This window comes from Consotaella salsifontis, assembly GCF_900167365.1.
GTDB classification, from domain to species: domain Bacteria; phylum Pseudomonadota; class Alphaproteobacteria; order Rhizobiales; family Rhizobiaceae; genus Consotaella; species Consotaella salsifontis.
On the sequence record NZ_FUXL01000001.1, the window covers coordinates 79507 to 134881 of the forward strand.

Below are 55375 nucleotides of genomic sequence, written 5' to 3' on the forward strand. Positions count from 1 at the left end.
GTCGCCCCCCGTGCGGGGGCGTGGATCGAAACCCGGCCCCGTCCTCCCAAAGCAGGATGACAGAGGTCGCCCCCAGTGCGGGAGCGTGAATCGAAACGGCAAGGCCCTGCCGACGCAGGCCGAGCCATCGCCGTCGCTGCCCGTGCGGGGGCATGGATCGTAACAGTAGCGGGGGGCGCGCCGGAGCTGCTTATGCCTTTCGATGGACGCCGCGATAACTCGAACCTCGCTCGCCGGCAGCGGTTCAGTTTGGCCAACGCTGTCGAAGGCGAGGCGGGAGACGTCCGTCGCCCCCTGCCTTACCCCTCGCGAAGTGCGCATCGCCCGTCGTGTTGCGCCGTGTAGCTCGTCGGTGGTTCCGTGCATCGTTGGGCAAACTATGCTCCGGCCCGACCTTTCGCCGTGAGATTCCCGGCCGGCGCTGGAGGGCGGTCCATCTGCCCGCATTGCCTCTGCCGAAGAGGGCGTTCTTGATTTTCGAATCGTTCGCAACTCACGCCTAAGACTTCGATCGCGTCCGAGAGGGTGACGCCCCCCTGACACGCGTCCCGTAGCCTGACAGCCCCTTCCGCAGCTTCTCACGGTCGATATGGTCTCGAACAGCGAGCTGGCCGCGCCAGGGTATGCGAGACGGACCCGCATCGGCCAACGGCGCTGGTCCAGCCATGCTCGCCAGACGCGCCTGCCAATGAGGCCAGGCCCGGTCGTCTGTGCGCATGAGCGGCAGTGCGCAATCGTCATAGAGAAGGTCACTTCGTCCGTGTACCCCGACAATTCGCTTGAGGCCCGGTGCCGCCTCGCGAGCCTGCTGCTCGACCACATTATGCAATGGTTTCTGAACCTGCGAGAGACGCTGGCGCGCGCATATTCCGGCGCACGCCGGGCGTAACGCCACACGGCTCAGCTTTTCGTGAGATGATTGGAGACCGCCGCTTCCGCCGCCATGTCATGCGGCGGCCTGTTCATCAAGCCACAGCTGGATGCGGCACGCTACAGATTTTGCAGGAAAAGACCCGCCAACTTCGGGGAAGTGGTACGCCCAAGGGGAATCGAACCCCTGTTTCCGCCGTGAAAGGGCGGCGTCCTAGACCGCTAGACGATGGGCGCGGCGGAGGGCTGTATAGGATGCTTCGGCGCAGACCGCAAGCCGCCTCGTGCGCTTATCGACGAGGCTGTGAATAATATCGGTCGACAGCCGCCAGCCGGGTTCAATCTTTGGCGCGGGCGATCAGTGTCGTGGGCGAACTGCGGCGGCGACACTGCCAATTCCAGTCACGCTGGCGGCCGATGTCGATGTGAACCGCCGTCGTATGGCAGTAGGTGCCAACACCGCCTCTGCCGGGCAGGGCGCGCACGAATTCGGCGACTGCTCTGCTGTTGGCGCCGGGCACCTGGATGTCCGCCGCCTGGCAAAGCATGTGCATGGATTTCTTCGCTCCGTTGACGGCGCGATTGTGCGATGGGCTACGGTAGCCCGAGGTGATCACCGCCTTCTGGCCAAAATGCTGCTCCACCGCCCGAACCATCGAAACGAGCTTTGCCGGGAAGCAGGAGGTTTCCACATCCTCCCGCTGGACCATCAGCCCGTTCGGCGCAAGGCGGGCCAAACCGGTCACCGACGCCACCTGATAACCCTGCTCGACGTCCTCGATCATGTCCTCATCGTCGGCAGAGGCGCGATGACCGATCTCGAACAGGGAATCGGGATCAACGCCCGGAAGTGCCCCCGCGTCTCCTGCAGGCACGGGCGCTCCAGATCGAGGCACGATCACCCGGCTGGACTTGCTGTTGTCCGTGTTGCGAATGGGAACCTTCGCCTGGGATTCGCTGAAGAGGCTCGCATAGAACGTACGATCGGCTTGGCTGGTTTCCGCCGACGCCTCTCGAAGGAGCGGTTGTGCCTTCTGAGCGCTCGGCGCGTAGGCCGCAAGGCTCACTTGGCCCGCCGCCTCCTTTGCGGTCTGCCGAATGAGGGTGGCGGCATCGGCCGGCTTTGAAGCACCCGCGTCGTCGCTGGGAGTCTTTGCCGCCATCTCGCTGCTAGCCGGGGCAGCATCGGCGACCACCGTCGTCTCCGCGTCGGAGGGGACGGATGCATCCGCGGTCGGAGCATCCCCCTCCTTGGCCTCGGCGGACGCGGAAGCACCCGCCGAGGCGGCGGTAGTGGTGTTGGCAAATCCAAGGGAAGAAGAGTCGTCGGCCGAGGAAACGCACCCCGCGACAAAAGAGAGCGAAGCAAGAGCCGTCGCGGCCGCCAAAGTGACAAGCGCCGGACGGCGCGTTCGACCAATGTCGCTCGTCAAATCCCCGTCCACCTCTCCTTTGAAGTTCCACTTGATGTGAGAACTTCATCCATTTTCTATGATGCGCCAGTCGCTTACCAAGTCTGGCTTGCGTGAAAACGGAGATCCTTCCCCATCCGGGAATAACCGTCCCCTTGGTTATTCCTGTCGCATCTTGCTCGTTAACCCTTTGTTATGGGCGTCCATATGGCGTTATTGCGGCGATAGCAAGGCAAACAGGCAAACTGTGACCAATGTGTCACATCCCAACAGTGCTTACCACGACCCGGTATTGGCCATGCTTTGCCACGGCTCGGCAGCTGCCAACGGCTCGCCCTTTTGCAGCAGCTCAAACGATATGCCATCCGGAGACTTCACGAATGCCATGTTACCGTCACGCGGAGGGCGATTGATGACGATGCCAGCGTCCATCAGCTTCTGGCAGTAATCGTAGATATTGTCGACTTCCAGAGCGAGATGGCCGAAGTTGCGCCCACCTGAATAGGTTTCCGCATCCCAATTGTAGGTCAGCTCAAGAAGCGGCGCCCGCTCCTGTCGCGCGGCCTCAACGTCGTCCGGAGCGGCGAGGAAGATCAGGGTATAACGGCCATTGCTGTTCTCTGTTCTTCTGACTTCAACGAACCCCATCTTAGAGCAATAGAAGTCCAGCGACTCGTCGAGATCGCGAATTCGAACCATGGTGTGAAGATAGCGCATCGATACTCCTGTGATGTATGCGGACCCGCAACCAAGAGGGCGGGCGCTGACCTGTATGGAATAGGGCGGCTTCTCGCAAAGGGGAGGCTGCACAATCGCATTGCCGGATTGGCTGTCGCCAGGCACGTCGAACCCGTGGCGCTGATATTAAGCCACCTCATTGATCAGAGCCGTCTATATATCAGTTTTCGCGCGTCGAAAGCACTGTTTCCCTTGCGTCATGCCGTGAAAGGGCGAAAATCCGTGCATTAAACGCCTGAGCCAAAAGGAACGCCGGTCATCTATACGTTGTTCCGCATATTGCGGCGCGACACGTATCAAATTTTATTCATGAGAAAGCGGCATGCTGACATGAACGAATAAAATGCTATTCTCATTTTCAGTGTGATTCGGTTGGCGTAAGAGGCGGGCCCTAGAATGCCAGGCAAAACCTCTGCGAAGTTCTCTGAAGAGATTCGTTCCGCAGGACAGACCTCCGTTGGGCTCGATGTGGTTTCGGGTCATATCAAGTGGTTCGATGTCGCCAAGGGCTTCGGTTTCATCGTCCCGGACGGCGATGGACCGGACATCCTTCTGCACGTGACGTGCCTCAGGCGCGATGGGCATACCACCGCTCTGGAGGGGGCGCGTCTTGTCTGCGAGGTGCAGCGCGGCGAAAAGGGGCTTCAGGCTTTCCGCATTCTTTCGATGGATCAGTCGACGGCTGTTCATCCGTCGCAGCTGCCGCCCTCGCGCACTCACGTCAACGTTGTTCCGACCAGCGGCCTTGAGCGCGCCTTCGTCAAGTGGTTCAACCGCACGAAGGGCTACGGCTTCCTGTCGCGCGGGGAGGGCACCGAGGATATCTTCGTCCATATGGAGACGTTGCGGCGCGTCGGCATGACGGAATTGCGGCCCGGCCAGTGGGTGCTGGTGCGTTTCGGGGAAGGCACCAAGGGATTGATGGCCGCGGAAGTTCACCCCGAAAGCGGCCCGGTTCAGCCGGCCTCCCACTGACATGTCCTTCCGTCGTGGTTGGGTGCGCGGCGCTATTGCCGCGTTGATCGTCGCGTTTGGTGCGGTCGTGTTCGCGTTCGCCGCGGGAGCGGATTCCAAGGCGATTCTGAAGACCGCCAGCGGTGAGCATGCCATCTCGGTGGAGGTTGCCGATACGCCTGAGACGCGTGCGACCGGATTGATGTTTCGCGAGTCCATGCCCGACGACCACGGCATGCTCTTCGTGTTCGATGAACCCCGTCCGGTTACGTTCTGGATGAAGAACACCTTGATTCCGCTCGACATGCTGTTCCTGGACGACCATGGCGTCATCACCAGGATCGCGGCGAACGCGCAGCCATTGTCTCTGAGCCTGATCGACTCGGAAGGTCCCGTCCGCTTCGTGCTGGAGCTCAACGGCGGCGCGGCGGCGCGCCTGAAGGCCCAACCTGGCGACAGGCTCATCCATGAGCGGATCGAGCCGTGATGCCGCATCGGTCGAGCCGCCGGCCCGCTACCATGGCTTTTTCTTTGCGCCCGCGCTGCCATACCGCCGCCATCCCTTGACGCGACCGGCAAAACCCGCCAAATCCCAGACGACCGGGATGATCGGAGCGTAGCGCAGCCTGGTAGCGCATCTGCTTTGGGAGCAGAGGGTCGCAGGTTCGAATCCTGCCGCTCCGACCAGTTCGGCTGGAATGTTGACTCGGCGGCGGCCGGCAACGGAGGCGGATGATGGTTGCGAGAATCTATCGGCCCGCTCGGACGGCCATGCAATCGGGCAAGGCCCGGACCCGGGACTGGGTGCTGCTCTATGAGCCCGAGGTTCCCAAGGCGGTGGAGCCGCTGATGGGCTACACCTCATCCTCCGACATGAAGGCGCAGATCCGCATGTCCTTCGATACCAAGGAGGAAGCGGTGGAATATGCCGAGCGGAATGGAATTCCCTACAAGGTCGAGGAGCCGCAGCAGCCGAAGCGCGCGAGGGTCTCCTACTCCGACAATTTCCGCTACGATCGCCGCCAGCCCTGGACGCATTGAGGCGCCATCACGACGAAGGCTGCGCCGGAATGGCGCGCCACATATTGTCGCGTTCAAGATAGACGATCGGGAATATGATCTGCATTCGAGGGCGGTGTCTTCGAATGGAAAAAGACGCAAAGCCAACAGGCGAGGGCGGCCGGATCGCGCTCGCTCCGTTTCGACCCGCACTTGCGGCCACTGCGTCGCATCGGCCCCGTAGCTCAGCGGATAGAGCACCGGCCTTCTAAGCCGATGGTCGCAGGTTCGAGTCCTGCCGGGGTCGCCAGTCATTTTCCTGTCCGACCCGGAGACATGGGTAACAGACCGCTCCTAAGACGTGGGGTCGCGAGTTCTTGCGGAATCCAGACGTCTCACCGACGAGGCGAAAAAGGGGCGGCCTATGTCAGCGATCGCCAAGACGGTCGGTATCAACTGCTTCCGCCCTTCCTGATCTCAGACCAGCCCCAGGTCGCGGCAGGCGGCGTAGACCTCGATGCTGCTGGCGTTGGCGGCGGCCATCTGCTTGAGCTGAAAATCGGGCACGCCCCATGCCGTTGGCACTCCCTCGGCACGGAACAGCCGCGCCTCGCTCATCGTGCCGTCGGAGCGGCGAGCGTTGGCGGTGCCGCAGGCGACGATCGAGCCAGTGGCGGTTCGCCCCGCCGTGACGGTGAGGATCTGCGCCGCCTCGGGAACGGTGTAGGCCTGACGCACGACGTTCTCCAGCGCGGCACGCTCCTCAACGGTCAGCCCGTAAGACTGCGCCGGCTTCAACTTCTCCCGAACGGCCCCGGGCAAGAACCCTCCGCGCGGACGCCAGTCGCCTGCCGTCGCAGGCGGCTCTGTGGCGGAGGCGGATGATCCAAACAGCGGAGGCAGCGACGGCTCCGGCGTCGCGCACCCCCCCACCCAGGCGACCGCCGAGACTGCAATAAGAAGCGTGGATTTTATCATCGTCACTCGTACGGCCTTGTTCGCCGGTGGCTGCACTGCGGAGGCTGGCGATCTGAGAGCGCTTACGGCGCTGTTCTGCCGGCCGGACAAGGAGGTCGAAGTCGCCCGCCATATGTCCCACGGTCGAAACAGACATGCGCGACCGCGGGACTGCCGATTCACCCGACAATATCACCAAGCTGTGTCAGCGACACGTCCCATTGGCGGCGATCGCGGCCTCCAGGCCCCGGTCGATGTCCCGCATCAGATCGCCGACATCCTCAAGACCGATCTGAAGCCGGATAACCGCTCCGTCGAGAGGCGCTTTTGCCGACGTCCGGTCCGAAAGGTCGGCCTCCACGACAAGACTCTCATGCCCGCCCCAGGAATATCCGAGACCGAAGATCTGAAGGGCGTCGAGAAATGCGGCGGCAGCTGGACGGCCTCCTTCCAGCACGAATGAAAAAAGGCCGCTCGATCCGCCGAACTGTCGCTGCCAGAGGTCAAACCCTGGAAAGGAAGGCAGCGCCGGATGAAGCACCTTGCTGACGCCAGGACGCCCCTCCAGCCAACGCGCGATCTCGAGGGCGGAGGCCTGATGGCGGGCGAGCCGGACGCCCATCGTCTTGAGGCCGCGCATGATCAGATAGGTGTCGTCGGGTGCGGCGTTGATGCCAAGCGCCATCTGCGTGTCGCGCAGACGCTTGTAGGTCGTCTCGTTGGCGGAGACGCTGCCCATCATCACATCGGAATGACCGCCAGGATATTTGGTCAGCGCATGGATCGAAAGATCAACCCCGTGTTCCAGCGGCCGGAAGAACAAGGGCGTCGCCCAGGTGTTGTCGATCATGACCACGGCGCCGGCGTGGTGCGCGATCTCGCAAACCGCCGCGACATCCATCATCTCGAACGTGTTCGAGCCCGGAACCTCCAGGAAAACCACCCGCGTCTCCGGCCGAATAAGCGCCTCGATACCGGTGCCGAGGGCCGGATCGAAATATTCGACCGCCACGCCCATCCGCTTCAAGACGGTGTCGCAGAAATGGCGAGTGGGCGAATAGCAAGAATCCACCACGAGCAGGTGATCCCCCGCCAAAAGGAACGCCAGAAGCGGCACCGTGATCGCCGCGAGGCCAGATGGCACGAGGATCGTTCCATGAGCTGCCTCGAGTTCGTTCAGAGCGCGCTCGAGGGCGTCCGTCGTCGGTGTGCCGCGCAAGCCATACGTGTATGGCTGACTGCGATTCCGCATCGACTCGCTGTTCTTGTAAAGAACCGTGGACGCATGGACGACGGGCGGATTGACGAAGCCAAAATAGCTGTGAGGCTCGTGGCCCATATGGACGAGCCGCGTGGCTATGTTTTGGTCAGAGGAGGGGTTTTTGTTGCTCAATTTCTGCTCTTAGCCGCTCTGATTCGAGGCACTCAAAAGTTGTCGGGGTGGAACTGCGGAAAAACCGCGTCACATGCTTGACCTGCTGAAATTTATGGCATGTGATCCAATCAGGGATGGTGGTTCTCCACCTTCCGAGCAGTCTGCCCCTGCGTTTTCGCTGAGGGAAGACCATTCGACAAAGAATTTGAGCAGTCACCGCGATCAATGGGAAGGTACCTGATGAAATCGAAGCTCCTGACGACCGCACTCGGATTGACCGTGGCGATGGTGGCAGCAGGCGCCGCCTCGGCGGCGACGCTGGACGACGTCAAGTCGCGCGGCACTCTCAAGTGTGGCGTGAACACCGGCCTGCCGGGCTTTGCATCGCAGAACGACAAGGGCGAGTGGCAGGGTCTGGATGTCGATTACTGCAAGGCGATTGCCGCAGCGATTTTCGGTGATCCCTCGAAGGTCCAGTACACGCCGCTCTCGGCCGTGCAGCGCTTTCCCGCCATCCAGAACGGCGAAGTCGATGTTCTCGCCCGCAACACCACGTGGACGATGGACCGCGATACCTCGCTCGGCCTGAACTTCGTCGGCGTCAACTACTACGACGGCCAGGGCTTCATGGTGAAGAAGGGGTTGGGGGTCAACTCCGCGCTCCAGCTTTCCGGCGCCACGGTCTGTGTCCAGTCCGGCACGACGACGGAACTGAACCTGGCGGATTATTTCGCCAAGAACAACATGCAGTACAACCCGGTCGTCATCGAAGCGCAGAGCGACGTGAACTCGGCCTATGATACCGGCCGCTGCGACGTCCTCACCACCGATGCGTCCGGCCTCTACGCCTCGCGTCTGGAGCTCAGCAATCCCGACGATCATGTCGTGCTGCCCGAGATCATCTCCAAGGAGCCGCTCGGCCCGGTCGTGCGCCAGGGCGACGATCAGTGGTTCAACCTGGTTCAGTGGGTCCACTTCGCCCTTCTGGACGCCGAGGAACTGGGCGTGAGCCAGAGCAACGTCGACAGCCTGGTGGACCAGGAGAAGAAAGCGATGGACGCCGGCCAGGGGCAGAACCCCAATCTCGCTCGCCTGCTTGGCGTCGGTGAGAACTTCGGCGGCAAGATCGGTCTCGATGCCGACTGGACGGTGAAGATCATTAAGGCGGTGGGCAACTACGGCGAGATCTTCGAGCGCAACGTTGGAAAGAACACGCCGCTCGGCATCGCTCGTGGCCAGAACGCGCTCTGGACCCAGGGCGGCCTGCAATACGCCCCGCCGATCCGCTGATCGCAGCGTACGTCAAGAACCTGGGCCCGCGCCGAATGCTTCGTTCGGTGCCGGGTCCCGGTATGCCCGCGAGGAGCCGGGATGCAATGTTCGCAATGATTGACGGATGCAGATGACGGTTGAAACCCCAACCTTGCCGCCAACGCGGTCTTTCGGTTCGCTGATCAACAACCCGGTCGTTCGCGGGATCTTCATTCAGTTGGTGCTGGTCGTCGGTCTGATCGGCTTCGTCTGGTGGATCGTCGACAACACCTCCCGCAATCTCGCCCAAGCCCACATTGCCTCGGGCTTCGGCTTTCTGGACCGACGATCCGGCTTCGACATCTCCCAGCAGCCGATCGACTACTCCAGCAATGCCACCTATGCGAGGGCGATTCTCGTCGGCGTCGTCAACACGCTGATCATCGCCGGCACCGGCATTGCGATGGCGACGGTCCTCGGTTTCATTGTCGGCATCGGTCGCCTGTCCCGTAATTTTCTGCTGCGCGGTCTCGCCACAGTTTATGTCGAGACCTTCCGCAACATCCCTCCGCTCCTGGTCATCCTCTTCTGGTATTTCGGCGTCCTCGCGGTCCTGCCCATGCCGAGGCAAGCCGTTTCGCTGCCTTTCGGCGCGTTCATATCGAATCGCGGACTGCAGACGCCGCGAGTCGCCTTCGAGGAAATTGCCTGGATTTCGCTGGCGGCTCTCGCGGTCGGCGTGGTGGTCGCGATCGTTCTTTATCAGGTGAACCGGCGGCGCCAGATGGCGACGGGCGAGCGCAGGCGCCTTCTCTGGCCGATGCTCGGTCTCATCGTCGGCCTTCCCGTCGTCGCGTTTCTCGTGACGGGCATGCCGGCAGCGCTGGAGTTTCCCGCCAAGAGCACGTTCAATCTGGTCGGCGGGTTCCAGATCCGGCCCGAGTTCCTGGCGCTGTTTCTTGCGCTTTCCGTCTATACCGGCGCCTTTATCGCCGAAATCGTCCGGGCCGGCATCCTTTCGGTGTCGAAGGGGCAGACCGAAGCGGCGCAGGCGCTGGGCCTCAGCAGAAGACACACACTTCGCTTGGTTGTCGTGCCGCAGGCTTTCCGCGTCATCATCCCGCCGCTCACCAGCCAGTATCTGAATCTCACCAAGAACTCCTCTCTGGCGCTGGCGATCGGCTACCCAGACCTTTTCGCCATCGGCTCCACCGTGCTCAATCAGTCCGGTCAGTCGGTTGAGATCATCATCATCTGCATGCTTTTCTATCTGACGTTCAGCCTGATCGTGTCCGCCTTCATGAACTGGTTCAACGCCAAGATGGCCCTCGTCGAGCGCTGAGGGGGAGGGACCGTCCGATGGAAGAACACGTCACGCGTTATGTTTCCGAGGAATTCAAGCAGCCGCTCCCGCCGCCCGCCGATAACGCCGGGATCATTGGGACGGCGCGAAAAAACCTCTTCGCTACGCCGCTCGATGCGGCGATCAGCCTCGTCACGCTGCTCGTCGTCGTCTGGGCCGTGTGGAACCTGCTCGGCTGGGCACTGTTCGATGCCGTTTTCTCCGGCAGCGATCGGACGGCGTGTGTCGCCACGGGCGACAGCGAGGTCGGTGCCTGCTGGATCTTCGTCTCGTCCAAGTTCCTGCAATTCATCTACGGCCTTTATCCAGATCCCGAGCGTTGGCGCGTCAACACGGTCTTCGCGCTGCTGGCGATCTTGACCGCTGGCCTTCTTATTCCGTCGGTGCCGAAGAAGGGGCTAAACGCGGCGTTGCTGCTCGGCGTCTTCCCGTTCGTCGCCTTCGTGCTGCTGACGGGCGGTCGCCTGTCTTTCTCGGGTGGACAGGTCGCGTTCTTTGCCATGTTGGCCGCGTTCGGAACGCTCATTGTCGTGCCGAGCCGCAGCGATCTGGATTTCGAGCGTCCGCTGATGCGGGCGGCAGCGGGGCTGGCGGTTGCCGCCGTTCTGGCGCTTCTGCTTTCCGCCGCGTCCAGCCGCGCCGGCATCGCTTTCCTGGGGCTGCGTTTCACCGCTTTCTCGCTCAGTGCTCTGGTGCTTTCCGCGCTCTCGATCCTGTCCGTCGCATCGGCCGCTTTGCAGCGGGGCGGCGGCGGGCGTGTCGCGGCCACGGCGCTGCTCGTTCCCGTGCTCATCGCCGCGGCGTTGGCCGTGCTCTCTGTTGATTTCGGCCTTCCCGAGGTGCCGACCCATTTGTGGGGCGGGCTTCTGGTCACGCTGGTCGTGTCCGTCACCGGCATTGCCACTTCGCTGCCCCTCGGCATCCTCCTCGCGCTCGGCCGTCGGTCCGACATGCCGGCGGTGCGCCTCCTGTCGGTGATCTTCATCGAGTTCTGGCGCGGTGTGCCGCTGATCACCGTGCTCTTCATGGCGCAGTTCATGCTGCCCCTGTTCATGCCCGACGGCGTCTCCTTCAACCAGCTCCTGCGCGCGCTGGTCGGCGTGGCTCTGTTCTCTGCGGCCTATATGGCCGAGGTCGTGCGCGGCGGGCTCCAGGCCATCCGCAAGGGGCAGTACGAGGCCGCCGACGCCATGGCGCTGTCCTACTGGCAGAAGATGCGGCTGATCATTCTTCCGCAGGCGCTGAAGCTGGTGATCCCCGGCATCGTCAACACCTTCATCGGCCTCTTCAAGGACACCAGTCTCGTCTACATCATCGGGCTGGCCGACCTGCTGGGCACGGTGCGCCGGGGGTTCAACGATCCCAACTGGATCACGCCGTCGACCCCGGCGACCGGATTGGTCTTCGCGGCCTTCATCTACTGGCTGTTTTGTTTCGGCATGTCGCGCTATTCCATCTTCATGGAGCGGCGGCTCGACACCGGACACAAATAGGAACGGAGCTTCATTCATGGCAGAGCCGAACAGAACCGTGCGATCGACCAACGCGGGAAGCGAGGCGCTACACGAGGTCGGCGTGGAGCTCATCGCCGTCAACAAGTGGTACGGCGAATTCCATGTGCTGCGTGACATCAACCTCAAGGTGAAGCGCGGCGAGCGCATCGTCGTGTGCGGTCCGTCCGGCTCCGGCAAGTCCACTATGATCCGCTGCATGAACCGTCTGGAGGAGCACCAGAAGGGCACCATCATCGTCGATGGGATCGAGCTGACCTCCGACCTGAAGAAGATCGAGGAAGTGCGCCGCGAGGTCGGCATGGTCTTCCAGCACTTCAATCTTTTTCCGCATCTGACCATCCTCGAGAACTGCACGCTCGCGCCGATCTGGGTTCGCAAGATGCCCAAGAAGCAGGCCGAGGAGGTCGCCATGAGCTATCTCGAACGCGTCAAGATCCCCGAGCAGGCGAACAAGTACCCCGGCCAGCTCTCCGGCGGCCAGCAGCAGCGCGTGGCCATCGCACGCTCGCTCTGCATGAACCCGAAGATCATGCTCTTCGACGAGCCGACCTCTGCGCTCGATCCCGAGATGATCAAGGAAGTGCTGGACGTCATGGTGGGGCTCGCCGAAGAGGGGATGACGATGATCTGCGTCACCCACGAGATGGGCTTCGCGCGGCAGGTTGCCGACCGGGTCATCTTCATGGACGCCGGGCAGATCGTTGAGCAGAACGTGCCCGAAGAGTTCTTCACCAATCCGCAGCACGAGCGCACCAAGCTCTTCCTGTCGCAGATCCTGCACTGACGTCGCAGCGCGCGGCCGCGGCGGCCGCGCGCTTTTGCCCATCGGATCGCGGACGCTCAACGGAACAATCGCACTCTCCTGCCCGTTACTTGCGGCCGATGGGAGATGACAGTGCAAAACCCGACGAATGAGTCCTCCGACGACAAGACGACCATCGTCGCTCCCGCGATCGGGTTGGTGAACAACCAGATGTTCGGCTCGGGGCCGCGCTGGGCCATTGTCGGCATCTTCCTGATCCTGTTTTTCGGTGCGTTGTATCTTGCGGCGAGCTTCATCCTGCCGGTGGTGATCGCGCTGCTTTTTGCGCTCGTGCTCAGCCCCATCGTGCGGTTTCTGCGCCGTCGGCTAAAGATCTGGGAGCCGATCTCCGCCGTCGTCCTGGTGGTGGGGGCTCTGCTCACGCTGCTCCTCGGCTTCTATATGCTGAGCGATCCCATATCGAACATCGTCCGCGACGCGCCACGCTATGCGTCGGCGGTCAACGAGCAGGTGGATTCGGTGCGCAGCCGGCTGGATCGCCTGCGCAAGGCGCAAAAGACGGTGGCGGGCCAGGACGAGACCGCGCCTGCGGCACCGGCTTCGGACAAGCCGCAGGAGGTCGTCGTCCAAACGCCGGGACTGATCGATAACGCTGCCTCGGCTCTGCCGCAGATCATGGCCAGCACCGGTTTCGCGCTGGTCTTTCTGTTCTTCCTGCTGGCCTCGGGAGACTTGTTTTACCAAAAGCTCGTGAAATCGATGTCCACCCTCTCGGACAAAAAGAGGGCGTTGCGCATCGCGCACGACATTGAGCGCGAGCTATCGCGCTACCTTTTCACCATTACCATGATCAACGCCGGGCTCGGCATCGCGGTTGGCATGGCACTTTGGCTGGTCGGGATGCCGACACCGCTGATCTTCGGCGCGCTGGCGACGCTCCTGAACTATATCCCCTATATCGGCGCCATTGTTGGCATGGGCATTGTCGGGGTGATCGGCCTTGCCGAGTTCGGCACCCTCGGCAACGCGCTCGTCCCCGTCGCCTGCTATCTCGCCTGCACGACCATCGAGGGCCAGTTCGTCACGCCCATGATCGTCGGTCGGCGCCTGGAGATGAATCCAGCTGCGGTGTTTCTCTCGGTGGCGTTCTGGGGTTGGATTTGGGGCGTCACCGGAATGTTTCTCGCCGTCCCGCTTATGGTCTCGGTCAAGATCTTCGCCAGCTACATCGAGCCCATTGCGCCGCTGGGTGAGTTTCTCTCCGCCGAAACGAGGCCGGACGAGGAGGAGGAGTGAGGCCGCCGCGCCGCGCAGCGGGCTTATCTGCCGCCCGTTTTCCTGTGCGTAGCGGGCGCACCAGCTTGCGAATGCCGGCTGACGGTGGCGGGATATTGCCTGCGAGTCGCGGCGCGAAATGGGACAACCCGAAATGGGACAAGTTGAATCAAATTCACGCGGCGATGGTGCGGGCCTGTAAAGTATAGACGTGTACAATTGTCAGAAAATTCGGGTAAAATTGCCTGACGCCGTTTTGTCTCAAAGTAAAATGGATGTGTCATCTTCCCCATGAACAACGGGGAGAAGACCACGTGAAGACAATCAGCAGAAGCGTCGCGGCGATGACGTTGGTGGCCGCGGCCGTGGCTAGCTCGCCGTCCTCGGCAGGGCAGCCGTCACGCATGATGTTGCATGGGCCGACGTCGCAGCCGATCGGTCATTATGAGTTCTGCCAGCAGTACGCCGACGAGTGTAGGCCGAGCGGGCCACTGGGCGTCATCAAGCTGACCTCGGCGACTTGGTCGAAGCTGATCGAGGTGAACAGGACCGTCAACACGGCGATCATTCCCCGCACCGATCAGGACATCTACGGCGTGCCGGAGAAGTGGGCCTATCCCACCACCGAAGGGGACTGCGAGGACTATGTGCTCCTCAAGCAGTACATGCTGGAGCGGGAGGGCTTTCCGCGTTCGGCGCTTTTGATCACGGTGGTGCGCCAGACCAGCGGCGATGGCCATGCGGTGCTGACGGTGCGCACCGATGCCGGCGAATTCATCCTGGACAATCTCGACAACGAGATCCTGCCGTGGGCGCAGACGCCTTATATCTACCTGAAACGCCAGGCGGAGAACAATCCGAGCCGGTGGACATCGATCGAGGACGATCGCAACCTGCTCGTGGGCAGCGTTCGATAGAACCCGAGGGCGGTCCCGCGCCGCCTTCTCGGGCCGCGCGGGACGGATCGGTCAGCTATTCCAGGTCGATGTCGAGGATCGTCATCGTGAAGTGGTAGGAGAGCTCGCCCTCCTCCTCGTCCTTGGCGATCAGTCCGACGAATTCCTCGTCGATATAGACCTCCGCCGAATCTGACTTGCGGGGCAGGGCGCGAACCTGGATCGGCGTCTGCGGAAAGCGCGACCTCAGATAGCCTTGCACTTTTCGGATTTCTTCGGGCTTCACGAGCGGACTCCTTCTTTGCACCGGCCTAGCTAGAAGTCCGGTGCGGTTTTCCAATGGTTGTTGCGGAACGAGTGGCTATTCGGGCTTGTCGATGGTCTGATCCATGGCCCGCGCGGGCTCGCCATTTTCATCGGTGGTTCCGACGATGCGGCCCGGAACGCCCGCCACCGTCGAATGCGGCGGAACGGCCTTCAGCACCACAGAGCCGGAGGCGATCTTCGAGCATTTGCCGATGCGGATATTGCCGAGGATCTTGGCGCCCGCGCCGATCAGCACGCCCTTCTCGATCTTCGGATGGCGGTCGCCGAACTCCTTGCCGGTCCCGCCCAGCGTCACGTCCTGCAGGATCGACACGTCGTCGCCGACCGACGCCGTCATGCCGACGACGAGGCCCGTGGCATGGTCGAGGAAGATGCCGCGCCCCATCGTGGCGGCCGGATGAATGTCGGTCTGGAAGACCGCCGACGATCGCGACTGAAGATAGAGAGCGAAATCCCGCCGGCCGCTCTCCCACAGGAAGTGGGCCAGCCGATGGGTCTGGATGGCGTGAAAGCCCTTGAAGTAGAGCAGGGGCTCGACGTAGCGCTCGCACGCCGGATCGCGATCGAACACCGCCTGAAGGTCGATGCGAAGCGTCTCGCTCCAGCTGGGGTCGTTGCGCCACATGCTGTCGAACGCCTGGCGAATGAGGACCGCCGGCACGTCGGGATGGTCGAGGCGCTCTGAAACGCGGTGGATCAGAGCGTTTTCGAGGCTGGGATGGTTCAGGATCGTCGCATAGAGGAACCCCGCCAGGATGGGGTCCTGACGAACGACCTCCTCGGCTTCCTCGCGAATTCTCGCCCAGATGGGATCGACTCCCTCGAGTCGGTCCTGGTTCTGCCAGCACGCAAAGGTCATCGGGATGCTCCCTGTCGCCGTGAAGGCGGGAAAGTCCACATCAATTAGGGTCAGGCGCGGAGATAAATCAACCGCTCCGCCGACGAGTTCGATCTTTGCCGTCGCCCATGCCGCGCCGATGCACGTGGGCCGACTCGCTCGCCGCTCTAGAGGAAAAGGCGCTGATCGGCGAGGAAACGCAACACCTCGGCCTTGAAGTGCCGGTCGCCGACCGAGAGCATGTGATCGCGGCCGGCAATTTCATAAGCCTCGGCATTGGGCATCAGCCCGGCGAGTTCCTCGGCCGAGCCCGCGATGTCATCCTTGGTGCCGACGCCGACCAGAACGGGCTGCCTGATCCGGCCGACTTCCTCGGCGGTGAGCTCCTGCCGCGTGGCGGAGATGCAGGCCGCCAGGGCCTCCTTGTCGCTTCCCGTGCGGTCGGCGAACGAGCGGAACATCCGCCCTTTCGGATCGGTCACATCATCGAGGGAGGGCGCCCGCAAAGCCTCGGCGACCGGTGTCCAGGAGCCGACGCCCTTGACCAGCCCGATGCCGAGGCCGCCGAAAACCAGGACGGGAAAACGCTCCGGCGCTTTCAGCGCGGCGAAGGCCGCGACACGCGCGCCCATGGAATAGCCGAAAAGGGCGGCCTTCCTGATATTGAGGTGCTCGGTCAGGGCCAGCGCGTCCGCCGCCATCTGGGCGGGCGTATAGGCAGCCGCATCGTGTGGCTTGTCGCTGGCGCCATGTCCGCGGTGGTCGATGGCGATGACGTTGTAGCCGGCCTCGGTCAGCGTCAGAAACCAGCCGGGCGAGACCCAGTTGACGCGAATGTTGGACGCGAAGCCATGGAGAAGGAGAACCGCCGGCGCGTCCGGATCGCCTTCCTGGCGATATGCGAGATTCAATCCTTCGTGGGAAAATGAAGCCATTCTTCCTGCCGATCCTGTCTGCGGGGCAGCGAAAATGCCCGGTTGGCGCGACAAACTGTCGGCCAGCTCGTCGTTGCGCCGCGTTCCGGGCGGTCTGCACCTTGTTCTTTTCCCAGGTCCGATATTATGGTCGCCCGCGACGAGCAATCCCTAGGACAGGAGCCGACCCATGGCCGGACACCCGATCCCCCATTATCAGAACGACGGCGGCTATGAAGCCATCGAAATTGGGGTGAGCGAATTCATGTGCGTCGGAGCGACCCCGCCCTACGACCATCCCCATGTCTTCATCGACATGGGAGACGACCGCGAGGCGGTCTGCCCCTATTGCTCGACGCTTTATCGGTTGAATGCCAAACTTTCGCCGACCGAGACTCTTCCGGCCGGATGCCTTTTCGCGGAGAGAGCAGCCTGACCATCGACAAGTCCGCCCCGCTGATCATCGTTGGGGCAGGGATCGCCGGATTGAGCGCCGCGCTCTGCCTTGCTCACTTCGGCTTCAGCGTCGAGATCTACGAACGCGCGGCGACCCTTCAGGAGGCGGGCGCGGGGCTCCAGCTTTCGCCCAATGCTATGCGCGTCCTGGGGCGGCTCGGCCTGGCCGACGATCTTGTGCGCAAGGCGGTTGTCGCAGACAAGGTGACGTTGCGCTCGGCCCGTTCCGGGCGTCCGATCGCGACGGTGCCCGTCGGCGCCGGCGACGGCACGACCTATCTGTCTATCCACCGGGCCGATCTTCAGGCTGCACTGCTGCTTGCCGCATGGTCGCGTCCGGGCATTGAGCTTCATCTCGGATACGACCTCGTGCGAGTTCGGCAAGAGGGGGCGCGCACCATCCTCGTTTTCCGCCATGAGGGTGAGGAGAAGGAAGTCCGCGCGGCACTGGTCATCGCTGCCGATGGTGTCCGCTCGAAGATCGCGTCCGAGGTCGGCTTTGCACCGCCTCAAGCCGCCCGCTCGACCGCATGGAGAATGACGCTCGAAACCGAGCGGCTGGAGGCGACTGACCGCCCCATAGCTGGGGTCGAGGCATGGCTGGGCTCGGGCCGCCACGCGGTGATCTATCCGATCCGCCAGGGCTCCGAAATCAATATCGTTCTCATTGTGCCCAGCGAATCGTCGGGCGACGGTACACCGGGCACGGTCAGCGCTGCGCGACTTCAGCGCGAGTTCCGCGCATGGGACCCGCGCCTAGCCCGGATCATCAGCAAGGGCGAGCGGGCTTCGGCGTGGCCAATGCACACGGTCGACCCGCACAGGCCGTGGAGCAAGGGCTCGGGCATCGTCTTGGTCGGCGATGCCGCCCACGCCATGTTGCCCTATGCCGCACAAGGCGCCGCCATGGCGATCGAGGATGCCTGGGTGCTTGCCTATGCGCTGGCGCGCGCCGAGGGCGCGGGGACCGCGATCGAGCTCTATCAGGCGATGCGCCAGCCTCGTGTCGAGCGTGTGCGCTCTCGTGTGCGCTTCCACGATACGGTCTACCACCTGCAGTTCCCGCTCTCGCTTGGACGAGACGCGGTGCTCGGCCTGCGCTCTCCCGACAGCCTTCGCCGCGATCTCGCTTGGCTATACGGTTGGACGCCGCCGGTCGCCTGAACGCTTGCGGCCATGGTGTGATCGAAATTCCGTTGTTGATTTTCCGCCGGCCCTTGAGCGGAACGCGCGGCCGCCTTCGCAGTTGAGGGAAGGCCGGCCGCCGACCCTCCTTCGTGAGGGGCGAAACGCCACTCGCGTTCCGTCCGGCCTGAAAGGGACTGCAACGAAGGCAGATCGATGATTGATTTCAAACGTACCGGAAGGCTGCTGACTGCGGCGACCCTGGCCACTTCCACAATATTGGCCGGCCCCGTCGCCACCTATGCACAGGACGCGGCGCCTGCCGTCGAGGTTCCGCCACCGCCGCCCGATGCCGGCGCCGACGGACAGAAGGAGCAAACGCAGGAGGCCGCAGCGCCGGTGCCCGAGCCCGCCGCCCCACCGCCCGCCGCAGAGGAACCCGCGCCAGCGCCCGAGCCCGCTGCGCCGCCCCCCGCCGCCGAGGAGCCTGCGCCAGCGCCTGAGGCGGCCGCGCCAGCGCCCGCCGCTGAGGAGCCAGCGCCAGCGCCTGAGCCCGCCGCGCCAGCGCCTGCTGCCGAGGAGCCCGCGCCTGAGCCGGCCGCGCCGCCGCCTGCTGCCAAGGAACCCGCGTCAGCGCCCGAGCCCAAGGCCACCGAACCGGCCGCGCCGAGCGCCGCGGAGCCCGCGGCTCCTGAAACTCCGAAGGCTGAAGAGCCTGCCGCTCCGTCCGCTGGAGAACCACAAGCGCCAGCTGAGCTCGCGGATCCCGCCAGCCCGGCGGAACCCGAAGCTGGAGCTGCCGCACCGCAGGCGCCCGCTGCAGCGCCTGGCGAGAACCGGCGCGGTGGCCCGCGAGGAGAGAAGCGCGGCCCGGCGGGGCGCGCGCCAAATCCGGCTCCGTCGGATGAGACGGCGCCCAGCGAGGCTGCGCCGGCAAACGGAGCACCCGCTGACGCCGCGCCCGCTCCAGCCGCCAGTCCGGATCAGCCGCCGGCGCCAGGCGAAGCCAACTCCGCTGAGCCTGCCCCGGCCGCAGCGCCCCCTGTCGAACAGCCGAAGCCTGTGCCGCTCGACGTCCAGACACGGGCTGTGGACCCAAAGGCGCTCGACCAGAGCGACGCGCAGGTGCAGCAGCTGCGCCAACCCGTCGAAGTGCGCTCCGCGCGCGAACAGCAAGGCAAGCGCATCCCCCGGCCGCCGAAGGACGAGTTGCCGCCCGAGGCCAAGGTCGTCAAGCGCGTCGGTGATCGCGAGATTCTGGCGATCGTCGGCGGCGCGGTGGCTGGCGCCGCCGCCGGCGCGGCTGCATCCTATTTCGTGCGACCCGACGATGACCGGCGCCTCGCGGTCGATTCGCAGGATCATTATGTCGAGCAGCTGCCTCGCGGCCTGACGCGCGAAACAATCGTGCGCGAGAATGGTGTCCAAGTGGTCACGATCTCGAATCGCTACGGCGATATCGTTCAGCGGTCCCGCATCATGCCGGATGGGCGCGAAGTCGTCCTGTTCTATGATGACACGAACCGCCGGCGCGACTACTGGCGCGATCCGGGAGCCGAGCTGCCGCCGATCGACGTGCAGATTCCGCGTGACCAGTACATTGTCGACACGGATCGACCGGACGAGGATCTCTACTACCGCACGATCGTTGCCCCGCCCGTCGAGACGGTGGAGCGCATCTATTCGGTCGATGAGGTGCGGCGGTCGGAGCGTATCCGCGACAAGGTGCGAAGGATCGACCTCAACACGATCAACTTCGGCTTCGGCTCGGCCGATATTTCGCAGGATCAGGTCGGCAATCTGGAAGCCCTGGCGGAAGCCATCACCAAGGTGATCAAGGATAATCCGGCAGAGACCTTCCTGATCGAGGGGCACACCGACGCCGTGGGCAGCGACGTGGCCAACCTTGCATTGTCGGATCGACGAGCCGAATCCGTGGCGTCCGCGCTGACGGACTACTTCGAGGTGCCGCCCGAGAACCTCGTCACACAAGGCTATGGCGAGCAGTACCTGAAGGTGAACACCCAGGCAGCGAACGCCGAGAACCGGCGTGTCACGGTGCGGCGCATCACGCCGCTGGTGAAGCCTGTCGCTTCCAATCGGCCGAGATAGCCAGGGCCTTACAACAACAAGGCGGACCGGCTTTCATAGGGAAGCCGGTCCGCCCCTTCTCCTCCATAAATCGTCGGACAGAGTTGTGCCTGACGCCTTGTCAGTCGAAACCGCGCTCCAGCGTTTCCCGTGTTTGGACAACCGAGAATTCCATCGCGAAGCCACCCTCCACGAGGCGCACCACGCGACCTTGCGTGCTGCCCAGGAAGACGCGCGAGCCCATGGTCGGGCGGATGGGCGACTGGACGGCCGCACCCGACAGCGAAAGGTCGATAATCCGAACGCGGCAGCTTCGTCCGTCCTCGAAGGTGGCGTCGACGAAGGATTGGGCTGGCTGAACGCGCTCATGGCGCCGATCTTCCGGCAGATCGAGTTCATGCCGGTTGGCAAGCCATGTCAGCTGGGCCGCCAGCTTTTCACGCTTTCGTTCCGTTGCCTTCAGAGAGACCGCGAACCCGCCCGCGAAGACGCGGAGAACCGAGCCTTCCAGCCGGCCGACATGGTCCACATAGAAGATGACGGATTCATCCTGCCGGGGCGTGACCGGCGCGCGCACGGTGGCGTCGCCCGGCGACATCGCCTCAATGCGGCAGCCGTGCTCACTGCGATCCTCAAGCATGAATCGTCCCAGAAGATCGACGCTCACCCGCTGAAACTGGCGTGGCTCGACATAGTCCGGCTGCTTGGCGATGGCAGAATGATGCATGGTGGAAGCCTCGCCTTGCGAGTCGCGTTGGGACACGAGATGGTACGAGCCTAGAGGGCCCGGGTTAAACTTCGGTAGCATTCGTTGCGTAATCGTGGGCCGACCGTAGCCTGCAAGGCGGTATTTCATGACGGAGATCGGCTTTGATGCCAGATGAACTCGACGGCCGCTCCTCGCGTCGCCATCCGCCGGCTTTGAACGTGCCGCCCGTCGTCGTCCTGCTTCTTTTGTCGTTCTTCCTCGTGGAGATCGGCAGGGCTGTTCTCGATCCTCTCCAGGACATGGTGGTCCTGGTCGACTTCTCCTTCATTCCGGGCTGCTATAGCGGCGGCAATGCCGAGCTTTGCGATCTTAGGGCGGTGGGCGCTGGCCTTTGGTCGCCGCTCACCTACGCCTTCCTGCATGGCGGCTGGGCGCATCTTTTGACCAACACCGTCTGGATGCTCGCCTTCGGAACGCCCGTGGCGCGCCGGCTTGGCGCCGTGCGTTTCCTTGTCCTCAGCGCCCTTGGCTCCGTGGCCGGCGCTGCCGCCTTCGCGCTTTTCAATCCGCAGCTCATGGAGCCTGTCGTCGGCGCTTCCGGCGTGGTCTCGGCATTGATGGGGGCGGCCTGCCGCTTCGCGTTTCAGCGCTCTCGCGTTCGCGGCACGCAGATCGTGGACGATGGCCCCCGGCTTGGCATAATGCAGGCGCTCTCGGACAGAACCGTTCTCTTCTTCGTCATCTTCTTCTTCGTAATCAATCTTGTCGTCGGAACGGGCGTGGGCTCTCTGCTCGTCGGAGGAGACGCCGAGGTGGCATGGGAGGCGCATCTCGGCGGTTTCGTCTTCGGCTTCCTCACCTTCGCCCTCTTCGATCGCCAGCCCTCTCCGCCAGGAGAAGAAGGCTTGAAGTCCGACGAAATCTGACACACGTTGCTTGGTGATTAGGGAGCGCATTACGCGAGGGAGACACGGATGACGGTCAAGCACATCCTGGAGCGCAAGGGCAGGGACGTCGTGACGATGCAGCCCACCGCGACTTTGGCCGAGGCAGCTCAGCTTTTGGCGCAGAAGCGCATCGGCGCGGTGGTGCTGTTGGATGGTGACGGCAAGGTCAATGGCATCCTTTCCGAGCGCGACATCGTTCGCCTGATCGGAACCAAGGGCATCTCTGCCCTGGAGGAGCCCGTCTCCAAGGTGATGACGCTGAAGGTCGTCACTTGCCCTGAGAATACCACCGTCATCGAGGCGATGGAGATCATGACGGAACGCCGCTTCCGCCATCTTCCGGTGATCGAGGAGGGCAAACTGGTCGGTCTGGTCTCGATCGGCGATATCGTTGCCGAGCGCATCGCTCGCGCCGAGCAGGAGGCGGAGGACATCCGCAACTACATCGCCACGAGCTAATCAAAGCGCTTGATGACAGAGCGCGCCGGACGAGTCAGTCGCCGGCGCGGCTCTCTGTTGTGGTGAGCACCGGAGCTCCGTCTCGCCATTCCACGGTGCGATAAAAGCAGGTCGTGCGTCGCGTGTGGCAGGTGTCTTCAGGGCGCGCAACCTCCACCTTCAGCCAAACGGCATCCTGGTCGCAGTCAACGCGGACCTCCTTGACGGTCTGAAGCGCGCCCGAGGTTTCGCCTTTCCTCCAAAGCGCTTGGCGCGAGCGGCTGAAGTAGTGCGCAACGCCCGTTTGCAGCGTCAGGTCCAACGCCTCTCGATTCATGTGTGCGACCATGAGAAGCCCCCCGCTGTTGACGTCGGTGACGACGGCGGTGATGAGCCCCTTGTCGTCGAAACGGGGAGAAAGGGTCCGCCCTTCTTCAAGCTCGAGATTGCCCGTGGCCATCGTGTCGCTCACCGCGTCCCGAGCATGCCAAGAAAGCGCGCCTGCTCGTCCTTGTCCTCGAAGGCCCCGCGAAAGACGGTGGTGATGGTCTTCGCGCCCTTGGTCCGCACGCCGCGCATCGACATGCACATATGCTCGGCCTCGATCACCACGGCGACGCCCTTTGGCGCGAGCACTTCCTCGATGGCGGAGGCGACTTGCGCGGTCAAAGCTTCCTGGGTTTGGAGTCGCCGGCCGAAGACCTCGATGCAGCGCGCGATTTTGGAAAGCCCGACCACCCGCCCAGCGGGCCGATAGCCGACATGGGCACGCCCGATGATGGGCACCATGTGATGCTCGCAGTGGGAGAAGAAGTCGATGTCGCGCACCAGGACGATGTCGTCGTAGCCCGCGACCTCCTCGAAGGTGCGCCCGAGAATGTCGGCCGGGTCCTGCCGATAACCGCCGAAAAGCTCTTCGTAGGCGCGCACGACACGGGCCGGCGTCTCCAGAAGCCCCTCTCGCGAGGGATCGTCACCGGCCCAGCGGATAAGGGTCGCGACGGCGGCCTCGGCCTCCTCGCGGCTCGGTCGCGCGGTCTCCGCGGCATTGGGGAAACGTTCGACGATGGCGTTCATGCCGCTGTTCTTTCTCTGTTCAAGCGACTGCGGGTCGGTCTGTGGCGGCCTGTCGGCTGTCCGGCATGGGATTGTGCCGCCAGGCAGGCTGGGCATTGCGGGAGAGGCGGAGACGTGGTGCGATTGTCTGCCCTGCCAACTGCGCCTTTCGACAGCGCATCCGCGCGCTTATATAGAACACGGCAACCGCCATTTGAAGTTCGCATCAATAGCAGGAGAGCGGGCAACCATGATCGATGACGTCTATAACGCCCGTATCCTTGAGCTTGCGGGAAATATTCCGCGCATCGGCCGTCTCGATGATGCCGATGCCTCGGCAACCGCCCACTCCAAGCTTTGCGGCTCGACCGTCACCATCTACCTGAAGCTCAAGGACGGGGTCGTGTCGGATTTCGCCCATGAGGTGAAGGCCTGCGCGCTGGGGCAGGCTTCCTCTTCGGTCATGGCTCGCGTCATCATCGGAGCGACTCCTGAGGAATTGCGAGCGGTGCGCGGTGAAATGCTGCGCATGCTGAAGGAAAACGGTGCGCCACCGACGGGGCGTTTCGAGGACCTGAAATACCTTGAGCCGGTCCGTGATTATAAGGCCCGGCACGCCTCCACGATGCTGACCTTTGATGCGGTCGTTGAGGCCTTGGACAAAATCGCCGCCGCGGACCAGCCGGCAAGCGCCATCGCCTGATCATGGGTCGCTGCGGTCATTCTCATGGAGATGAACGGGACCGCAAAGCGAGCTCGCGCCGTGGCGCAACGCGCAACTACGATGGGCCGTGGCCGAGGACGCCGGGCCGCCTTCTCGGCATCGGGTTCATTCGGCTGTACCAGTTGACCTTGTCCGGCTTCGTTGGCGGGCATTGCCGCCATATTCCGACCTGCTCGGAATATGGCTTCGAGGCGATCGCGCGCCATGGTCTCCTCGCCGGGGGATGGCTGACCGCAAAGCGCGTCGCCCGCTGCAACCCGTTCGGGACGGCGGGGCTCGATCCGGTGCCGACGGAGTTGCCGGCGAGAGCGAAAGAGAAGTAGCGCCGCTGCGACCGCTGCCGCGCCGGAGGTCAGCCTCGCTCCGGGCTGAAGTTTACATTGCCGAACCGCGCCGGTAAGACGCGCTCGCGTGCGAAGCACCCCTTGAGCCACCCGCGATCGTTGGCGGGACTGGATGGAGAGACTGATGTCCCAAGCTGTCGAACTGATTTTCCCTGATCAATCCACTCGCTCATACGACGCCGCCACGACCGGGCGTGAGGTCGCTGAATCGATTTCCAAGTCGTTGGCCAAGAAGGCCGTCGCCTATGCTCTCGATGGGCAGCTGCGCGACCTCACCGATCCGCTCGGCCAGGCTGGCAAGATCGAGATCGTCACTCGCGACGATCCGCGTGCTCTGGAACTGATCCGCCACGATGCGGCGCACGTGATGGCCGAGGCGGTCCAGGAGTTGTGGCCGGGAACGCAGGTGACGATCGGCCCGGTGATCGAGAACGGCTTCTATTACGACTTCGCGCGCGAAACGCCTTTCACGCCCGATGATCTTCCGGTGATCGAAAAGAAGATGGCCGAGATCATCCGCCGCAATGCGCCCTTCACCAAGGAGGTGTGGCCGCGCCAGAAGGCGAAGGACGTCTTTGCCGAGAAGGGCGAAGGCTTCAAGGTCGAGCTGGTGGACGCGATCCCCGAGGATCAGGACGTCAAGATCTATCGCCAGGGCGAGTGGTTCGACCTCTGCCGCGGACCGCACATGGATGCGACGGGCCGCATCGGCGACGCCTTTAAGCTGATGAAGGTGGCGGGTGCCTATTGGCGCGGCGATTCGGATCGGCCGATGCTGACCCGCATCTACGGCACGGCATGGGCCAATCAGGAGCAGCTCAAGGCCTACCTCACCATGCTCGAGGAGGCCGAGAAGCGCGACCATCGCCGCCTGGGCCGCGAGATGGACCTCTTCCATTTCCAGGAGGAGGGGCCCGGCGTGGTGTTCTGGCACGCCAAGGGCTGGAAGATGTTCCAGACCCTTCTCGCCTACATGCGCCGGCGCATCGAAGACGATTACGACGAGGTCAACGCACCGCAGGTTCTCGACAATGCGCTTTGGAAGACCTCGGGCCATTGGGGCTGGTATCGCGAGAACATGTTCGCGGTGACATGCGCCGACGAAGAGGCGGAGGATCACCGCGTCTTCGCCCTGAAGCCGATGAACTGCCCCGGCCATGTTCAGATCTTCAAGCACGGTCTGAAGTCCTATCGCGAGCTTCCGATTCGACTGGCGGAATTCGGTGCGGTGCATCGTTACGAGCCGTCCGGCGCCCTGCATGGGCTGATGCGTGTTCGCGGCTTCACGCAGGACGACGCGCACATCTTCTGCACCGAGGACCAGCTGGAAGCCGAGATCCTGAAGATCAACGACCTCATGATGTCGGTCTACAAGGACTTCGGCTTCAACGAGGTCGTGGTGAAGCTCGCCACTCGCCCGGAAAAGCGCGTCGGCACCGACGAGATGTGGGATCACGCGGAAGACATCCTGAAGCGCGCGCTCGACCGGATGGCGCGTGAGGATAGCCGCATCAAGACCGGCATCAACGAAGGCGAGGGCACCTTCTACGGTCCGAAGTTCGAATACACCTTGAAGGACGCCATCGGCCGCGAATGGCAGTGCGGCACGACGCAGGTCGACTTCAACCTGCCGGAGCGTTTCGGCGCTTTCTATATCGACAAGGATTCGGAGAAGAAGCAGCCGGTGATGATCCACCGCGCGATTGTCGGCTCGCTCGAGCGTTTTCTCGGCATCCTGATCGAGAGCCACGCCGGGCATTTCCCGCTCTGGTTCGCCCCGGTCCAGGCGGTCGTGGCGACCATCACCTCGGACGCCGATGATTATGCCCTGGAGGTCGCCTCGGCGATGAAGGCGCATGGGCTGCGGGTCGAGACGGATCTTCGCAACGAGAAGATCAACTACAAGATCCGCGAGCACTCGCTGGCCAAGGTCCCGGTCATCCTGGTCTGCGGCAAGCGCGAGGCCGAAGAGCGCACCGTCAACATCCGCCGGCTCGGCCAGCGCGATCAGAGCTCGGCGAGCCTCGACGATGCGCTGGCAAGTCTCGTCGCCGAGGCGGTGCCGCCGGATGTTGCCCGCGAAGAGGCGACTTCGGTCGCCTGACGGCAGCGTCAGAACGCTCGAAAACGGCTCCGGCGGCGCTTAGTCGCCTGAGCCCTCCTCGGCGCCTGGTGCGCCGAGCGCGTCGCTCGTCATGACTTCCACGTCGGTATTGGCGCTGGAGACGACCTCGAATTCGCGCTGATAGACGTGATCCTTGTTGCGGGCGACGACCACATAGTCGCCTTCGGCCAGGATCATTGAGGGAAAGGCGCCGACGCTCTCGCGAATGACGTCTCCGGACGGTGTGGAAACCGACCAGGCGGTATCGGCGATCGCCTCGCCGCCCTCTTCGCGAACCAATTTGAACGTCAGTTGCGCGGCATGGTGCTCGACGGTCGCCTCGGTCAGCTTGCCGGCCTCGACGCGGATGTCGGCGCGGACGACGGCGTTGTCGCTGCCATAGTGCGAGACGACTTGATACGTGCCGGCGTTGAGCCGCAGCGTCTGGCCCGGAGTGACGCCGGTGGCGATCATTTGGCGGTCGCGTTCGTTGGCCGCGGCCGTATAGACGTCGAAAAGAAGCTTGTCAGCTGGAACGGGCTCATGATCGGCAAGCACGGCGTTGAGCTTCAGCCCGCCGCATTCCAGCACCACCAGTTCCCGCGTCCGAAGTCCGGTAAAATTGATGCGCTTGGTGATTCCCGCCCGGCCATAGGCCGCGTGCAGAATGTACGATCCGGGCGCAACGTCCAGCGTCACCGCGCCGCCGGTCGCCGTCGCCACCAGCGGGAGTTTGCCGTCGGAGCCGGGGATCGGCGAGAACAGCCGCCAGACAACGCCGCTCGGTACGGCTTGGCCGTCCTCCACGAGACGGGCCTCCAACGCCAGGGCCCTGCGAGGCTGTTCCAGGAGCTGCGGCACCGGCTGCGGCGCATAGGCCGGCAGGCCAGGCACGGTGATGTTCGGAACAGGGATCTTCCCGAAACCTTCGGGCAGCGCGATGGGGTTCAGCGTCTTGAGCGGTCCTGTCCGGGGCACGCCGACCGCATCCGGCGTCGGCACGAGACCGCCGCCGGGAATGGCGGAGGGTGAGGCATAGGCGCCACTCGGGTGGTCCTCGAATCCCCGCAGGCTCCGATCGAGGAACGAGGGGATCGGGGCGGATTGAGCCATCGCGGAACAAACGCCGCCCGCCAAAAGGAGCGTCGCAGCCGACGACAAACAAACGAGTCTGCGCACGTCTTCCCTTTCTCGCGACATTCCCATGGCGCCGTTTCATCGCAACTCGGCGACGAATTCAAGGCAGCATCGCCGCTGTATGCTGGAACCGGTGGAACGGGACCGCCCTTGCGGCTAAGAGACAGTCGCTGGATTCCGTCCATGAGATGCTGATCAAGCGCGTCGGAAATTATCGATTCGATCGGCAAGGCTTCTACGTATCGTGGCGGCGCATTGTCCGGATACCCCTTGGCGGCAATGCAGTCGCCTGTGAGACAGGAAGGATTGTCCCTTGAACCAGATGCTGGACGTTCTCTCGCGCCGACGCTCTGTTCCGCTGCCCATGATGGGCGAGCCGGGGCCGACGCAAGAGCAGCTGGACCAGATGCTCGCCATTGCCGCGCGCGTGCCGGATCATGGCAAGCTCGCCCCCTGGCGCTTCATCCTCTACCGTGGCGCGGCCGCCACTGGCATTGGTGAAGCGCTGGCCGCGCTGGTCGAGGCGCGCGAAGGGGATTCCATGACGGAAACGCGCCGCATGGTGGAGCAGAACCGATTCACCCGCTCGCCCCTCGTTATCGGGGTCATCTCGACGGCCAAGCCGCACGTCAAGATTCCTGAATGGGAGCAGGTGATGTCGGGCGCCGCGGCGGCGATGAACCTCATCGATGCGGCTTATGCGTTCGGTTACGGCGCCAATTGGGTGACGGAGTGGGTGGCCTACGACGACGAAGCAAAGGCTATCCTGGGCATCGCGCCGGATGAGCGGGTGATCGGCTTCATCCATATCGGCACGGCGAAGGAGGTAATCGAGGATCGTCGGCGGCCAGTGATGGCCGACATCGTGACCGAAGCATCCGCGCCCATGGTCTGAGCCATGTTCTACGAGACGCGCGACAATCGCCACGGCCTGCCGCATGATCCGTTCAAGGCGATCGTCGCGCCGCGTCCGATCGGCTGGATCTCCACGCGCACAGGCAGCGGCGCGGTTAATCTGGCACCCTACAGCTTTTTCAATGCGATTTCCGATCAGCCGAAGCTCGTCATGTTCTCCTCGGCCGGCATGAAGGACACGGCGACGTTCGCCATTGAGAGCGGCGAGTTCGTTGCCAACCTCGCAACCGAAGCGCTGGCCGAGGCGGTCAATCGCTCGTCCGCGCCGGCGCCCCGCGGCGAAAGCGAATTTGCCATCGCAGGGCTCACCGAAGCACCTTGCATTCTCGTGGCCGCGCCGCGCGTCGCCGAGAGCCCGGCCGCGCTCGAATGCAAGGTGACGGAGTGGTTCCACCCGAAGTCGCTGGAAGGCGATGCGTCCGCCAACGTGGTGGTCATCGGTGAGGTCGTCGGCATCCACCTCGACGAGTCGATCATCAAGGACGGAATCGTCGACATGACGCTGGCCCGGCCCTTGGCCCGCCTCGGCTATTTCGATTATTCGGCCGCCTCGCAGGTCTTCCAGATGCGACGGCCCAAGGCGCCCGATGCTTCGGATATTCCGCCTCGGCATGGTTGAGGCGACATTACCAAGTATGGTGAACGATTCCTAAACCTTTCCTGGGCACACTGGGCCGCAGCAAACTTCTTAAGGGGCGCGGACCTGCCCATGGGTGTCGAGCGATTTCATGATTGGTGGCGGCGCGCGTCCTGCGCGGAGCGATGCTACGGCGTCGCCGCGCTTGCCGCGGCCTGGGTCGAGGGGCTGCTCTCGCCGGACGAAATCCGCGATCTCGAAACCACCTTCTCCCTGATTCTCAACGATCCGTCGCCGAAGGTGCGCAAGGTCTTGGCCGAGGCGCTGGCCGAATCGCGACGGGCGCCTGCCACCATTCTTAGGGCCCTTGCCGAGGATGTCGACGACATCGCAGTGATCGTCGCGGAACGCTCGCCGATCCTCGACGACATCGACCTCATCGATCTCTTGTCGAACGGCAACGAGCGGCTTCAGTGCGCCATCGCCCGTCGCCGCTTCGTGTCGTCGCGTCTCGCAGCGGCGATCATCGAGGTCGCGGGCGCTTCCGCTTGCCTTGAACTGCTGAACAACGAGGCGGCGGCCGTGGCCGGCGTCAGCCTGCAGCGGTTGGCAGCGCGTTTCGGCGATGTCGTCGCTATCCGCGCGGCGCTTCTCGACCGAAGGGATCTGCCGGCGAGCGTTCGCCATCTCCTGATCGCGCGCACCGCGAGCGCCCTGGCGGAGACCGGGCTGGTGCGCAACGTCCTGGGTGCGAAAAAGGCCGACGCGATCGCCGTGTCCGCGTGCGAGCGCGCCACGGCGCTCCTTTCCGAAAGCGTACCGGCCTCCGAAGTGCCCGCGCTCGTCGAGCATCTGCGCCTGAGCGGCGCGCTGTCGCCGGCATTTCTGATCCGCGCGGTCGTGCGCGGCAATGTCGATCTGTTCGCCGCCGCGCTGGTGGCGCTGAGCGGGCGCTCGGAGCGGCGGGTAAGAGCGATCGTGGTCAACGGCCGGCCGGGAGCCTTCGCGGCTCTTCTCCAGGACTGCGGACTGCCGGCCGAGACGGCGCCGCTTTTCAGGGCAACCATCGACGCATGGAAGCGAGCCGTCAGCTCCGGCGCCGTCGCGGACACGGTGGAGACACCCTTTGCCGTGGCGCGGGAGGTTCAGAAGGGCTTCGGCGAGAGCGGAGGAGGGAGCGCCGGCGATCTTTCCGAGCTTTTGCGGCGTCTTTCGCGCGAGGCCGCCGACGATGCCGTTTCCCAGCGCGCGCGACGCATCGCGGCTTGAGCCGCCGCCGCCCGGCGTCAGTATCGGAACTGTTCCGCCAGGATTCTCTCCTCCCACGAGTGCTCGGGATCGAAGAGGATGAACGCCTTGACCTCGGTCGTCTCGCGGATCGTCACTTGCCGGACCCTGCGCACTTCCGTGTGGTCGGCAAAGGCCGTGACCGGCCTCTTTTCGGCCTCCAAAACGGTGATCTCGACAGTCTGATGGTTCGGCAGCAGGGCCCCGCGCCAGCGCCGGGGGCGAAAGGCGCAGACCGGGGTGAGCGCCAGCAGCGGCGCCTCAATGGGAATGATCGGGCCATGAGCTGACAAATTGTAGGCGGTGGAGCCGATCGGGGTGGCCACCATCACGCCGTCGCAGACGAGTTCTTCCAGCCGCGTCTTGCCGTCGATCTCAATCTTCAGACGGGCCGCCTGATAGGACTGCCGCAATAGCGACACCTCGTTCACCGCGAGCGCGGTGCGTGAGCGCCCGTTGTGGTCGATCGCCACCATCTCCAGCGGATGGATGCAGGTCTTGACCGCCGAGGCGAGCCGCTCGCGAAGGTTCTCCTCGCGGAACTCGTTCATCATGAAGCCGACCGTGCCCTTGTTCATGCCATAGGTCGGCTTTCCGCTGTTCATGAAGCGATGCAGAACCTGCAGCATGAAGCCATCGCCGCCGAGAGCGACGATCACGTCTGCATCCTCGGGGCGATCGTTGCCGTAGAGAGCCGCAAGGCGCTGCGCCGCCTCCGTGGCCTCGGGCGCCCGGCTGGCAAGAAAGGAGATGGAGAGGGGGCTGGACATCGAACGCTCGTATGACCTGGTTCCGGTTCCGGGCTAACATGCCGCGCACCCTTGCGGAAGCGCCGTCGCGAGAACCTCCCTTGCGACGCCAAGGCATAAACGCATGGCCGAGCACGCTCCAGCCCCAAAACCCGGAGGGCTCAGGGTCTTGGCAAAACGTACCACGCCACCAGCAGAGCAATGAGGCAGACCAGATAGGTCGTCGCCACGGCGCGCATCCTGGCGGGGCTACGGCGACGATAGCCGTCATACCAAGCCACCGCCGCCATGATCGTGCCCAACGCGCCAATCCAAAAAGCCCACATGATGGCACCCCTTTCGAATGCCGCATCTGTTGGATACAACGCAGATTTCAACGGGGGAACTTGTCGCGCCGTATCGAAATCAGCCCCTGCTCCGTCGTCTGCCGCGATGAACAGCTGGGAGACGGTGCCAATCCATGCTGCGCTCGTGCTGGAAACAACGCCATCAGCCGCCGCCTTCGGGACTTGCGTTGGCGACAGGCATTCTCTAGGGATTCGCCTGGAGCCGGATTAGCTCAGCGGTAGAGCAGCGGTTTTGTAAACCGAAGGTCGGGGGTTCAATCCCCTCATCCGGCACCACTTCCTGCATTTTCACGGTCAAGATCAGGGCGAAGCCTTTTCGAGGTTCCGGCCGGCGGCCTATGGTAGGCTGGGCGCGGCGGCGCTTGCCGGCGAAGGCAGGAGCGGAGCCTGTCGCAGGGCCGCCAAATCCTTCGATCCCGTGCAAAAGCAGGCGATCCTCAGCTCCTCGATAACGGCCGAGAAATGATCGATCGCGGCTTCGGCGGATTGTTCCGCGCTGGCAAGGCCGGAAGCCGCCTGTCCCACGAGGTCGGCGCCGAGTCGAAGGGCCTTGGCGGCATCCAGCCCGTCGCGCACGCCGCCAGACCCGATGATGAACGCATCGGGACAGAACTCCCTCACTTCGCGAATGGCGGCAGCGGTGGGAATACCCCAATCGCTGAAGCGAGCGGCAATGTCGCGGCGGCGCTCGTCCGGCGCTCGCTCAGCCTCCACCGCTGCCCAGCTGGTGCCGCCCGCACCCGCGACATCTATGATGGACACACCAATCTCCGTCAGCCGCCGAGCCACGCGCCCGGAGATTCCAGCCCCCACCTCCTTGACGATCAAGGGCACAGGCAGCTCGCGGCGAAGCGCAGCGATGGCTTCCAACACACCTCGCCATCGACGGTCGCCACCCGTCTGAACCGCCTCCTGCAGGGGATTGAGATGGATGATCAGGCCGTCGGCCTCGATCATCTCGATCGCCCGCAGCGCTTCCGGCACGCCATAGCCGGCCACGAGCTGAGCAGCGCCGATATTGGCAAGGATCGGCACGCTGGGAGCGGTCCTGCGCAGTGATTTGCCGAGGCCGCATGACGCGTGTCCCTCAATGGCGATGCGCTGGGAGCCGACCGCGAAGGCGATTTTCAAGGTTTCGGCGGCTTCCGCCAGATGATGATTGATCCGTCCCGCGCGCTCCGGGCCGCCCGTCATGGACGAAATGAGGAGAGGCGCCGCGAGCGTGCGTCCGAGGAAGTCTTGCGAAAGATCGATCTTGTCGAAATCCAGCTCGGGCAGGGCGCAATGCTCGAACTGGACGGCTTCGAAGCCGGTCGGGAGGCGCGCGCCGGACTGTGACGCCGACAGAACGATGTCGAGGTGGTCGCCCTTTCGTGCGGCGATGCCGGATGGCGCCCTCGCTCTGTTTTCCTCACTGCTCAACGGCCCCGCCCTTTGCCCCATTTCAACCAAAGTTCATCGGCGGGGACTTGGCATCCCCACCTCATTGGCCACCTATGGAGTAATGGAGAGCATTTTGCCGCAGAGTCCAGCGTCAACGCGATGTGAAACGTTCATATGACAAGCGATTTCAGGACCAGCATCGACGGTTGCCGTGATCGGATCAACCGGGCATTAGAGGAATTGATGCCGAAGACGCTTGCCGGGCAGGATCTTCTTAACGCGGCACTGAAAGATGCCGTTCTCGCGCCGGGAAAGCGGCTGCGGCCGATACTCACGGTCCTGACGGCTGAAGACCTTGGCGGCAATGCCGAGGCTGCCGTGGCCGCTGGCTGCGCGGTCGAGCTGGTCCATGCCGCGTCTCTCGTGCTCGACGACATGCCCTGCATGGATGACGCGCTCCTGCGCCGGAGCCGGCCCGCCATCCATGTCGCCTTTGGCGAGGATTTGGCGCTGCTTTCGGCCATGGCCATGCTGAGCGGGGCCTATCAGGTCTTGGCCGAAATCGAGGCTCTGCCGGCGCCGGCGCGCCTGGAAGCGATCACGATCCTCTCCGCCGCTGTGGGGCCTCACGGCCTCATCGGCGGGCAGTTCGCCGATCTGCGGGAAGGACGCTACGGCCGAAAGGTGCCGGAGATCGCTTTTGCCAACGGTCTCAAAACGGGTTCCCTCCTTGCCGCGGCAGTGGAAATCGGCGGTGTCGTGGCCGGGGTGACTGATCAAACGAAGAGCGGTCTGCGGGCATTCGCTCTCGAACTGGGACAGGCCTTCCAATTGCTGGACGATCTTCTCGACGTTGGATCGAGCACCGTTATGGTCGGGAAGGACGTCGGCCAGGACGAGGGAAAGTCCACCATCGTCTCGATCATTGGCAAATCCGCCGTCGAAAGGCAGATCCAGGGCCACATCGCCGCGGCCCATGGCAGGCTGACGGAGATTTTCGGACCGGGCAGCCGGTTGCATGCTCTGGTGGACCTGATCATCGACCAGGCCGGTGCGGGCGGTGGGATCGCGGCGGAGGAAATGAGGGACAAGACGGGGCAGGGCACGGGGTAAAGCGCGGCCGTCGCCGTGGCGCCAAGGCGGCGTTTATTCCTGCTCCGGACGCTGCCAAAGATGGTGGGGGCGAGGCGTCGCGACGCTTCGGCGTGAGGCTAGAGCAAGGCGCGCGCCGTGCGCCAGAAGAACGAGCTTGTCCGCCTTCGACGTCGAGACCCGCTCGTCCCAGGCTCGCGGCCCCCGCCGCATAACCTCGATGCCGATCTGCCGGTAGATGGCGTGGGCGGCTGCGATCGCCCAGGCGGAGCGCATGGGAAGGTCGCGCAGGCCCATCAGCGCCGACGCGTAATAGGGATCGGCGGTTTCAACGAGCTGGCGGGCGAGATTGGCGAGCGCGGGCCGGTTCATCGGCGCGGCAATCTCCGCAGGCTCGATGCCCGCCGCCAAGAGCCAGTCGAGGGGCAGATAGACGCGGGCGTTTGCGGAATCCTCGACGATGTCGCGGGCGATGTTGGTGAGCTGGAAGGCGATGCCGAGATCGCACGCGCGGTCGAGCGTTGTAGGTTCTCGCACACCCATGATCATAGCCATCATCACACCGACGACGCCGGCCACACCGTAACAGTAGGCGAGAAGATCCTCCGCCGTCCGATAGCGCCGCCCGTCGACGTCCATGGCGAATCCGTCGAGATGGTCGAGCGCAAGCCGCATGGGTAGGTCATGTTGGCGCACCACCTCGGCAAGTGCGAGAAACGCGGGCTCGGGATCGGGATTTCCGGCAAAGGTCCGGCGCGTCTTCTCCCTGAGGTCCGCGAGACGGGTTGCGGCGGGAATGCTCGATGCGCGGCTACGATCCTGAAACCCCAGATGCTGCCCGTCCACCACGTCGTCGCAGTGCCGGCACCAGGCATAAAGCATCATCGCGCTACGCCGCGTCGCGGGGGCGAACAGCCGCGCCGCCACGGCGAAGCTCTGCGAGCCTTGGGCGATGGTCTCGGCGGAGATCCGTCCAAGCTCGGCGTTACGTCCCGGAGTTTCGATGCTCGCGCTCACGCCTGCTCCAACCTCCTTGCGGCGGCATCGGCCAGGAGGAGCCCGGCGGACGCCTTGGCCGATCCAATAACGCCTGGCACGCCCGCGCCGGGATGAGTGCCGGCCCCTACGAAATAGAGGTTGGCGATCTTGTCGTCGCGATTGTGGGTGCGGAAGAACGCGCTCTGGGTCAACACTGGATCGAGGGAGAAGGCCGAGCCCAGATGGGCGTTCAGTTCGTCGCGGAAATCCATCGGAGTGAAGATGCGGCTCGTCACGAGATCGGCCCGAAGGTTAGGAATGTAGCGCGCCTCCAGATAGTCGAAGATGCGGTCACGGTATTTCGGTCCCTCGACCGTCCAGTCGATGGGCGCGTTGCCGAGATGGGGAACCGGCGCCAGCACATAATAGCTTCCCGCGCCGGGCGGCGCGAGCGAGGGGTCGGTGGCACAGGGGCTGTGGAGATAGAGCGAAAAGTCGGACGCAAGTTCGCGCCCACGGAAGATTTCCTCGATGAGCGCGCGGTAGCGTGGGCCGAAGCAGACGGTGTGGTGTTTCAAATCGGGCCGGTGCCGCTTGAGACCGAAATAGATGACGAAGAGCGACATGGAGAACTTCATCTTCTTCAACCGCGCGGCTTCCTCCTCGCCGCGCGCCTCGCCCGCCAAAAGTCGTTCATAGGTGTGCACCACGTCGGCGTTGGATACGACGAAATCGGCGAGCAGTTGGCGCCCGTCCTTCAGACGGACGGAGCGGGCGCGGTTGTCCTGAACCTCGATGCGCTGGACCTCAGCCGAGAGTTCGACGCGCCCGCCAAGGTCCTCGAAGAGCCTGACCATGCCCCGCACCAGCGCGCCGGTGCCGCCGCGTGGAAACCACACCCCCCATTCGCGCTCCAGCGCGTGGATCAGCGCGTAGATCGATGAGGTGGCGAAGGGGTTGCCCCCCACCAGCAGCGAGTGGAAGGAGAAGGCCTGCCTCAGCTGCTCGTCGGCAATGAAGCGCGACACCATGGAATAGACGCTGCGCCACGCCTGAAGGCGCGCGAGCTGAGGGCCGGCGCGAACCATGTCGCGGAAGTTGAGGAAGGGCACGGTGCCGAGCTTCAGATAGCCTTCCTCGAAGACGGCCTGTGAATAGGCGAGAAACTTGTGGTATCCCTCGACATCGGCAGGATTGCGCGCGCTGATCTGCCCCTCGAGCGCCGCTTGGTCGTTAACGTAGTCGAACCAGCTGCCGTCCTCCCAACAGAGCCGATAGAAGGGAGAGACGGGCAACAGCTCGAGATAGTCGGACATCGACTTCCCGGAGAGCGAGAACAGCTCGTCCAGGGCCGTTGGATCGGTGATGACGGTTGGCCCGGCGTCGAAGATGAAGCCTTGATCCTCGTAGACATAGGCCCGGCCGCCGGGCTTGTCGCGCTTCTCGACCAGCGTCGTCGTGATGCCGCCCGCCTGGAGGCGGATGGCCGCCGCGAGGCCGCCAAAGCCCGAACCGATGACGACGGCCGTCTGACCCAGATCCTTCACGGCATCCTCCATTCCATCCATTTTCTTACCCTTCGGCGGCGAGCACACGCAGCGCGCGTCCGACCGGCACCGGCGGCCTGCCCGACAAAATGCGCCCCTTGTCGACGAGGCTGAGCCGACCCGCATAGAACCGTCCGATCAGCGGATCGGGAAGCCGGTGAAAATGCTCGAGGATTCGGTAGCGTTCCTGGGGTTCAGCCGCGAGGAAGAGCATCCGGTTGAGCATGCGGAAATAGCCGCGCCGCCGCCAGGTTTCGATCGAATGCGCCCGCACGAGCGCGAAGAGGGCCGCGGGCGAAAGGTCGCTCTGCCTCGCGATCAGGTCGGCGAGCCGCACCGCATCGGGCAGGGAATAGCCGGTCGTCGGATGAAACAAGGCTGCCGCGAGCCCGCTCGCCGGAACATCGCGCCGGTCGTTCCAGAAAGCCACGATATCGCCCGAGAGAGCTATCGGAAGAACGCCGCTTTCCTCCCGCACGACCTGACGGACCTGCCAGCCGGCCCGTTCCACGTAAGCCTCGATCCTCTCGCGCAAAGCGCTCGCGTCGAGGGCCTCGCCATCGGCGTAATAGGTGTCCTCCACGAGCAGGCGCGTCTCGCTGAAGGGGAGAAGATAGACGAAGCGATAGCCATCCTCCTGCGGCACCGTCGCATCCATGATGATCGGATGCGCGAGGCCGTGCGGGGCGGCAAGCTCCAGCTCCCGACCGAGAAACTTCTGGTGGCCGAGGCGAAGATGAGGGCTCGGCGCATGGCCGCGGCCATCGATGACCGCGCCGGCCGTGATCTCGCATCCGTCCTCAAGCCGGAGAAACTGCCGGGATAGCTCAACCGCCGGTGCCCGCGTGTGCGCCGCCGGCCCCAGGCATTCGCTCAGCACATTGTGGAAGCGCTCCGACGTAACGCTCCGGTAGCCGGACCCGATCAGTCGCCGGCGTCCGGGAAACCGCACCTCGTAGGACGGCCAGCGGTGGACGACGAAGGGCTCGATCCAGGCCTGCTCTTCAGGGGTAAGGTCGCCGTCGTGGAATGACCAGGTGTGATTGCCGCCGAACGTCTCGCCGGCCTCGAACAGCCGAACGACGAGATCCGGGCGCAGCACGCGCAGCCGATAGGCGATGAGCCCGTTGGCTAACCCGCCACCGACGAGGGCGATGTCACAGGATAGCTCTTCCGTCATGCCGCCCCCCGTCGCGGCGCGCTCGCCAGCACCGCCTCTTCCACGATGTCGGCGGCAAGCCGGAGGCCGCCGGAAGCGGCGATATCCCGCCCGATCGCTCTTGCCCTTTCGCGAAAGCCATCGTCATCGAGAAGTCGCTTCATCGCGTGGCGAGCCTTGCGTGCCGTCAGAAGCCGGGGCGACACGACGCTCCCCAGGCCATGATAGGCGATGCGACTGGCTACGCCCGGTTGGTCGAAGGCGATGGGGATCGCCAGAAGCGGAACGCCTGCCTCCAGCGCGTCGAGCACGGTGTTGAGACCGCCATGGGTGACGCAAAGATCGGCGCGAGCGAGCACCGCCCGTTGCGGCGCGAAATCGGTGATCCAGGTCGCGCCCACCGAGGCGGCCTGTCTGGCGTCGAGGCCCCCACAATGGGCGACGAGAAGCTGTGCGTCGAGTTCGCGGCAGGCCCGCGCCACCGCCTTGAAGAGCCCGAGGCGATGGCCCTGGAGCGTGCCGAGGGAGGCGAAGACGAAGGGCCGATGAGGATCGATGTCGAAGGGAAGGGCCGCGGCGGCGCCCCCGCTCTCACGGATCGGCCCGACATACCGCAGCGCATCCTTGTCCTTGCGCAGAAAGTCGAAGCTCTCAACGGCCTGGGTGATCTGCGCCAAGGGTGACAGGCAATCGGCGAGACTCTCGCGCGGGGAAAGACCGAAGCGCTCCGCCCAGGCCGCGACGGTGCGGCGCTGACGGGTCAACAGAAGGCGGGCCACCGCCTCGCCGCCCTGGTTGCGCTTCACGCCTTTGGGGCTTGGGTCGTAGGACCAGGGCAGGAAGGGCAGGGGGATTTGCGGTTCCGGGTTGATCGGCAGGGCGCAGGCAAGGGAGGCCAGCGGCAGGCCGAGATGGCCGGCGATCAGCCCCGCAGCCGGCTCCATCTGATCGCCGATCACGGCGTCGGCGCCGATCTCGCGCAGGATCGCAGGGGCCGAGCGGCATAGCGCGTCGGTCAGTCGGGCGGTGTCGGAGACGGTGCGCAGGATGCCGAGAGGACCTCGTGGCCGGGCCGCGCGCCGGATCACCACCTCGATCGGCTGGCTCGCATTGCCCGGCGCCACAATGCGAACGCTCGCGACATTTGAGCGAACCGCGCTCTCGGCGCCCGCGTTGAGCACGAAAGTCAGTCGATGGCCGCGCCTCGCCAATTCTCCCGCCAGCGCCTCGAAGACGCGGATATGGCTGAAGAAGGGCGGACAGATCAGGGCGAAGTGGGCCATCGGCCTCCGGGCGGCACGACGAGAGGCAACGCCTCGTCGATGTTGTCTGGCAAATTCTTCTGAGAGCCCAATCTATGGCCCGCCGCCGCCCTGCCAATGCATCCAGCGAAAGACCCCGATGACAATCAGCCATTTTCTCCCGCGGATGACGTGCTTGTGACGCCGGCGGCCGAATCATCGCGGACAGGCGAGACGGTGTTTCCTTTCGGCTTGCGCGGTCGGCTCGTGGTGGCTGGTGCGGTCATCGGCGCGCTGGTTCTGTGGCTCCATCTATGGGGCAGGCCGTGGATCTGTTCGTGCGGCGAGTTCCTGTTCTGGCAGGGCGCCCTCGAGGGGGGCCGGAATTCGCAGGCTGCAGCCGACTGGTACTCGCTGCTTCACGTCAATTTCGGCATCGGCCTGTTTCTTCTGGTGGATCGAACCGCCCCGCAATGGCCGACGGGCGCCAAAGCCCTGACTGCGCTCATCTCCAGCGCCGTCTGGGAGGCGATCGAGAACCTGCCTGTCGTCGTGGCCCTGTTCGGTACGCCGCCGGACGCTCCCGCCTATCTCGGCGACAGCATCCTCAACGCCCTCGGCGATACCGCGTTCGTGATGATCGGTTTTGTCCTGGCGGCTCGACTTCCGCTTTGGGCGGTGCTTGTCTTCGCGGCTGTGGCGGAAGGCGCCGTCTTCCTGGCGGTTGATGACGGGATGATCGTCGGTCTCCTGCGGCTGGTTGGTGCCGAGCTTTAGGCGCCCGCATCGGCGCGCCCTGCCGCTGGTGCGGCCGGAAAGCGGGCTTGCCGCGCCGGCCAGGGCGCATAATTCAAGCTTTGGCCGATGACACCGCGACCGGAGATGCCTGAATGATGCCGTTCCTCGTCAACAGCCTGATCGTCGTCCTCACGGTGATCGGCATGGAGATCGTGGCGGTTCTCGTCCATCGCTACATCATGCATGGCTGGGGCTGGGGCTGGCACCGTTCTCACCATGAGCCGCACGACGACGTCTTCGAGCGCAACGACCTTTACGCCGTCGTCTTCGCCGCGATTTCCATCGCCTTGATCTATTTCGGAACGCGCGGCGTCTGGCCGCTGACGTGGATCGGCGTCGGCATGGCGGTCTACGGGCTGCTCTATTTCATCGTGCATGATGGGCTGGTTCATCAGCGCTGGCCGTTCCGCTATCTGCCGCGGCGCGGCTACGCCAAGCGCCTTTATCAGGCGCACATGCTGCATCACGCCGTCGAGGGGCGGGAGGGATGCGTCTCGTTCGGCTTTCTTTATGCGCCCCCGGTGCCACGGCTGAAGGCCGAGCTGGGAAGAAAGCAGACGCTATCCAAGCGGGGGGCGAGCGAAAGCGGCTCCTCGCCCAGATGAGCCAGGAAACAGCGGTCAGCGTTCCCGACGAGGCAGGATGCGCACATTATATGAATGGAAAAGAATGGTGGGTGATACAGGGCTCGAACCTGTGACCCGCTGATTAAGAGTCAGCTGCTCTACCAACTGAGCTAATCACCCGAAGCCGGTCGGCGCCTCAACGCCGTCGGCAGGCGCGTATATACCCAGCTCGCCTGGCCGTGTCCACCACCCTTGATGCGGATTCTGGAGGGTTTTTCACAGCCGCGGCATTCTTCTTTTCTTTGGCCTCTTCCCTTGGTGAAATTTGGCATGCCGGAAGGGGGAAACCAGATCGCTCGCGGCAGGCTCCGACAGACAGAAGCAGTTCGAACGTTGCGACGCCGCAACGTTTGGAGGCGGACGAGAGGCGATGGTGCGCATTGAAAAAGCCGTATCCCAGCCGTTGCCGCCATCAAGCGCGGAATGTTTTAGTTGATAACCTCATGACGCCTTCACCCCATCTTGCCGCGCGCCGAACCCGGCAGGACGCCGGCTGGCTTTTCTCCGCAAGCTTCCGCCCGTTCTTTCTGGGCGCCGCGATCTTCGCGGCGCTTGCTGTCCCAGCCTGGGCCGTCATGTTCACTTCAGGATTCGGCGAGGTCGGTGGCATGCCGGCGCTCGTCTGGCATAGCCACGAGATGGTGTTCGGATTTTTGCCCGCCCTGTTTGCGGGCTATCTATTGACGACGACGCCGAACTGGTCCGGCCATCTGCCCGCCTCGGGACGGCCGCTCGCCGCTTTGTTCTCGCTCTGGGTGGCAGGCCGTATCCTGCCGCTCGTCCTGCCGTTCATCCTGGGCAGCATCGTCGACATTGCTTTTCCCGTAACGGTGGCTGCTTGCCTCGCGCGGGAGGGAAGGGCGCGCTCGGCCCAGCAGACGCGCCACGGGCTAATGCTGTTTCCTCTTCTGGCGGTTCTCTCTGGACTCCACCGTGTTGCGTCGGGCGATCCTGAATGGGCGGCGATGACGGCGCGTGGCGGTGTCGCCGTGGCGGTGCTGATGATCGCGGCGGTGGGCGGCCGCCTGGTGCCGAGTTTCACGCGTAACCTTTTGACCGGGCGGGGCGAGGAGCGGGTGCCCGAGCCTTATGGCCGCTTCGACGTCGCGGTTCTGATCCTGACACTGATCGGGCTCCTTCCGTGGGTCCTGTCACCGATGAGCCTGCCGGCATGCCTGTTCGCGGCGATCTGCTGCTTCGCGCACGCCGCCCGCCTGCTGCGCTGGCGCGGGTGGCTCTTACGGCAGGTGCCGGTCGTCTTCCTCCACGTCGGCTATCTCTGGGTCGTCGTGGGCTTCGGATTGGCAGCCCTGGCGGCGGAACCGCTTCTGCTGGTTCCGCCTGACGCCGCGCTTCATGCCTTTTCCGCCGGGGCGATCGGGGGGATGGCCATCGTGGTCATGGTGCAGCTGTCGCTGACAAGGGGCGCCGGGCACCGCCCCGCAAGTCGGCTCTGCCTCATCGCGATCTTGTTGATCGATAGTGGCGCAGTCTTGCGGGTGGCGGCCCCCGTCGACGGCGCGCGCTACCTGGAGTGGCTCGTGGCTGGTGCGGCTCTCTGGTCTCTCGGATTTGCCCTGTTTGCCCTCGCCCATGCACCCATCACGAGCGCGATAAGGTCATCGTCTGCTCCCACTCGCGCCAGTGGGTCGGACTGACGTCGACAAGGCGGCCGTTCTCCGCGTTCTCCCAACCCTCAGGAGTGCGCCGGCAGGGAAAGACAAGCTCATGCGGCGTCCCGCGTTCGATCACCGCAAGCTGAAGGTCGCAGTCGAACCGCGCGCTGGAGATATCTTTCCACATGGGGGCACTCTAAAGCGACGAGTGGGGCAATCCTTTGACTTGCATTAAAAGCTCGTCGCGCTGACGCAAGGGACGGCCACCCTCATCTTTCTTCCAGGAAGATTCGGAGCAAAAGCCAGCGGTGGCGGTGTCGGTAAAAATTTACCGTTCTGGCTCACCAACGCTTCACTATCGCGATGAAATTCAGTTCTCCCGCTTGGTATTGCTTCCTGATGTTCACCCACTGGCAATAGCGAACGTCCAAGTTCTGTCCACGAACCGATCTCTTTTTGCAAGACAGGACGGTGGACGATGGATGTCAGAGTGGTCCAGAAAGATCGGCCGATCTACGTCGACCTCGATGGGACGTTGATCAAGACCGATCTCTTGTGGGAAACACTTGCCGCTCTCGCGCGCCAGAAGCCGTGGGAATTTTGGCGGGTCCCGTTTTGGGCTATCAAGGGCAAGGCACGTCTCAAGGCGGAGCTTGCCAAACGCATCGAATTCGACCCGTCGTTGCTGCCCTATCGCGAAGAGGTCGTCGCGGCGCTTTCGCTTGCTCGCCAGGATGGCCGCCGCGTTGTGCTCGCGACCGGCACGAATGTCCGCATTGCCGAGGCGATTTCAGCTCATCTCGGCGTGTTTGATGCGGTGATGGCGTCCACCGACACCGTCAATCTTACCGCCGAGCGTAAGCTGGAGCGTATCCGCGAGGACTGCGAGACCGACGAATTCGATTATGTCGGCAATTCGCGCGACGATGTTTGTCTGCTCGATGCCGCCGCCGAGGCGACGGTGGTGGCTCCTGATCGTCACGCCCGAGGCTGGCAGCGCAAGAGTGGCGCGCATATCATCGAGGATGGGGCGAACAAGACCAAAGCGGCGCTAAAGGCGCTGCGGCCGCACCAGTGGGCCAAGAACATCCTCCTGTTCGTTCCTTTGACCCTCAATCACGATTTCCTCGACCTCAACATGCTTGTGGCCGGGCTGATGGGCTTTGTTGCCTTCTCGCTCGCCGCGTCCTCTGTCTACATCGTCAACGATCTCCTCGACCTCCAATCCGACAGACGCCACAAGACCAAGCGCAACAGGCCCTTTGCCAGCGGAACGCTGCCGATTCCGGCCGGGCTGACGCTGGCGGGCGGCTTGCTGGTGGCCGCATTCGCGATCGCATCGCAGCTGCCGCCGGATTTCAAGACGATACTCCTCTGTTATCTGGTGATGACGTCGGCCTATTCGCTGTTCGTCAAGCGCATGCTGCTCATCGATACCCTGGTACTGGCCGGGCTTTATACCGTCCGCATCATCGGCGGCGCGGCGGCGGCGGATGTCGGGTTGTCATTCTGGCTGCTCGCCTTCTCGCTGTTCTTCTTCTTCTCGCTGGCCCTGGTGAAGCGCTACACTGAGCTGCACGATTTCGGCGGCGGCGCCGAGCGCTCCAAGACCGGGCGCGGCTATGTCGACCTCGATCTTGAAACCATCAGTCAGGCCGGCATGGCGTCCGGCTTCGCCTCGGTGATGGTTCTCGCGCTCTACATTGACAGCTCGGACGTGCGCCACCTCTACGACCAGCCATGGCTGATCTGGCCTCTGTGCCCGCTCGTTCTCTACATCATCGTGCGGATCTGGATCCTCGCGCGCCGCAACCAGATGCATGACGACCCGGTCGTTTTCATCATGCAGGATTGGCGCAGCCAGATCATGATCGGGGCAGGGGCAATCATGTTCCTGGCAGCCGCCTATGCGTAACGACTCCTATCAAAGCTGGGGGCGGCTCGATCGCGGCCTCGCCGCCGCCCGCCGCGTCGGGCCCATGCCCTTCGACGGCGCCGGATCGGGCGGCGTCCTGCCTTTCGGCAACGGCCGGACCTACGGCGACAGTTGCCAGAACCGGCGGGGCACGCTGCTCGACTGCCGCGATGCCAATCGCATTCTCTCTTTCGACGCGGCCAGCGGCGTCGTCGTCGCCGAGGCCGGCGCGCTGCTTTGCGATATCACCCGGCTCGTCGCGCCGAGCGGCTGGTTCCTGCCGGTAACGCCCGGCACCCAGTTCGTGACCCTCGGCGGGGCGATCGCCAACGATGTCCACGGCAAGAATCACCATCGTCGCGGCACCTTTGGCCGGTGGGTTCTTTCCATGGAAATGGAGCGATCCGACCGTGGGCGCTTCGTTGCCGCGCCGGACCAGAACGCCGATCTTTTCGCCGCCACCATCGGCGGGATGGGATTGACCGGGCTGATCCGCTCGGCCGAGATTCAGCTCCTCGCCGTGCCGTCGATGACCATCGACCAGACGACGCTGCGTTTCGACCGGCTGGCCGACTATTTCGAGGCTGCCGAAGAGGCCGATGACGGGCACGAATACTCCGTCGCCTGGATCGACTCGCTGGCCTCCGGACGCCGGCTGGGGCGCGGCCATCTCATCATGGGCGATCATGCCGAGGGGGGTGACCGGAGCGGGAGGGCGCATCGGCCCCTTGCCTCCGTGCCGTTCACGCCGCCTTTCAGCCCGCTCTCCGGGCTTTCGCTGAAGGCTTTCAACGAGGCCTTCTTCCGGAAGGTGCCGAAAGGTACGAGCCGGCGGCCATCGCGCTTCGAGCCCTTTTTCTATCCTCTCGACCGGGTCGAGCGTTGGAACCGGCTCTATGGGCCGGGGGGGATGCACCAGCATCAGAGCGTGGTGCCGGCGGATGTCGCGCCGGAGGCCGTGCGCGCCCTGATCGAGTGCGCCCAGCTTCACGACCATGGCTCGTTCCTGACGGTGCTGAAGCGCTTTGGCAGCCTGGCGAGTCCAGGTCTCTTTTCCTTCCCGCGTCCCGGATACACGCTGACGCTCGATTTCCCCCATCGGGGCGAGGCGACGCTCAAGCTGCTGGCCGAGCTCGACCGGCTGGTGGTCGCCGCCGGCGGCGCTCTCAATCCCTACAAGGACGCGCACATGAGCCCGCTGACATTCGCCGCGTCCTATCCGGATTGGGCGAGGCTGGAGAGTTTCCGCGATCCGGCGATCATCTCGGATTTCTGGCGCAGGACGGCGATGACGCTGCCCAGGAGCGACCCGATGCCCATTGCCGCGGAGTGAGACCGCAGCCGTTCACACTCGCCCAACGATCATCCGCGTGATCATCGCCGTCGCGGAGAGCCTCGTGCCCCGTTGACCTTCTGAAAGGAGCAGTTCGCCTCATGGCGAAGTACATCCCGTTCATCCTGTTCACCGTCTTCACCAACGCGGCGGCCCAGATCATGCTGAAATACGGTATGATGCAGCTCGGCCCGCTATCTTTCGCCGGGGTCAACCCGATCGTGAAGATCCTTCAGATCGTGTTCAGCCCGTTTGTCTTTCTGGGGCTCTGCACCTTCGTGATCTCGATGGCCTCGCACCTCTTCGTTCTGTCGAAGGTCGAGCTGTCCTACGCCTATCCCTTCCTGTCGCTCGCCTATGTCGTGGTGGCGGTCGTCGCGTACTTCGCCTTTCGCGAGGACCTCAACGCCGCGCGCATTGCCGGCATCGCCCTGATCTGCCTCGGAACGATCTTCATCGCCCAGGGCGGCAGCCGCGTGCATGGCGAGGACAGGGTCGCCACCCTTTCATCCAATACCGCTGAAGAGGTTTCCCGATGAAGCACATCGTGTTTGGCGGAGACGGCTTCGTTGGCCGCCATCTGTCCGAGAAGCTCGTCGATCAGGGCGAGGAAGTCGTCGTCGTCGACATCGCCAAGAGCAATCTGCCGCACTATGCCAAGGCGCGCCATCTCCACGTCGACGTGACCGACGCGGCCGCCGTCGCCGCCGTCCCGATCGCGCCGGACGACATGGTCTACAACCTTTCGGCCAAGATGCTCTCGCCGATCCAGACGCGGGCGAAGCGCCACGACTTCTTCTTCCCCGTCAACTACCACGGCACGGAAAACATCATCCACGCCATGGATAAGGCGGGGGCGAACCGGCTCGTCCACTTCACCACGGACATGATCTACGGCCACACCGTGTTCTGCCCGATGACGGAGGACCATCCCGTGTCGCCGCTCGGCGAATACGGGCTGTCCAAGCTCAAGACGGAGGAGCTCGCCGCCGAATGGCGCGCGAAAGGCATGAGCATCTCGCTCTTCCGCCCACGTCTCATCATCGGGCCGGGCCGGCTCGGCATTCTCGTGAAGCTGTTCAAGCTGATCGACGCCAACCTGCCGGTGCCGATGATCGGGTCGGGGAAGAACCCCTACCAGTTCATCTCCGTCTTCGACTGCGCCGAGGCTGCCTATCTCGCCTGGAAGGGGGGCGTGCCGAACGAGGCATTCAATCTCGGCTCGCTCAATCCGCCGCCGGTGAGAAAGCTGCTGGGCGATCTCATCAAGGATGCCGGATCAAAGTCGTTCCTGGTTCCGACGCCCGGCTGGGCGGTCAAGCGCACGCTCGATTTCCTCGATCTGCTCAACATGCCGATCATGGATCCCGAGCAGTATCTCATCGCGGACGAGGAGTGCGTGCTCGACGTGTCGAAGGGCGAGCGCATTCTCGGCTGGGTGCCACGCTTCCGGGACGAGGACATGCTGATCGCCGCCTATCGCGAATACCGCGCCAAGATCGACGGACGGCCCGCGACCGCCGCCCACGCGGCCCCGGCCGAATAAGGAGAGCCCATGCTGGATCGTCCCACCATCACTTCGCCGAAGCTCGACACACCGCTCCGTCGTGGGCCGCACAAGCCCCACCTCCTCAGCGTCGAGGACGCCAAGGCGATGCCGGTCGCTACCATGGCCGAGCTTTTCAAGGACCATATCAACCCCGGCCAGTTCCACTTCATGAAGCTGCTCGGCTTTCATAAGGTGAAGGTCGAGCGTGCCGAGGGAATGTACTATTTCGACCAGAACGGTCGGAAGATCCTCGACTTCTTCGGCGGCTTCGGCTCGCTCGCCTTCGGCCACAACCATCCGCGCATTGTGGAGGCACGCCAGCGCTTCCAGGACGAGAAGCGGCACGAGATCGCCATCGCGTTCCTGTCGCAATATGCCGCCGCGCTGGCCAAGAACCTCGCGGTCTGCGCGCCGGGCGATCTCGACATGGTCTTTCTGGGGTCCTCCGGCTCCGAGGTCATGGAAGCGGCCATCAAGGTGGCCGAGCGCGCCTCTGGCCGAAGGAACTGCAAGATCGTCCACGCCGAGAACTCGTTCCACGGCAAGACCAAGGGCGTCCTGTCGATTACGGATTCGCCACTCTACAAGGGCGAATTCAGGCTGGTCGACAACACCGTCAAGGTGCCGTTCGGCGACCTCGAGGCCCTGACTCGGGCTGTGGAGAGCGACCCGGACATTGGCGTCGTCGTCCTGGAGACGGTCCAGGGGGGCGCCGGCATCATCGAGGCCCCGGCCGAATACTGGCAGGGCGTTCGCGCGCTCTGCGACAGGCACAAGGTGCTCTGGGTCGCCGACGAGGTGCAATGCGGCTATGGCCGCACCGGCCGCCTGTTCGCCTTCGAGCATTACGGCGTCGTGCCCGATGTCACCGCGCTCGCCAAGTCGTTCGGCGGCGGCAAGGCGGCAATCGGCGCGATGATCGCCCGGCGCGAGGTCTACATGAAGGCCTATGGCACCTCGAAGACCGCGATGATCCACGCCCACGCCACCTTCGGCGGCATTGGCGAGGCCTGCGTCACGGCGATCGAGGCGCTGAACACCCTCTATGACGAGGACCTGATCGGCAATTCGGAGGTCGTCGGCGCCTATCTCAAGGATCGCCTCGTCGCACTTGAGGAGAAATATCCGTCCATCATCAAGGAGGTGCGCGGACGCGGCCTGATGATCGGGCTCGAGTTCCACGATTTCTCGCGAACCCTGCCATTGGCGCTGCGGCCCATGGTGGCGATGCTGGACGATAAGCTGAAGGGCTCGCTCTCGGGCTTTATCGGCGCGCTGCTCCTGCGCGACTACGACATCCTCGTCGCCTTCACCGAGTACAATCGCAACGTCATCCGGCTGGAGCCGCCGCTGGTCTGCACGGAGGAGAACGTCGACACGTTCTGCGACGCGCTTGACGATCTCCTGTCGCGTGGCATCGTCTCGATCGTCAGAGATTTCGTGAAGTCCCAGATGGGCTGATTACACCTATTTCATCGCTTCAGTTCCAAGGCCGGGCGCTTGCGCTCGGCCTTTTCGTCTCAGCGGGACAGGGTGATGTCGCCCCGCACATAGGCGTCCCAGCAGGGGGTGAGGGAGACGACGCGATGGCCCGTCAGACCCTTGCGGTAGATGTCCAGCAGCGCCTGGTTGGCGGTCGTCACCGGGCACTTGGGATAGAGCACGAGGTCGGTCTTGGCGACCTCCGCAAGGACTGCCTCGCTCGGCGGCGGCACGGCGCGGAAGGGATCGGCGCCGATGGCGATCAGCCGTGTCGCGTGGCGGTCGAGAAGCCAGGGGAAGGGATTGACGAAGTTGAGGTTCATGATCGTCGCGAACCGCTGGCCGCTCTGTGCCTCAAGCTTCAGGATCGCATCCGCCGCTTCGTCCACGCTCATCAGCCATGTGAGCTGGAAATCGGGATCGGTGTAGAGCGTGAAGCTTGGAAGCTGGCCGGCCTCGGCAAGAGCCTCGTAAGGCGCCGGATAGCGCGCATAGATGTCGAGCATCGCCTTGGCGTGGTCCATGAACTCCGAGCGCTGGTTGACCGAGCCCAGCGTCTTCAGATGGTCGTGCTCCAGCCGCTCGTACTTGACCTGCCCGACCAGCGCTCGCGCTGACCGGGCGACAATGTCGACGGTCGTCGGCAGCGCCGTCGCGCCCACGAGCGCCAGAAGCGCGACCAGTCGGCGCCCGTGATATCGGTTGGCATGGCCGAGAATGACGAGAAGCACCGGCCAGAGAAAGATGAAGCCTTGGCCGCCGGTGTTCTGCGTCTCGAAGAAGAGCCCGACGAAAAGCGTCACCGCCAGCCAGAGCCAATCCCGATCGAGAAAGCGCTGAACCCGCGCGATCGCTCCTGCACGCGCCCCGTCGGCAGGGCGAGCGCTTGCTCCCATCTCGATAAAGAGGAGGACGAGCACCAGGAGCCCGCCTGCCGCGAAGACGCTGAAATGGATGGAAGCAGCCTGCAAAAAGCGCGGCAGAAGCTCGCCTTCGTTGATCGAGACCAGCGTGGCGATGTCGGCGATATAGGCGGATACGATGCCGAAGAGGAGCTCGAGAGCCGCGAGCCCCGCCATAAAGACAACGCCGGCTCCCAGCGCCACCGGAAAGGCGAGGCGGCCGGCGGCGAAGGCGAAAAGGCAGAGGCCCATTCCGCCGATGAAGCCCGTGATCTTGGCGAGGAACAGCGCGAGGGCGGCAAGCGCGACGACGGCGAGCTGTGTCTTGCGACCGCGCACGAGCACCAGCGCGGAGGTCAAAACATAAAGAAGTTCAGCGCCTTGCCGGTTGTAGATGCCATAGCCGTCGAGGCTCGGAAAATGCGAGTACTCCTCGATGTTGACCGGCAGCACCGAGAAGACCAGAAATGGGATCAGAAGGGCAAGGGCGAGGCCACGGGACCGTCGGTCGACGTCGATCGACACCAGCACCATCAAGGGCGCGGTGATGAGAAGAAGCGACCATTGAACCAGAAGCAGCGGCTGGGCGTTCGGCCAGAGCTTGATCAGGAATGCGAACAGCCAATAGCCGAGGGGGCCGACGGGGGCGAAGAAGTCGACGCTCGGCATCTGCCCGTCGAAGATGCGGTTCGCGGCATCGAAATAGATGAAGAGATCCCAGTAGCTCGGCCCGATCGGCACGGTGAGCGGCAGGGAGAGAAGCCCCCCGAGGCACAGCAGAACCAACACGATGACCAAAAGCGGAGAGGGCGCGTGGAGCCACCGCGCGCCGCCGGACCTGATGCTGACTGTATTTTCCACCCGCTCTTCCCTTGGAGCACGCGCCATCTTCCCCGGCGCGATCCTGCGGCAACAAGGTTAATGAAACACTGAACTCCCGATAGGGGCGTTCACGCGGCGGTTGACGCGCTTGTGAGTTGCGATGCTCCGCCGATCTGCCAGCCTGGAATTCATGGTGGCGCGATCGGCCTTCGTCCCTTGCACGCATGTTGCGGTAACAGCCGCAATAGCCTGGCTCGGCCTCGATCCAGCCAGCGCTCAGAGCAGTGCGGGCGAGAGCCGCGTCGACGTGGAACTGGTGCTCGCGGTCGACATCTCCTGGTCGATGAACGCCGAGGAGCAGGAGATTCAACGCGCGGGCTACGCCGCCGCCTTCCGCAGCGATGAGGTGCAGAAAGCGATTCTCGGTTCCGGCTGGGGGCGGATCGCCGTCACCTATGTCGAATGGGCAGGGACGCTGACCCAGGAGGTCGTCATTCCCTGGACGCTGATCGATTCAGAGGCCGCGGCGGATGACTTCGCCGCCCATCTCGACAACGAGGAGCCAGGGCACGGGCAACGCACCTCCATCGCCGCCGCGATTGATTATTCCGTGCCTCTGTTCGAGGGTAATGGCTTCGCCGGCATTCGGCGCGTCATCGACCTTTCCGGCGACGGACCGAACAATGAGGGCCGCGCCGTCAACGAGGCGAGGGATGATGCGACCCGCCGTGGGATCGTCATCAACGGGTTGCCACTGATGACGTCGGGGTTCGAACAGGGTTTTGCGTCCTGGGGCTCGATCCCCAATCTCGACCGCTACTACGCAGACTGCGTGATCGGCGGGCCGGGAGCCTTCATGATCCCGGTGAACGACTGGGAGCAGTTCCCGGACGCGGTGCGACGCAAGCTGGTGATGGAATTGGCCGGCGCCTGGCCGGAACCGGAAGGAGCCACGCTCCCCCTGATCAAGGTTCAGGACCCGCCGTCGTCGGCTCCCGCCGATTGTCTCGTTGGCGAGAAATTATGGGAACAGCGACGGCGCGGCTGGGCGCCGTGAGCGGCATGCCCTTCGTCAGACCGCATTGCCGTCGTTTGCGATGAGGGCGTTGAGGCGGGCGGGACCGTAGCTCTTGTCGAGCTGACGCACGGCGTTCTCCGCCGCGTCCTGGGGATCTTCGGTCTCGATCTGGGCTGTGGCGAAGCGCCATGCTTGCGAAACGCTATCCGCCGTGAAACGGGAGGACACCGCATCGATCGCCTCGGCGAAACGGATCGGCATTTCGAGCCGAGTCGATCGATCCGGCGTCCTGACCGTCACCGCCGCCGGGATGTCACGCCAGAAGAGGACTTCGATCTCGACCGTGGGCATCATTTCCTCGGCGTTCGCACGCCTGATCTAACCGCATCGCGGCGGTCAGAGGAAGTGGAGAAGCGCCATCAGCGCCGCGCCGTAAAAACCAGCCAAAAAGACAACGGAACCCGCCGCCACCACAAGAGCTGCCGCCAGCCAAATGCCATCGCGCGCCGTCAGCGCAACGCCGAGCAGGGCGATGGCGATGCCGGGAAACATGTTGGTGAAGGGCATGGGGATCGCAACCAGGATCGCAAGCACCAGCGCGAGCCAGCCGATCGCCATGGCGACGAACCCTTCGCTGCTGCTAGGCCACAGGCGCGGGCGAGCCAGGCGCTCGACCCGGCGAAGCGGCGGACCGATGCGTGTGCTGAGGCGGTGGAGAATGTCGCGGCTGACCACGGTGTCGCGCAGGCGATCCGGCAGCCAAAGGCTCTGACGCCCCAGGGCAAGCTGAAGTGAGATCAGGATAAGAGGCAGGCCGGAAAGCAGCGACGCGCCCGGCGGCAAAGGTATGAGGTTGAACCCACCGAAAAGAATGAAGAAGGCGCCGAAGACACGACCGTCGAAGGCGGCCGACAGATCTCCGACCGTCATGCTCAAGGCCCGGTCGCCCGACGAGAGACCGCGAAGAATCGCCGAGATCCGGCGCTTGCGCCGCCGCTCCGGCTTTGTCGACGTAGTGGCAAGAACGGTCAAATCTGTCTCGCGGCGGGTTAAGACATCAAGGGTCTACACCGTCATATCGGCGCGTCTCCAACGGGGACAAGAATACGTCGAAAGAGCGGCGATGCGGTAAACAATACGATCGGCAGGCTGAATTTCTTCCAAAGGGCCTTTTATGGAAAATTGGCCCCATCATGGGAGGATGATAGCGAAATCCGCGCCCGCGCCAATAGCTTTCGAACCATTTTGATTTTGCCACGGAACCGCCGTCAAACCGCCGTCGTTCACTAGGCAGAGTTCGACATTGGAGAGTCTCATGCAGAAGCGTTTTGCCGTTCTTTCTCTCATTCTTGCTGCGGCGGTCACGCTGTCGGCCTGCGCCAACACTGTCAGGGGTGTCGGCCGGGACGTTAATTCCACGGCCGATGCGGTCCAGGATAGCGTTCAGTAAATTTGGATACCTTGCGCAGATATTGCGTCACAGTTTCGAGCGCGGCTTAAGAGCCGCGCTTTTTGTATGTCTTGAAGGATCTGTTAACCATCTTCGGCGCAACAATCGGGCCTGTTGCTTCCGATGGTCCGCTGTCCATGACGACTTTCGCTCAACTCGATCGGCTTCCGGCACGGCTCGATGAGCCGCATTTGATCCGCAAGGCTGTCGCTCTGTTGATCGACCAGGATTTCGATCGAGCGACCATCGAAAGGGCGCTGATCGAGATGATGCCCGTCGATCTGGATCTTCTTGCCGCCTGCTTCCTGGAGTTCGACGGCGCAGAGCACCTTCAGCGCGTCGCCTGCTGACGATCGCTTCCCTGTCCTTGCCGGTGTCATGCCTTTGTGGCGGCCGTCGCGCCAACCGCGCATCTCTCAAGAACTTCATCCCGTCCACGCCGCCGCGAATGATCGCATCGAGGGCGCGAGCATCCGTATGTGCTCTCCTGCGGAGGCTGACGAAATGTCGCGCAACATTTCTTATCCGACCCTGAGGTCGTTAGCTGATCGGTAAGGACTTTTGCCTAAAAAGGTGGAGCGACGAACGAACGCCCCAAAGCCTCGGTAAAGGTCTCGCGTTCCGGGGCGGGCGTCGCTCGAAGAGGGGTCCCGGCTGAGCCGGGACGCCACCAATTTTCCTCGCTCTACTTCGGACACCGCCTGCCGGCTATTTTGTGCCGCTTGAGGCGAGAGACCTTCAGCTCTCCCGACTTTCCTTTTCGAGCACGAGATAGTCGAGCGGCAGCTCGGTCGTGTACTTGATCTGCTCCATCGCGAAGGCAGACGATACGTCGCGGATTTCGATCCGGGCGATCAGGCGTTTGTAGAAGGCATCATAGGCCGCGATGTCGGGCACGACGACGCGAAGCAGATAGTCGACGTCGCCGCTCATGCGGTAGAACTCGACCACCTCTGGAAACTCGCCGATCACCTCGGAAAACCGCTTCAGCCACTCGACGGAATGCGAGTTGGTGCGGATCGAGACGAATACAGTCACTGGAACGTTGACCTTCTTCGGGTCGAGAATGGCGGCGCGGCGCCTGATGACGCCCTCTTCCTCCAGGCGCTGAATCCGCCGCCAGCACGGGGTCGTCGAGAGGCCCACCCGCTTGGCGACATCGGCCACCGCGAGCGTCGAATCCTCTTGCAGAAGCCTCAAGATTTTTTTGTCGAGTCGGTCCATGAAACCTCGGTGAAAGGGGGGCTTAAGCGACGTTTTAGCAGGTTTCTCCGAACCGTCACCCGGCTTCCGGGCCAGGAGGCCCAGGGCGGTTAAAAAACGAGAGCAAGAGCGGCTTCCGTTGCGGGATTTTCGGTTTCCTTAAGGCAATTTCTTAAGCTTTGGGAAACAGAATGCGGCAGACACGTTCCGCAGCCGAGGTCGCTGATCGCCGCTCCATGACCATCGCCGCAGAAAGCCCATTCGACAAGAACATCGTGGAGCGAAGACCGCCCCGCGACGCGGAGCTTTCGCGCCTTGTTCGCTCGGCGCGGGAGCGGCTGACGTCGAACCGCGGCATCTCTCCGCGCTTCGACCGCGAGTTGCTCGGACAGCATGTGGCGGCGCTTCGCAGCGCCAGTGTCATCGCGCCCATTCCGATCGCCCTCGCCAGCATCACGCTCTCGGCATTCATCGGCAACCGCCAGGCGCTGGTGTGGCTGGCTCTGTCGTTGATCGGGCACGGTGTCCTGCTCGCCGTCCTCCAGCGCTTCCAGGCCCACGCCCAGGAAAGCGGAGCGCCTCGGCTGTGGGATCGGCTGTTCCTCATCGGACATGCCGCGGTGGGGCTCGGCTGGGGCTATTTCGCGGCGATCGGCTGCGGAGAGTGCCTCGCGCTGCGCTTCCAGGTCTTGCAATTCGCGATCCTTCTTCTGGTGATCGCGGCGACCGTGATGGTTTCCTTCACCCTGCGCGGCGTGGTCTTCGCCTTCCTGCCCGTGGTGGCCGCGGTCGCTCTTCAGACTTACAAGAATCCCGACCCGGCGCTGATGGCGATGCATGGTGTGCTCGTCGCGGCCATCGTCTTCTTCATGATGGTCTCAGACCAGCTTCGGCGAAACGCCGTCGACCGGCTCAAGCATCAGGCGGAGAAGGACGAGCTCATCGCCGAGCTGGAGACGGCGCGCAACATCTCCGAGGAGGCCCGGCGGCGGGCCGAGGAGGCCAATCTCGCCAAGTCGCGGTTCCTGGCCACCATGAGCCACGAGCTGCGGACCCCGCTCAACGCGATCCTTGGCTTTTCTGAGGTCATCGACAACGAGATCCTTGGCCCGCTCGGCAATGCGACCTATGCCGACTACGTGCGCGACATCCACAGCTCGGGCCAACACCTGCTCAATCTCATCAACGAGATACTCGACCTGTCGCGGATTGAGGCCGGGCGCTACACGTTGAACGAGGAGGCGATCGATCTCACCGCGATCGCCCGCGACTGTATCGGCTATATCCAACTCAAGGCGCAGGCGAAATCGATCTCGGTGGTCAGCCATTTCGAGCCAAATCTGCCGAACATGTGGGGTGATGAGCGCGCGGTCCGGCAGATGGTTCTCAATCTGCTGTCCAACGCCGTGAAATTCACGCCGAGCGGCGGCGAGGTGGTGATCTGCGTCGGCTGGACGGCGGGGGGCGGTGAGTATGTCTCCGTCCGCGACAACGGGCCCGGCATCCCGGAAGAGGAGATTCCCGTTGTTCTCTCTGCTTTCGGGCAGGGGTCCCTGGCCATCAAGTCCGCCGAGCAGGGCACTGGCCTGGGATTGCCCATCGTCCAGGCGCTGGCGCAACTTCATGACGGTGTCTTGCGGCTTACCTCCAAGTTGCGTCAGGGCACCGAGGCGATCGTGATCTTCCCCTACACGCGCGTTCTCGAGATCATGCCGGCGGTGACGGCCGACCATTGAGACGATAGGCTCCGCACAGCAAGCTTGCCTCTGCCGTTCTGCATTCGTGATCGGCTCGGCGGGCAGACATCAG

Annotated in this window: 55 protein-coding genes and 5 tRNA genes; 36 read left to right on the forward strand and 24 right to left on the reverse strand. The window is 63.8% G+C overall.

From position 1 onward, the window contains the following. Window positions 1-1031: 1031 nt before the first annotated feature. The 3 genes from B5D38_RS00345 to B5D38_RS00355 all read right to left on the reverse strand — a co-directional run bounded on the left by B5D38_RS00345 (window position 1032) and on the right by B5D38_RS00355 (window position 2999). A tRNA-Glu gene (locus B5D38_RS00345) sits at window positions 1032-1107 on the reverse strand. Window positions 1108-1208: 101 nt separating this feature from the next. Continuing rightward, window positions 1209-2303 carry a YcbK family protein gene (locus B5D38_RS00350; RefSeq protein ID WP_078706401.1) on the reverse strand — a complete coding sequence of 365 codons (1095 nt, stop codon included), beginning with the start codon at window positions 2301-2303 and terminating at the stop codon, window positions 1209-1211. A 255-nt stretch (window positions 2304-2558) separates the two neighbouring features. Beyond that, on the reverse strand, window positions 2559-2999 hold the full coding sequence (locus B5D38_RS00355) for a VOC family protein (RefSeq protein WP_078706402.1): 441 nt from the start codon (window positions 2997-2999) through the stop codon (window positions 2559-2561). Window positions 3000-3416: 417 nt separating this feature from the next. Here B5D38_RS00355 and B5D38_RS00360 point away from each other — a divergent pair, with 417 nt between their 5' ends. The 5 genes from B5D38_RS00360 (at window position 3417) to B5D38_RS00380 (ending at window position 5283) form a co-directional block, all read left to right on the forward strand. After that, a complete protein-coding gene (locus B5D38_RS00360) occupies window positions 3417-3995 on the forward strand; it encodes a cold-shock protein (protein WP_078706403.1) in 579 nt (192 codons plus the stop codon). A gap of 1 nt (window position 3996) precedes the next feature. Beyond that, the gene (locus B5D38_RS00365) at window positions 3997-4461 is read left to right on the forward strand and encodes a DUF192 domain-containing protein (protein WP_078706404.1); all 465 of its coding nucleotides are present in this window, start codon (window positions 3997-3999) and stop codon (window positions 4459-4461) included. Window positions 4462-4584: 123 nt separating this feature from the next. After that, window positions 4585-4661 (forward strand) — tRNA-Pro (locus tag B5D38_RS00370). 48 nt (window positions 4662-4709) lie between these two features. After that, window positions 4710-5015, forward strand: coding sequence for an ETC complex I subunit (locus B5D38_RS00375; protein ID WP_078706687.1), 306 nt, complete (start codon window positions 4710-4712; stop codon window positions 5013-5015). A gap of 192 nt (window positions 5016-5207) precedes the next feature. Further along, a tRNA-Arg gene (locus B5D38_RS00380) sits at window positions 5208-5283 on the forward strand. A gap of 167 nt (window positions 5284-5450) precedes the next feature. On the opposite strand, the gene B5D38_RS00385 is transcribed toward B5D38_RS00380, so the two are convergent. Then, entirely contained in the window at window positions 5451-5795 is a 345-nt protein-coding gene (locus B5D38_RS00385) for a hypothetical protein (RefSeq protein WP_131829835.1), read from the reverse strand. Window positions 5796-6135: 340 nt separating this feature from the next. After that, on the reverse strand, window positions 6136-7323 hold the full coding sequence (gene metC, locus B5D38_RS00390) for a cystathionine beta-lyase (RefSeq protein ID WP_078706406.1): 1188 nt from the start codon (window positions 7321-7323) through the stop codon (window positions 6136-6138). A 222-nt stretch (window positions 7324-7545) separates the two neighbouring features. On the opposite strand from metC, the gene B5D38_RS00395 reads away from it, so the two are divergent. The 6 genes from B5D38_RS00395 to B5D38_RS00420 all read left to right on the forward strand — a co-directional run bounded on the left by B5D38_RS00395 (window position 7546) and on the right by B5D38_RS00420 (window position 14388). Beyond that, complete coding sequence (locus B5D38_RS00395) at window positions 7546-8595, forward strand: amino acid ABC transporter substrate-binding protein (protein ID WP_078706407.1); 1050 nt, start codon at window positions 7546-7548, stop codon at window positions 8593-8595. Window positions 8596-8707: 112 nt separating this feature from the next. Continuing rightward, on the forward strand, window positions 8708-9898 hold the full coding sequence (locus tag B5D38_RS00400) for an amino acid ABC transporter permease (protein WP_078706688.1): 1191 nt from the start codon (window positions 8708-8710) through the stop codon (window positions 9896-9898). 17 nt (window positions 9899-9915) lie between these two features. After that, window positions 9916-11412, forward strand: a complete 1497-nt coding sequence (locus B5D38_RS00405) for an amino acid ABC transporter permease (protein WP_078706408.1) — start codon at window positions 9916-9918, stop codon at window positions 11410-11412. 16 nt (window positions 11413-11428) lie between these two features. Further along, window positions 11429-12217 carry an amino acid ABC transporter ATP-binding protein gene (locus B5D38_RS00410; RefSeq protein ID WP_078706409.1) on the forward strand — a complete coding sequence of 263 codons (789 nt, stop codon included), beginning with the start codon at window positions 11429-11431 and terminating at the stop codon, window positions 12215-12217. 111 nt (window positions 12218-12328) lie between these two features. Then, on the forward strand, window positions 12329-13492 hold the full coding sequence (locus B5D38_RS00415; protein WP_245318689.1) for an AI-2E family transporter: 1164 nt from the start codon (window positions 12329-12331) through the stop codon (window positions 13490-13492). Window positions 13493-13746: 254 nt separating this feature from the next. Continuing rightward, window positions 13747-14388, forward strand: a complete 642-nt coding sequence (locus tag B5D38_RS00420) for a transglutaminase-like cysteine peptidase (protein WP_425349298.1) — start codon at window positions 13747-13749, stop codon at window positions 14386-14388. A gap of 55 nt (window positions 14389-14443) precedes the next feature. On the opposite strand, the gene B5D38_RS00425 is transcribed toward B5D38_RS00420, so the two are convergent. From B5D38_RS00425 to B5D38_RS00435, 3 genes are all read right to left on the reverse strand, one after another. Further along, window positions 14444-14653: a DUF3126 family protein gene (locus tag B5D38_RS00425; RefSeq protein ID WP_078706410.1), complete on the reverse strand. Its 210-nt coding sequence runs from the start codon at window positions 14651-14653 to the stop codon at window positions 14444-14446. Window positions 14654-14728: 75 nt separating this feature from the next. After that, a complete protein-coding gene (gene cysE / locus B5D38_RS00430) occupies window positions 14729-15553 on the reverse strand; it encodes a serine O-acetyltransferase (RefSeq protein ID WP_078706411.1) in 825 nt (274 codons plus the stop codon). A gap of 146 nt (window positions 15554-15699) precedes the next feature. Beyond that, window positions 15700-16467, reverse strand: a complete 768-nt coding sequence (locus tag B5D38_RS00435) for an alpha/beta fold hydrolase (RefSeq protein WP_078706412.1) — start codon at window positions 16465-16467, stop codon at window positions 15700-15702. A 169-nt stretch (window positions 16468-16636) separates the two neighbouring features. Here B5D38_RS00435 and B5D38_RS00440 point away from each other — a divergent pair, with 169 nt between their 5' ends. The 3 genes from B5D38_RS00440 (at window position 16637) to B5D38_RS22340 (ending at window position 20139) form a co-directional block, all read left to right on the forward strand. Next, a complete protein-coding gene (locus B5D38_RS00440; protein ID WP_078706413.1) occupies window positions 16637-16882 on the forward strand; it encodes a zinc-finger domain-containing protein in 246 nt (81 codons plus the stop codon). Beyond that, window positions 16855-18066: an FAD-dependent monooxygenase gene (locus tag B5D38_RS00445; protein ID WP_078706414.1), complete on the forward strand. Its 1212-nt coding sequence runs from the start codon at window positions 16855-16857 to the stop codon at window positions 18064-18066. The genes B5D38_RS00440 and B5D38_RS00445 overlap by 28 nt, the downstream gene beginning before the upstream one ends. A gap of 1023 nt (window positions 18067-19089) precedes the next feature. Beyond that, entirely contained in the window at window positions 19090-20139 is a 1050-nt protein-coding gene (locus B5D38_RS22340) for an OmpA family protein (RefSeq protein WP_207552863.1), read from the forward strand. A 100-nt stretch (window positions 20140-20239) separates the two neighbouring features. Here the strand turns inward: B5D38_RS22340 and B5D38_RS00455 are convergent, their stop codons facing one another. Continuing rightward, the gene (locus tag B5D38_RS00455) at window positions 20240-20845 is read right to left on the reverse strand and encodes a PilZ domain-containing protein (RefSeq protein WP_078706416.1); all 606 of its coding nucleotides are present in this window, start codon (window positions 20843-20845) and stop codon (window positions 20240-20242) included. 146 nt (window positions 20846-20991) lie between these two features. On the opposite strand from B5D38_RS00455, the gene B5D38_RS00460 reads away from it, so the two are divergent. Beyond that, on the forward strand, window positions 20992-21753 hold the full coding sequence (locus B5D38_RS00460; RefSeq protein WP_078706417.1) for a rhomboid family intramembrane serine protease: 762 nt from the start codon (window positions 20992-20994) through the stop codon (window positions 21751-21753). 48 nt (window positions 21754-21801) lie between these two features. Further along, window positions 21802-22233, forward strand: a complete 432-nt coding sequence (locus B5D38_RS00465) for a CBS domain-containing protein (protein WP_078706418.1) — start codon at window positions 21802-21804, stop codon at window positions 22231-22233. Between the two features lie 34 nt (window positions 22234-22267). Here B5D38_RS00465 and hisI read toward each other — a convergent pair whose 3' ends face one another. Together hisI and folE are read right to left on the reverse strand one after the other, a co-directional pair. After that, on the reverse strand, window positions 22268-22672 hold the full coding sequence (gene hisI / locus B5D38_RS00470) for a phosphoribosyl-AMP cyclohydrolase (protein ID WP_078706691.1): 405 nt from the start codon (window positions 22670-22672) through the stop codon (window positions 22268-22270). Between the two features lie 8 nt (window positions 22673-22680). Further along, window positions 22681-23289 carry a GTP cyclohydrolase I FolE gene (folE, locus tag B5D38_RS00475; RefSeq protein ID WP_078706419.1) on the reverse strand — a complete coding sequence of 203 codons (609 nt, stop codon included), beginning with the start codon at window positions 23287-23289 and terminating at the stop codon, window positions 22681-22683. A 229-nt stretch (window positions 23290-23518) separates the two neighbouring features. Here folE and B5D38_RS00480 point away from each other — a divergent pair, with 229 nt between their 5' ends. From B5D38_RS00480 to thrS, 3 genes are all read left to right on the forward strand, one after another. Next, window positions 23519-23971, forward strand: a complete 453-nt coding sequence (locus tag B5D38_RS00480) for an iron-sulfur cluster assembly scaffold protein (protein ID WP_078706420.1) — start codon at window positions 23519-23521, stop codon at window positions 23969-23971. Window positions 23972-23973: 2 nt separating this feature from the next. Beyond that, window positions 23974-24315: a membrane protein insertion efficiency factor YidD gene (yidD, locus tag B5D38_RS00485; RefSeq protein WP_078706421.1), complete on the forward strand. Its 342-nt coding sequence runs from the start codon at window positions 23974-23976 to the stop codon at window positions 24313-24315. Window positions 24316-24460: 145 nt separating this feature from the next. After that, window positions 24461-26440: a threonine--tRNA ligase gene (gene thrS, locus B5D38_RS00490; protein WP_078706422.1), complete on the forward strand. Its 1980-nt coding sequence runs from the start codon at window positions 24461-24463 to the stop codon at window positions 26438-26440. Window positions 26441-26479: 39 nt separating this feature from the next. On the opposite strand, the gene B5D38_RS00495 is transcribed toward thrS, so the two are convergent. Next, window positions 26480-27553: a hypothetical protein gene (locus B5D38_RS00495; RefSeq protein WP_245318692.1), complete on the reverse strand. Its 1074-nt coding sequence runs from the start codon at window positions 27551-27553 to the stop codon at window positions 26480-26482. A 346-nt stretch (window positions 27554-27899) separates the two neighbouring features. On the opposite strand from B5D38_RS00495, the gene B5D38_RS00500 reads away from it, so the two are divergent. From B5D38_RS00500 to B5D38_RS00510, 3 genes are all read left to right on the forward strand, one after another. Beyond that, entirely contained in the window at window positions 27900-28472 is a 573-nt protein-coding gene (locus B5D38_RS00500) for a nitroreductase family protein (RefSeq protein ID WP_078706693.1), read from the forward strand. A 3-nt stretch (window positions 28473-28475) separates the two neighbouring features. Next, window positions 28476-29111, forward strand: a complete 636-nt coding sequence (locus tag B5D38_RS00505) for a flavin reductase family protein (protein ID WP_078706423.1) — start codon at window positions 28476-28478, stop codon at window positions 29109-29111. Window positions 29112-29201: 90 nt separating this feature from the next. Beyond that, complete coding sequence (locus tag B5D38_RS00510; RefSeq protein WP_078706424.1) at window positions 29202-30338, forward strand: DUF2336 domain-containing protein; 1137 nt, start codon at window positions 29202-29204, stop codon at window positions 30336-30338. Between the two features lie 17 nt (window positions 30339-30355). Here the strand turns inward: B5D38_RS00510 and B5D38_RS00515 are convergent, their stop codons facing one another. Then, entirely contained in the window at window positions 30356-31126 is a 771-nt protein-coding gene (locus B5D38_RS00515; protein ID WP_078706425.1) for an NAD kinase, read from the reverse strand. Window positions 31127-31266: 140 nt separating this feature from the next. Beyond that, window positions 31267-31431 (reverse strand): hypothetical protein, encoded by a 165-nt coding sequence (locus B5D38_RS22125; protein ID WP_165690743.1) that lies wholly within the window; start codon window positions 31429-31431, stop codon window positions 31267-31269. A gap of 222 nt (window positions 31432-31653) precedes the next feature. Between B5D38_RS22125 and B5D38_RS00520 the strand changes: the two genes are divergently transcribed. Further along, window positions 31654-31728, forward strand: a tRNA-Thr gene (locus B5D38_RS00520). Between the two features lie 60 nt (window positions 31729-31788). On the opposite strand, the gene fni is transcribed toward B5D38_RS00520, so the two are convergent. Then, window positions 31789-32874 (reverse strand): type 2 isopentenyl-diphosphate Delta-isomerase, encoded by a 1086-nt coding sequence (fni, locus tag B5D38_RS00525; RefSeq protein WP_245318694.1) that lies wholly within the window; start codon window positions 32872-32874, stop codon window positions 31789-31791. Between the two features lie 204 nt (window positions 32875-33078). Between fni and B5D38_RS00530 the strand changes: the two genes are divergently transcribed. Beyond that, window positions 33079-33948, forward strand: coding sequence for a polyprenyl synthetase family protein (locus tag B5D38_RS00530; protein WP_245318695.1), 870 nt, complete (start codon window positions 33079-33081; stop codon window positions 33946-33948). A gap of 33 nt (window positions 33949-33981) precedes the next feature. On the opposite strand, the gene B5D38_RS00535 is transcribed toward B5D38_RS00530, so the two are convergent. From B5D38_RS00535 to B5D38_RS00550, 4 genes are read right to left on the reverse strand one after another with little or no spacing between them, the layout of a single operon-like run. Beyond that, entirely contained in the window at window positions 33982-34944 is a 963-nt protein-coding gene (locus tag B5D38_RS00535; protein WP_245318696.1) for a phytoene/squalene synthase family protein, read from the reverse strand. Further along, the gene (locus tag B5D38_RS00540) at window positions 34941-36473 is read right to left on the reverse strand and encodes a phytoene desaturase (RefSeq protein ID WP_078706428.1); all 1533 of its coding nucleotides are present in this window, start codon (window positions 36471-36473) and stop codon (window positions 34941-34943) included. The genes B5D38_RS00535 and B5D38_RS00540 overlap by 4 nt, the downstream gene beginning before the upstream one ends. 4 nt (window positions 36474-36477) lie before the next feature. After that, window positions 36478-37632 carry a lycopene beta-cyclase CrtY gene (gene crtY, locus B5D38_RS00545; protein WP_078706429.1) on the reverse strand — a complete coding sequence of 385 codons (1155 nt, stop codon included), beginning with the start codon at window positions 37630-37632 and terminating at the stop codon, window positions 36478-36480. Then, window positions 37629-38894: a glycosyltransferase gene (locus tag B5D38_RS00550; protein ID WP_078706430.1), complete on the reverse strand. Its 1266-nt coding sequence runs from the start codon at window positions 38892-38894 to the stop codon at window positions 37629-37631. Before B5D38_RS00550 ends, crtY begins: the two co-directional genes overlap by 4 nt. A 195-nt stretch (window positions 38895-39089) precedes the next feature. On the opposite strand from B5D38_RS00550, the gene B5D38_RS00555 reads away from it, so the two are divergent. After that, on the forward strand, window positions 39090-39629 hold the full coding sequence (locus B5D38_RS00555) for a DUF2585 family protein (RefSeq protein WP_165690744.1): 540 nt from the start codon (window positions 39090-39092) through the stop codon (window positions 39627-39629). A gap of 113 nt (window positions 39630-39742) precedes the next feature. Further along, complete coding sequence (locus B5D38_RS00560; RefSeq protein ID WP_207552864.1) at window positions 39743-40255, forward strand: sterol desaturase family protein; 513 nt, start codon at window positions 39743-39745, stop codon at window positions 40253-40255. A 65-nt stretch (window positions 40256-40320) separates the two neighbouring features. On the opposite strand, the gene B5D38_RS00565 is transcribed toward B5D38_RS00560, so the two are convergent. Beyond that, a tRNA-Lys gene (locus B5D38_RS00565) sits at window positions 40321-40396 on the reverse strand. Window positions 40397-40719: 323 nt separating this feature from the next. Here B5D38_RS00565 and B5D38_RS00570 point away from each other — a divergent pair. From B5D38_RS00570 to B5D38_RS00600, 6 genes are all read left to right on the forward strand, one after another. Beyond that, window positions 40720-41934 carry an NnrS family protein gene (locus B5D38_RS00570; protein ID WP_078706432.1) on the forward strand — a complete coding sequence of 405 codons (1215 nt, stop codon included), beginning with the start codon at window positions 40720-40722 and terminating at the stop codon, window positions 41932-41934. A gap of 448 nt (window positions 41935-42382) precedes the next feature. Then, window positions 42383-43807, forward strand: coding sequence for a UbiA family prenyltransferase (locus B5D38_RS00580; RefSeq protein WP_342587338.1), 1425 nt, complete (start codon window positions 42383-42385; stop codon window positions 43805-43807). Beyond that, window positions 43800-45140 carry an FAD-binding oxidoreductase gene (locus B5D38_RS00585; RefSeq protein WP_078706435.1) on the forward strand — a complete coding sequence of 447 codons (1341 nt, stop codon included), beginning with the start codon at window positions 43800-43802 and terminating at the stop codon, window positions 45138-45140. The genes B5D38_RS00580 and B5D38_RS00585 overlap by 8 nt, the downstream gene beginning before the upstream one ends. Window positions 45141-45241: 101 nt before the next feature. After that, entirely contained in the window at window positions 45242-45679 is a 438-nt protein-coding gene (locus B5D38_RS00590) for a DMT family transporter (protein WP_078706436.1), read from the forward strand. Then, window positions 45676-46686, forward strand: a complete 1011-nt coding sequence (locus tag B5D38_RS00595; protein WP_078706437.1) for an NAD-dependent epimerase/dehydratase family protein — start codon at window positions 45676-45678, stop codon at window positions 46684-46686. The genes B5D38_RS00590 and B5D38_RS00595 overlap by 4 nt, the downstream gene beginning before the upstream one ends. A 9-nt stretch (window positions 46687-46695) precedes the next feature. Beyond that, window positions 46696-48150, forward strand: a complete 1455-nt coding sequence (locus B5D38_RS00600; RefSeq protein WP_078706438.1) for an aspartate aminotransferase family protein — start codon at window positions 46696-46698, stop codon at window positions 48148-48150. A 59-nt stretch (window positions 48151-48209) separates the two neighbouring features. Here B5D38_RS00600 and B5D38_RS00605 read toward each other — a convergent pair whose 3' ends face one another. Next, entirely contained in the window at window positions 48210-49934 is a 1725-nt protein-coding gene (locus B5D38_RS00605) for a hypothetical protein (protein WP_245318699.1), read from the reverse strand. A gap of 121 nt (window positions 49935-50055) precedes the next feature. Here B5D38_RS00605 and B5D38_RS00610 point away from each other — a divergent pair, with 121 nt between their 5' ends. After that, complete coding sequence (locus B5D38_RS00610) at window positions 50056-50952, forward strand: DUF1194 domain-containing protein (protein ID WP_078706439.1); 897 nt, start codon at window positions 50056-50058, stop codon at window positions 50950-50952. Window positions 50953-50967: 15 nt separating this feature from the next. Here the strand turns inward: B5D38_RS00610 and B5D38_RS00615 are convergent, their stop codons facing one another. Both B5D38_RS00615 and B5D38_RS00620 read right to left on the reverse strand, forming a co-directional pair. Further along, on the reverse strand, window positions 50968-51264 hold the full coding sequence (locus B5D38_RS00615) for a virulence factor (protein WP_165690745.1): 297 nt from the start codon (window positions 51262-51264) through the stop codon (window positions 50968-50970). Between the two features lie 45 nt (window positions 51265-51309). Beyond that, window positions 51310-51945: an exopolysaccharide biosynthesis protein gene (locus tag B5D38_RS00620; RefSeq protein WP_078706441.1), complete on the reverse strand. Its 636-nt coding sequence runs from the start codon at window positions 51943-51945 to the stop codon at window positions 51310-51312. A 283-nt stretch (window positions 51946-52228) separates the two neighbouring features. Between B5D38_RS00620 and B5D38_RS00625 the strand changes: the two genes are divergently transcribed. Continuing rightward, complete coding sequence (locus B5D38_RS00625) at window positions 52229-52363, forward strand: entericidin A/B family lipoprotein (RefSeq protein ID WP_078706442.1); 135 nt, start codon at window positions 52229-52231, stop codon at window positions 52361-52363. Between the two features lie 137 nt (window positions 52364-52500). Further along, window positions 52501-52713 (forward strand): hypothetical protein, encoded by a 213-nt coding sequence (locus tag B5D38_RS00630; protein WP_078706443.1) that lies wholly within the window; start codon window positions 52501-52503, stop codon window positions 52711-52713. A gap of 388 nt (window positions 52714-53101) precedes the next feature. On the opposite strand, the gene B5D38_RS00635 is transcribed toward B5D38_RS00630, so the two are convergent. Then, window positions 53102-53587, reverse strand: coding sequence for an Lrp/AsnC family transcriptional regulator (locus B5D38_RS00635; protein ID WP_078706444.1), 486 nt, complete (start codon window positions 53585-53587; stop codon window positions 53102-53104). A gap of 215 nt (window positions 53588-53802) precedes the next feature. Here B5D38_RS00635 and B5D38_RS00640 point away from each other — a divergent pair, with 215 nt between their 5' ends. After that, the gene (locus B5D38_RS00640) at window positions 53803-55302 is read left to right on the forward strand and encodes a sensor histidine kinase (protein WP_078706697.1); all 1500 of its coding nucleotides are present in this window, start codon (window positions 53803-53805) and stop codon (window positions 55300-55302) included. The last annotated feature ends 73 nt before the right edge of the window (window positions 55303-55375 follow it).

Bases quoted from the DNA above. Each gene is read 5' to 3' on its own strand.
- B5D38_RS00395 (WP_078706407.1), top strand. From the start codon at position 7,546: ATGAAATCGAAGCTCCTGACGACCGCACTCGGATTGACCGTGGCGATG.
- cysE (WP_078706411.1), bottom strand. From the start codon at position 15,553: ATGACCTTTGCGTGCTGGCAGAACCAGGACCGACTCGAGGGAGTCGAT.
- B5D38_RS00365 (WP_078706404.1), top strand. From the start codon at position 3,997: ATGTCCTTCCGTCGTGGTTGGGTGCGCGGCGCTATTGCCGCGTTGATC.
- B5D38_RS00610 (WP_078706439.1), top strand. From the start codon at position 50,056: ATGCTCCGCCGATCTGCCAGCCTGGAATTCATGGTGGCGCGATCGGCC.
- B5D38_RS00505 (WP_078706423.1), top strand. From the start codon at position 28,476: ATGTTCTACGAGACGCGCGACAATCGCCACGGCCTGCCGCATGATCCG.
- B5D38_RS22125 (WP_165690743.1), bottom strand. From the start codon at position 31,431: ATGTGGGCTTTTTGGATTGGCGCGTTGGGCACGATCATGGCGGCGGTG.
- B5D38_RS00595 (WP_078706437.1), top strand. From the start codon at position 45,676: ATGAAGCACATCGTGTTTGGCGGAGACGGCTTCGTTGGCCGCCATCTG.
- B5D38_RS00500 (WP_078706693.1), top strand. From the start codon at position 27,900: ATGCTGGACGTTCTCTCGCGCCGACGCTCTGTTCCGCTGCCCATGATG.
- B5D38_RS00530 (WP_245318695.1), top strand. From the start codon at position 33,079: ATGCCGAAGACGCTTGCCGGGCAGGATCTTCTTAACGCGGCACTGAAA.
- B5D38_RS00460 (WP_078706417.1), top strand. From the start codon at position 20,992: ATGCCAGATGAACTCGACGGCCGCTCCTCGCGTCGCCATCCGCCGGCT.
- crtY (WP_078706429.1), bottom strand. From the start codon at position 37,632: ATGACGGAAGAGCTATCCTGTGACATCGCCCTCGTCGGTGGCGGGTTA.
- B5D38_RS00540 (WP_078706428.1), bottom strand. From the start codon at position 36,473: ATGGATGGAATGGAGGATGCCGTGAAGGATCTGGGTCAGACGGCCGTC.
- folE (WP_078706419.1), bottom strand. From the start codon at position 23,289: ATGAACGCCATCGTCGAACGTTTCCCCAATGCCGCGGAGACCGCGCGA.
- B5D38_RS00615 (WP_165690745.1), bottom strand. From the start codon at position 51,264: ATGCCCACGGTCGAGATCGAAGTCCTCTTCTGGCGTGACATCCCGGCG.
- B5D38_RS00405 (WP_078706408.1), top strand. From the start codon at position 9,916: ATGGAAGAACACGTCACGCGTTATGTTTCCGAGGAATTCAAGCAGCCG.
- B5D38_RS00435 (WP_078706412.1), bottom strand. From the start codon at position 16,467: ATGGCTTCATTTTCCCACGAAGGATTGAATCTCGCATATCGCCAGGAA.
- B5D38_RS00600 (WP_078706438.1), top strand. From the start codon at position 46,696: ATGCTGGATCGTCCCACCATCACTTCGCCGAAGCTCGACACACCGCTC.
- B5D38_RS00570 (WP_078706432.1), top strand. From the start codon at position 40,720: ATGACGCCTTCACCCCATCTTGCCGCGCGCCGAACCCGGCAGGACGCC.
- B5D38_RS00420 (WP_425349298.1), top strand. From the start codon at position 13,747: ATGTGTCATCTTCCCCATGAACAACGGGGAGAAGACCACGTGAAGACA.
- thrS (WP_078706422.1), top strand. From the start codon at position 24,461: ATGTCCCAAGCTGTCGAACTGATTTTCCCTGATCAATCCACTCGCTCA.
- B5D38_RS00515 (WP_078706425.1), bottom strand. From the start codon at position 31,126: ATGTCCAGCCCCCTCTCCATCTCCTTTCTTGCCAGCCGGGCGCCCGAG.
- B5D38_RS00480 (WP_078706420.1), top strand. From the start codon at position 23,519: ATGATCGATGACGTCTATAACGCCCGTATCCTTGAGCTTGCGGGAAAT.
- B5D38_RS00440 (WP_078706413.1), top strand. From the start codon at position 16,637: ATGGCCGGACACCCGATCCCCCATTATCAGAACGACGGCGGCTATGAA.
- B5D38_RS00495 (WP_245318692.1), bottom strand. From the start codon at position 27,553: ATGGCTCAATCCGCCCCGATCCCCTCGTTCCTCGATCGGAGCCTGCGG.
- B5D38_RS00590 (WP_078706436.1), top strand. From the start codon at position 45,242: ATGGCGAAGTACATCCCGTTCATCCTGTTCACCGTCTTCACCAACGCG.
- B5D38_RS00375 (WP_078706687.1), top strand. From the start codon at position 4,710: ATGGTTGCGAGAATCTATCGGCCCGCTCGGACGGCCATGCAATCGGGC.
- B5D38_RS00550 (WP_078706430.1), bottom strand. From the start codon at position 38,894: ATGGCCCACTTCGCCCTGATCTGTCCGCCCTTCTTCAGCCATATCCGC.
- B5D38_RS00510 (WP_078706424.1), top strand. From the start codon at position 29,202: ATGGGTGTCGAGCGATTTCATGATTGGTGGCGGCGCGCGTCCTGCGCG.
- B5D38_RS00635 (WP_078706444.1), bottom strand. From the start codon at position 53,587: ATGGACCGACTCGACAAAAAAATCTTGAGGCTTCTGCAAGAGGATTCG.
- hisI (WP_078706691.1), bottom strand. From the start codon at position 22,672: ATGGCCACGGGCAATCTCGAGCTTGAAGAAGGGCGGACCCTTTCTCCC.
- yidD (WP_078706421.1), top strand. From the start codon at position 23,974: ATGGGTCGCTGCGGTCATTCTCATGGAGATGAACGGGACCGCAAAGCG.
- B5D38_RS00625 (WP_078706442.1), top strand. From the start codon at position 52,229: ATGCAGAAGCGTTTTGCCGTTCTTTCTCTCATTCTTGCTGCGGCGGTC.
- B5D38_RS00455 (WP_078706416.1), bottom strand. From the start codon at position 20,845: ATGCATCATTCTGCCATCGCCAAGCAGCCGGACTATGTCGAGCCACGC.
- B5D38_RS00630 (WP_078706443.1), top strand. From the start codon at position 52,501: ATGACGACTTTCGCTCAACTCGATCGGCTTCCGGCACGGCTCGATGAG.
- B5D38_RS00585 (WP_078706435.1), top strand. From the start codon at position 43,800: ATGCGTAACGACTCCTATCAAAGCTGGGGGCGGCTCGATCGCGGCCTC.
- B5D38_RS00400 (WP_078706688.1), top strand. From the start codon at position 8,708: ATGACGGTTGAAACCCCAACCTTGCCGCCAACGCGGTCTTTCGGTTCG.
- B5D38_RS00640 (WP_078706697.1), top strand. From the start codon at position 53,803: ATGACCATCGCCGCAGAAAGCCCATTCGACAAGAACATCGTGGAGCGA.
- B5D38_RS00445 (WP_078706414.1), top strand. From the start codon at position 16,855: ATGCCTTTTCGCGGAGAGAGCAGCCTGACCATCGACAAGTCCGCCCCG.
- B5D38_RS00410 (WP_078706409.1), top strand. From the start codon at position 11,429: ATGGCAGAGCCGAACAGAACCGTGCGATCGACCAACGCGGGAAGCGAG.
- B5D38_RS00355 (WP_078706402.1), bottom strand. From the start codon at position 2,999: ATGCGCTATCTTCACACCATGGTTCGAATTCGCGATCTCGACGAGTCG.
- B5D38_RS00360 (WP_078706403.1), top strand. From the start codon at position 3,417: ATGCCAGGCAAAACCTCTGCGAAGTTCTCTGAAGAGATTCGTTCCGCA.
- B5D38_RS00465 (WP_078706418.1), top strand. From the start codon at position 21,802: ATGACGGTCAAGCACATCCTGGAGCGCAAGGGCAGGGACGTCGTGACG.
- B5D38_RS00560 (WP_207552864.1), top strand. From the start codon at position 39,743: ATGATGCCGTTCCTCGTCAACAGCCTGATCGTCGTCCTCACGGTGATC.